This is a genomic window from Clostridium sp. AM58-1XD, from assembly GCF_003464085.1.
Classification (GTDB): domain Bacteria; phylum Bacillota; class Clostridia; order Lachnospirales; family Lachnospiraceae; genus Lachnoclostridium_A.
In genome coordinates this window covers 57,672-115,342 of the sequence record NZ_QSDR01000001.1, presented here as the reverse complement: position 1 = coordinate 115,342, position 57,671 = coordinate 57,672, and the positions used below count along the sequence as shown (strand labels likewise).

Sequence of the window (57,671 nt, the reverse complement as noted above, 5' to 3'; positions counted from 1 at the left end):
GTCAAACTGTACTTCATCAAAACCTGTTTCAGCCGCTTTTAAACCGACTTCTACAAGATAATCCCATACCTCTTTCTTATATGGATTGATCCATGCCAAACCATTCCTGTCTCTGAATATGGCGCCGTCCGGAAGCTTCATGCACCAGTCCGGCTTCTTCTCCGCCAGATATGGGTCGCGAAAGGCTACAATGCGGGCAATTGTATAGATTCCGTGTTCTTTCAGGCGGCGGATAAGCCCGGGCATATCCTTTACAGCTACCTGACAGGCGTCAATCTCATCGACGACAGGCGAATTGACCTGGCAGGTGATCCGGCCTCCGTCATCCTTAAAATCGATCACGACCGCATTGATCTCGGTCTCATCAATTCTTTTGATGATGTCATCCATTCTCGCTTCTGATCCTGCGACATTGGCAGTCAGATAAATCCCCTTTACCTTAACGGGAATTTTTTCCCTGGCAGCTTCTGTTGCAGGAGCATTTTCGCTTTCCGGATGAGCCTCCGTTTCTCCCATGCTTCCTTCTTCGTCCTTTTCTTTAATTACGATTGGGGCCGGTGTCGTGATGTCATTCATCGGTTCATGCCTGCTGCATCCTGCAAGAGCCAGGAGACAGACACCCGCCAATAGCCATTTTTTCATCGTCTTACCCTTTCCGAGTCATGCGTTTTTATCTGGTCAGAATTTCATATCCATCCTCTGTCACCAGAATCGTATACTCCCACTGTGCGGAGAGACTTCCGTCGTCCGTGTAAATCGTCCAGCCATCCTTTTCATCCACAAACCAGTCCATTCGTCCCGCATTAATCATCGGTTCTATGGTGAAAATCATCCCTGGAAACATCATCATTCCCGTATTCCGCTTTCCTACATGGCACACGTATGGCTTTTCATGGAAATCCACACCTACGCCATGGCCACAGATATCCTCTACAACTGAAAATCCATTGGAACGGGCATGTGCGTAGATCACGGCTCCGATGTCGCCCAGACAGCTTTCCGGCTTCACTTCGGATAGGCTTAAATCCAGACACTCCTTTGCCACACGCACAAGCCGGTCTGCCTCTTCCGGCACGCGGCCAATGCAGTACATCCTAGAAGCGTCCGCATAATATCCGTCCACGATCGTCGTCACATCCACATTGATAATATCTCCGTCTTTCAAAATCTGTTCCTTTGACGGAATCCCATGGCAGATTACATCGTTTACCGACGTACATACGCTTTTGGGGTATCCTTCAAAGCCAAGAGGAGCGGGAATTCCTCCCCTCTTTGCTGTGGCCTCATGTACAAGACGGTTGATATCTTCTGTGGATACGCCCGCTTTCATGATTTTGTCCACCTCGTCCAGTATCTCCGTATTGACCTTTCCTGCCCTGCGTATTCCTTCGATCTGCTCCGGCGTCTTGATCATTTTTCTGGAAGGCACAATCTTCCTTCTTTTTCTGTAATACTGTAATTTTTCATCCAGTTCCAATTTTTTATACCATCCTATTCCAGTTTCATCACTTTTTCGCAGCTGTTTCTTACAGTTACGTGAATCGTTCCTGTATTTCTTCATTTCGCTTTTTCTTTATTTATACGATTACATTCCTTCGTTTCATACCGCGGATCACCATTTTCGTCTCTTGATCCACACGAAATGACTCTGTAATCTTCTGAAGCGCCTTGTTGTATGTCCAGTCATCCAGGCTGTTCTTCCTGAGATACGCCATAGTCTGATCCGGCACTTTTATGAAAAAGAAGGAGACCGCCCACGCAACTGCCATTCTTACATAATACGCCTCATGAGTGATTCTGTCAAAATATCGGAACGCCTGTTCTGCGTATTCCTCATCGGCAAAGTAATCCAGAAGCATTACTACACCAAAGCGGATTTTATATTCTTCCCCGCTTTCCAAGTACGGTTTCAGAAAATCCCATACTTCTTTTTTATATTTCCTTGTAAATTTCAGACTTCCGCAGAAACAGTCACAGACAGCCCAGTTCCTGATTTTAGGTATAAACCACCTGATATGAGAAAACCGTTCGTCCACATCCATCGCTGCCGTCCCGATTACCAGTCCCTTCAGCATGATCTCTTCATAGTAATCTTCATGCCCCTGAAGAAGGTACTGCCTCCAGTCCCCTCTTGCCAGCTCCTTCGCCTTTTTTTTCAGTAAAGGCATACGTACACCGATGACCGGACTCTCATTGCCTGGAATCAGTCCGCTGTGGAAGTTTTTGAAATTCTCATCTGCCAGCTTTAACAGCTCTTCTCTCACCGTCACTCCACAATCCTCCCATTTTCGACAATTTTCATATAATCTCTTCCCACTTTTCGTCCAGTATATCACATTTTTCATAATTTTCAAAATTTCTGTATTTTTTTTTGGATTTCCCGGAAATTTATGATAGAATACTCTATTATGGGTTTATAGTTTTATTTTTTAAACAGAAGATTATTACATGGAGGCTTATTATGCGAATTGGATTCGATAATGAAAAATACCTGAAGACTCAGTCCGAGCATATCATGGAGCGGATTGGCCAGTTCGGGGATAAACTGTACCTGGAATTCGGCGGAAAACTGTTCGATGATTACCATGCATCCAGAGTGCTTCCGGGGTTCGCTCCCGACAGCAAACTGCGCATGCTTCTGCAGCTGGCCGACCAGGCAGAGATTATCATCGCCATCAATGCGGCCGATATCGAAAAAAATAAGGTGCGCTATGATCTGGGAATCACATACGATGTGGACGTGCTCCGCCTGATTCAGGTTTACCGCGAAAAAGGGCTTTATGTCGGAAGCGTCGTCATCACTCAGTATGCGAACCAGCCGGCTGCTGATATCTTTAAGTCAAAGTTGGAGAAGATGGGAATCCGTGTTTACCGCCATCACATCATCGACGGTTATCCGAATAACATCTCTCTGATTGTCAGCGACGATGGATATGGAAAAAATGATTATATAGAAACAACAAAGCCTCTTGTAATCATCACGGCTCCTGGACCTGGGAGCGGAAAGATGGCCACATGTCTTTCCCAGCTGTATCACGAAAACAAGCGTGGAATCAAGGCTGGTTATGCGAAATTTGAGACCTTCCCGATCTGGAATATTCCATTAAAGCATCCGGTTAATCTGGCGTACGAGGCTGCCACTGCCGATTTGAACGACGTAAATATGATCGACCCCTTCCACCTGGAAGCGTACGGGGTAACAACTGTGAATTACAACAGAGACGTGGAAATCTTCCCCGTACTGAACGCTATTTTCGAGGGCATTTACGGAGAAAGTCCTTACAAGTCGCCTACTGACATGGGTGTTAACATGGCCGGAAACTGCATCATTGACGACGAAGCATGCCGGGAAGCTTCCTGCCAGGAAATCATCCGCCGCTATTATCAGGCATTAAACCGCATGGCACGCGAACTCGGAAGCAAAGACGAGGTATATAAGATCGAGCTCATCATGAAGCAGGCAAAAATTGCTGTAGATATGAGAAATGTTGTCGCAGCGGCGATCAATCGTTCCGAAAGCATTTCCGCTCCTGCTGCCGCTATGGAACTTCCGGACGGAACCATTATCACCGGAAAGACTTCCAACCTTCTGGGCGCCTCTGCCGCTCTTGTGCTGAACGCCGTTAAAAAGCTGGGCAATATTGACCACGACGTTCACCTGATCGCACCTTCTGCCATCGAGCCGATTCAGAAATTAAAGGTGGACTACCTTGGAAGCAAAAATCCACGCCTCCATACAGATGAAGTTCTGATTGCTCTTTCCATGTGTGCAGCGACCGATAAAAATGCACAGATCGCCCTGGACCAGCTTCCAAAGCTGAGAGGCTGCCAGGTTCATACATCTGTCATGCTCTCTGACGTGGATATTAAAGTCTTCAAAAAGCTGGGCGTCGATCTGACATCCGAGCCGATCTTTGAGCACAGGCATATGCTCTATTAAAAACTGCCGAGCACAGAAAAAGCCCCCAATACCAGATTCCGTCTCGAGGCAGCTGCCGAGTCACATAATCGGTATTGGGGGCAATTGCTTTTTCCGGCAGCAGATCATTCAGAAAGAAGGGTATAAGAATGGCTGACACCCACGATACCATGAAAAAGGCTGTCGAGTTGACCGTGCTGATCCTGCTGGCGCTGATTTTTCTGGCCATATCTCTGTCCGCTATCCTTGGAAATGCAGGTTATCTAATTGCGGCGGCAGCTCTTTTGATCATATTCATCATAATTTTCAGAATCAAGCAAAAAAGAAATATACTGACCGCTCTTATTTTAGTTATTCTGGCTGCAGATGTTTCTATACCATGCCTGCTTGTCATCGGTTCCGGAACAAGAGCTTTGACTTCTCGTGAAGAAAAGGCTGTTTTAAATTATCTGGAACACAAATATGGCGGTCACGGATTCCGCCTGATATCTGCCCAGGCGCAAAACGAGCAGCTCACAGGCCTGGAAAACATGTTTCGGTATATGGCATTCGACTGGAGTGAAATAGAGGTATCTGCAGCAGATGAAGGCGGACATGTATTTGCTGTTCAAGGTTACAAGAAGCCATTTTTTGGCAACATAGCCGTGCTTTACGATGATTATGGCGTTCTGAGTGCCGCCTATAATCACACCGGACTTTTTCATGACCGCGTCACGGACATTCGCACAACGCTCTGGGGCATTTGCCGACCGGAAAACGGTGGACGCCAAACCAGCTATAATGACAATGATTATTCAGTCAATCTGTTTATGGAGATCGATTACTCCGGCCAGTCTGTAGAAGAATTCGATGTAAACACGGAACATTTAAATATGGAAATCCTCAAACAGGCGGTTCTGGATCAAGGCGGCTGCAAAAACACTTACGTTTATGGCGATTATATGACAGACAACGGAGAAATCATGTATTTTCGCGACTATTTCCTCTACCCGGAAACGACTGATTAAAAATAGTACCGCGCAGGAAAAGCGCGGTACTATTCGCTATGCCTTGACTTTATGGTCAAGGCGGTTCCCGTATGTTTTTATGGAGCTCGGTTCGAGCGGAATAAAAAATACGCTGCAAAAGCAGAATCAGGCAGAAAGTGCTGGGGAAAAATAGCCATGCCTCAGATATCAGACCTTGTGACTTTGTCACTGCCTTGGAATGGTATCTGTGGTATGGCTGAATTTGTTTTTTCTTCCTCCTCTGCCCTGCTCTTCTTAGCTCTGCTCTCCTATCCTACGTTTCTTCTGTCTGGTGGTCTTCTTCCCGGATCATATCCAGGTATTTATACATCAAATATTTAGAAATATTTAAAAATTCCTGTACTTTCTCCCCTGACTTAGCGATCAGAAAGGCGCCTTTGCTGTCCAGGTATTTAATGAACTCAAACTTATCTTCCTTGCTCATATCTTCTGGAACTTTTCCGATTACTTCCTGGCCGCGCTGCAGATAATACTCCAGAAGCTGGCCGACATCATTCACCAGCACTTCTGATTCTCCGCCTTCTTCTTCATAATGGTTGATTTCCTTCAGATAATTTTCCAGCCTGACCGATTCCGTAATATCCGTGTTGACACAGAGGCTTGCCGCCACCTGTCCCTCTCCATTACGAAAATACATGGTTGAGGATCTGAGAATCCTGCCGTTTTTAAGCTTTGTCACATAGTTGAACCTGTCACCGTTTTCCGTCGTTCCCTTCAGCATTTCCAGGCCCAGATTGCTTCCGCAGCCACCGATGGTTCTGCCGGTTATATCACCGTTTCGTATGTCAATAATGGTACTTTCCACACCTTTTGTTAAATCATGAACCACAATCTCACTCTGCTTTCCCAAATGCTGTTCCAGCATATCAACAATCCGTTCCAGATAAGGCATATTTTTTTTAATATCATAATCCATCATTGACAGTACTCCCTGTTCATTTTCTAAATATCAAACCGTATGATACTGGGGTCAAATTATATTTCCCCCAGCATCATCCTACATATTTTATCATACCCGGAAATAAATGGCAATGGCTGCCAATCCCTTCAGGTTATCCGCAGACGGCTATACACTCGATTTCAAACAGGATATCCTTTGGCAGACGAGCCACTTCTACACAGGACCTGGCCGGGCATTCTCCGTTAAAATATTCGGCATAAATCCCGTTCACTACAGCAAAGTCATCCATGTTTTTAATAAAGACCGTTGTCTTCAAAACCTTCTCAAAAGAAGACCCCGCCTCTGCTAAAACGGCGCCCAGATTTTCCAGCGCCTGCCTGGCCTGGCCTTCAATTCCTCCGTCTGCAACGGCCCCCGTCCTGGGATCAAGTGGCATCGTACCGGACGTGTATACAAGCCCGTTGTATACGACTGCCTGGGAGTACGGTCCCACTGCCTTAGGTGCACCTGCTGCATTGATTATCTTCTTTTCCATAAATAGTTCCTCCTGTTTCATATATTATAATTTTTGTATCTTATTACTTTACTATTCTGTCAGAATTCCTGCTTCCACGTATTTTTTCACCCAAAGAGGTTCTTCTGAAGACAGCCCCTCTCTGACGCATGCGCGCATCAGTTCTACGATCATGACGTTGATTTCTATGCCATACCCGTCTATGGCCGGCGTCAGGGAACCGTCCGTGGTGACCAGCCCATTTCTGGAAGCCGCCTTCATCAGCTCTTTCTGCATTTCGCCGTCGTGCATGACCCGCATATTTTCAAGCAGATACGCCAGAGCCGCCGCCAGCGCATAGCAGCCCCAGTCCGCCGTCTTTGCAATGATAATATGGTCTGCTGCTGTAGCAGAAGCTGCGCCTTCGCGGCAGTCGCAGTAACATCCGCCTGCTCCTGCGCCAGGTACATGTTCTTTTATATACGGTCCGATCGCACCCATTCCCAATTCATTGCCGCAGTCACCGATCGAGCATGTGGGGATCCCACGTTCCTTTGCCAGGAAAAACAGCTCGTCCATTTTTGCCTCGATCTCCGTCACATCCCACCCGACGGCCATATGGTAAACTCCTTTTTCATTGGCAGAGGCGACTTCCATGGTAATCACAGCCCCGGGATTCGTCTCTTTCAGAATCTGTTCTGCCTGTGCCCGGGCCTCTCTTGCATCTCTCGATATGGAATATCCGGTTACCGAAAAATCCCTCTCCCTGAGCAGTCCAACAGATTCCACATAATGCATTCCAACAGCATAAGCGCAGTGCTTCACGGCCTCTTCCGACTCCCGCGGGGTGATTATGACAGGCTTCGCCCCCAGACCTTTTGACAATGCCCTGGCCATCACCAGGGCTCCTGTAAAACCGTCCATCTCTGCCCGTTTCTGATTCTTGAGTACGAATCCGCACATGATTAATACCGTATCGCCAGGCTTTACAGTATCCACCAGATATTGGGCGCAGCTCATCGCCAGCGGGCCCTTCTCGTAGTCTCTCGCTCCAGGATAAATCGCCCGGTTGATGCCGAGGCAGGACGGGTCCAGATTCATCAGCGCATCCAGATTTTCTCCCATGTTCATCCTGTAATATTCCTTTGCTTTCATCCGCCTACTCCTCCCCGCCTAATAAGCGCAGAATGGTCACTGCGAGAATCTTCGTTCCCTCCACGAGCTGCCGGATCGATACCCTTTCATTTGGAGAATGTCCTACGCTCGGGTCGCTGGGCCCGAAGATGGCGATCGGAATTCCAAGGCGGGCAAACTGTTCTGCATCGCTTCCCTGCATATAGCAGATCGGATCTGTCGTTTCCCCCGTCACCTCTTCGACCGCATTCAGCATGGTTTTAATCAGCGGGCTGTCCGGCTCTGTATAGATTCCGTCGCTGTCCAGCGTCGAATCATTTCCGAAGGTCCATTCAAAAGCAGGCCCCCTTTCGCACAGCTTCTTCAGCAGCTCGTCAAATCTTCCTATTACATAATCCAGCGGCATCTCCGGCACCAGTCGGCAGTCAATGGACAGCGTACAGTTTTCCGGAATAATGTTCGTCTGGATTCCTCCTTCGATCTTTGTAGGGGAAATCGTAACCGGCGGAAAATACGGTTTCTTAATCTTTTCTGCCTCCGGCCACAGTTCCTCCTTTATCAGCTGGATAAAATCAGATGCAATCACCGTAGCGTTGACGCCATTCCATGGCATGGCGCCATGGCAGGCTCTTCCCTTGATGTGAACTTTAATCTGGCATGGGAGGCGCTCTCCAAGAGCGATCTTATTGTCTGTCTGTTCCCCTATAATCAAAATATCAGGATTCAGATAACCAGCTTTCCTGAGCCAGTGGGTTCCCCTTACAGCATTAGCTTCCTCATCGGCAACAGGATTGATCTGCAGCGTTCCTTTCAGCTCAATTCCCGCTTTTTTAATGGCGCAGGCCGCCAGTACCTGAGTCAGCACGGCTCCCTTGTCATCACCGGCCCCTCTGCCGTAGATATATCCGTCTTCAATCGTTGCGGAAAAGGGATCATACTTCCATTCTTCCAGGTTCCCTGCCCGTACTGTATCGATGTGGGCATTCATTAAAAGTGTCGGCCCTTCTTCTCCTTTTATCGTGGCAATCACGCTCTGAACCTTGGAATTGTCCGTGTCCGGATAGAGAATAGACACCTCGCTGTCCGGAGCCGTAAAAACCTCTGCTTCAATCCCGTATTCTTCGAATTTCTTCTTGCATACCTGAGCGGCCTCTCTCGTATCTCCCGGCGGGTTATCGCTCCTCGCCCTGATCAGTGCCTGGGCAAATTCAATTACTTCTTTCTCATCAATGAAATCCAGTACTTTTTGCTCTCTATCTGTCATCTTCTCTGTTCTCCTCTCTTGTCCTAAACGTTCATTTTCCGGACTCTCTTGTCCAGTTCCTTTTATATTTAATTATACTCCACAACTTTCTTGTCATTATATACGTCCCTGTCGAACTCTCCCAGTTTATCGGATACGAGCATTCCTACCAGGACGTCGATATCATTGTTCATAATTGTCCGGAACATGCCGGTAAACCAGTCTATGCCGATCAGCAGCGCGATTCCTCCCACCGGAAGTCCCATGGAAGCGGCCAGAAAGGTAAATGTCACGACGGTTCCTCCCGGAACGCCGATGTTGCCGGTCGCCATGAGGCAGGAAAGGAATACAGCCATAAAGAACTGGTAAGCGGAAAGTGTTACGCCTGTGGACTGGCTCAGAAACAGGATCACAAGTACATAGCACATCGCAGCTCCGCATGCATTCATAGACATCGTAATCGGACCTGTAAAATCAGCAACTCTTCTGCTAACGCCGAACTTTGTCACTTCATCCTCGATCTTTACCGGAAGGCAGATCGCCGATGAAGTCGTAGTGAGCGCCAGCATGGAAAGCTTGTAAAATTTCTTAGGCATCTTTAATACGTTTACCTTGCAGAGCGCCGCTGTAAACGGGGCGAAAAGCAGGAACATAATCACGTCTCCTATAAACATGGCTCCCAGAAACTTAATAACAGGAATCAGAATTTTAAATCCGATGGCGCCGGCTACGTCTGCCAGAAGACAGAAGATGCCAATCGGAGCAAGCTTCATGACCATGGCAATAATATTGATAATGCTGGCATTTATGCCTTTGATTACGTCTACTATGACCTGATTTCCACTCTGCTTCGCATAGGCTCCCGCCCCCAGTCCGAACAGGATGGCAAAGACCATACATGGTACCATATCCCCATTAGCCATGGAAGTAATCACATTCGTCGGAATCAGATTTACAAGTGTATCCTGCAGAGAGGCTGCCTGAACGGTATCCGATATTTCAGAGGCCTCCACAACTGTAATTCCAGCTCCCGGCTGAATAATCAGACCCAGACCTACGCCTAAAAAAGCGGAAATAACGGTAAAAATAATGATCCATTTAAATGTATGTACGCTCATCTTTCCCACTTCTTTTGCCTCTGTTCCGCCTACGGCCGCAGCCATGGAGGACATAATCAAAAGGACGACCGACATTTGAATCAAACGCAGAAACATACTTCCGATAAATTTGAGGTTGGAAGACCACGGCCCTGCAAGCGCTCCGAACAGAACGCCGGCAATCGTGGCAATGATAATCTGTGTTGCCAGTGAAAGTTTTCCCTTTCGCATTTTTTCCATCTCGAGTAAATTCCCTCCTTACTCACAAGGATTACACCTCCGAATCAGAAGCATCGTCATACTTCCGCAATTTTGTGTAAACTGCCTATTGATTTTTTTCGGATTTGTGTAATAATTAAATTGGTTTATTGTGCAGAAGCGGCATGATACATAAATAAAATTGTGTTGCGGCGCGCCAATAGATCAGCCGTATAGAAAAGCAGCAGAACGTTGAAAACTGTGGTAGGTGGAAAACGTTTTGGTGCTTTTTTATAATTTTATCATAATTCATCCACACTCCATTGTCAATTATTTTTCGGAATATTTTTCCGAAAAACGGAATATTTTTCTGTTTTCACTCAAAATTGCTCCTCAAACCTGTTCTTACGGCGGGTTGGAGCCCTCCATTTATCAATCAGGCCAGTATACTTCGACTCATACAAAAATGGTGAAACGAATTTCTTCCGAAAAAATTTGGTTCAAAAATAACATACTTAACTAACTTTCGAAAAACACTTGACATAGTTAGTCTATGTAATAAAAAAAATACCCGTATTCTGCTCTTTGGCTGCTGCCTTGAAGCAAAATACGGGATATTTTTATATTTAATCGTTCAGATAATCAACAGCCAGCTGTGCCATCACAGCGCTGCCTTTTTTCAGCATGGATTCTGCCATATCATATTTTTCATGATGATTAGAGTAAATTCTGCCGTCTTTTTCATTTCTGGAGCCAATGTAACCGTAAATACTCGGAGCGTGTTCACTGAAGAAGGAGAAATCTTCACTGCCCATCATTGCTTCCAGCGGAGCCGCCGCTTCCTCTCCATAAAGCTTCTTTACTGCTTCGTTCGCCAGCTTTACAAGCTTTTCATCGGAGTTAATCACCGGAACCGTCATATACTGGTAGTCCAGAGTCGCCTCTGCACCAAGGGCTGCCGCCGTGTTTTCAACCAGCTTTCTCAGCTCTTCCGGCATCTTCTTCTGAAGTTCTCTGTCAAAAATACGTACCGTTCCTTCCATTTCAACGCTGTTTGCAATGGTGTTGAATCTGGAACCGCCGTTAATCGTTCCCACTGTTACGACAAGAGGATTGGTCGGATTGTTTTTTCTGGATACGAATGTCTGAAGGTTCATAACGATGCTGGCTGCCGCAACAATGGCATCGATGCCGTGATGAGGCGCGCTGCCGTGAGCTGCAAAGCCCTTTACATGGATCTGGAACGTATCGCAGCCTGCCATACGGTTGCCGGACTGGAAATTGATCTTTCCTTCATCCAGGTCTCCCCATACGTGAACGCCTGCAACTGCGTCAACGCCGTCCATAGCGCCGTGCTCAATAATCAGTCTCGCTCCCTGGGCAACTTCTTCTCCCGGCTGGAAGATCAGTTTCACGTTTCCGCACAGTTCTTCCCTTACTTCCATCAGGATCTTTGCCGTTCCCAGCAGCATGGACATGTGGTTGTCATGGCCACATGCATGCATATTGCCGTTCTCAGAAGCGAATGGAAGGCTGTGTCTTCTTTTACCTTTAACGCATCGATATCAGATCTCAGTGCGATCGTCTTTCCTGGCTTTCCTCCGTGAATCACTGCCGTAAGGCCGGTCAGATCTGGAAATGTCTGTACTTCCAGCCCCATATCTTCCAAATCTTTTTTCAGCCTCTTTGTTGTTTCCACTTCTTCCAGTGAAAGTTCAGGATTTTTATGATACTCTCTTCTCCGATCAACAATGTAGCTTTCGTACTTGTCTGCAAGTTTCTTGATGTCTTCCATCGCGTTAATCCCCCTGTATTCTGTTTAATAAATAGAGGCATGCCCCAGCTGAAAATGGCACAGATGTTTTCCCTCTGCGGACATTCCATAGCCTGTATGCATACCTCTTATAATTTTAAAGCATATCTACCAGGAGGTCAATAGGATTATAATAATTATTTTCTTAGACATAACAGTTCAGGCGACTCATCTTCTTGACCGTAATATACGGTCAAGAAGCATCGGATATTCATCCGATGGAAAAAATGGCGTGGAACGCTGCTTACAAGCAAGCTTGATGCTGCGTTCCACGCCATTTTTTCCGTCGTCTGAACTGTTGCGTTGAAGTTATTTTCCGATCATAATACGCAGAATTTCCTTATCGGTTTCCTTCATTCCCTCTTTGCCAATCGCTCCAACACCCATTATTGTCTCCGATACCTGTCCCTGAATAATTCCTGTAAACGGCGCATACGCCTGGTCATTCATAGCCAGATGATGAGCCAGAAATGCCGCATCAAGGCTGGAGGCGATCTTCGCTGCACATGAAATCTTTGCACCGTCACAGATAATTCCCGGTATATTAGCCAGGGTGTTTTCAATTGTCTTTTTAATCCTGTCCAGGGAACCTCCTACCATATAGGTTATGGCGGCGCCGCTGGCACAGGATGCGGAAACAGCACCGCAGAACGCGGACAGCTTTCCTATGTATGTTTTCTGATAAATCGTCAGAAGATTGGAGAATACGAGCGCTCTGTACAGAACGTAGTCCGGCAGTTCCAGTTCTCTGGCATAGACTACAAGAGGAACAGAGGAAGCGATCCCCTGATTTCCGCTGCCGGAATTGATGATAACAGGAAGATCACAGCCTCCCATCCGCGCTTCGGAAGCAGCTGCCGTCAGGCTCCTCATCTTAGTGAGGATGCCGGTGGCATACGTCTCCATAATCACGCGTCCGATTCCAAGTCCGTATTTGCCGGTCATGCCTTCTCTTGCAATCTCCATGTTGTATTCAATCTGGCGCTTAATCAGGTCTCTGATGTCATCCAGATTCACCGTATCTGCAAATTCCTTAATGTGCTCTAAGTCCAGCAGGCTCCTGTCCGCCTGCTCCTGCTCCTGTCCCCCCTCGTCGTTGAAAAACAGGATTTCTCCATTCTTTTCAATCTTTGTTATGTTCGTATGAGCATACTTGATCTCCAGAACCACCTTGTCCGTACCGGCATAAAATTCCAGTATGATGTGAAGCACTGTCGGCGTATCGAGAAGCTCCACGTCGCATACTTCCCTGGCAAGCAGTTCTCTCGTCTGAATGATATCGCTCTCTGTTACATTTTCCAGAACCTCCATCATTTTATCCGCTTCTCCCCCAACGGCTCCCAGTGTGACTCCGGCCGCTATTCCTGTCAGGCCGCCGGAGTTAGGAATCGTCACACAGCGCACATTTTTAATGATATTTCCACTGCATTTCGCTACCATTCGTTCCGGAATACATCCAAGTACTTCTCTGGCCTTAGCTGCGCCGTATGCCAGTGCAATCGGCTCCGTACATCCCATGGCCGGAACCAGCTCCTCCTCCAGTATCGCAATATACTCTTTATAAATTTTCTGATCCATGAAACGGTATCTCCCTTCTCTTTTTCATTTGTATTTTACACTAGCTCCTTACTCGCTCCATAAAAACTTCGGGATGCGGCTTGATCTGGCGATCAATCCGCGGCAAATAGTTCCGCGCTTTCCCTGCGCGTCACTATTTTACATTATGGCAGGCTACGAAATGGGCTGGTTCTAGCTCTTTTAAAAGGGGTGCTTCTTCCCTGCACCTCTCCGTGCAGTACGGACAGCGGTTGTGGAATTTGCAGCCCTCTTTCGTCCTTTCCTGGACTCCGATATCTGCCGTAATATCATCCAGAATCTGCTGTCTCGGATCCGGGGGCAGTATGGATGACAGCAGCATCTGCGTATAGGGATGAAGCGGATTGCCATACAGCTTTTCCGAAGACGATATCTCCATCATGCTGCCCAGGTACAGAACGCCTATATTGTCGCATATCTTCTGCACCACCTGAAGCTGGTGGCTGATAAACAGATAGGTAAGCCCCTGGGAATCCTGAAGCTCTTCCAGCATACCCACGATCTGTGCCTGAAGCGAAACGTCAAGGGCTGAAATCGGTTCGTCACAGACCACGAATTCCGGCTGGACCGACAGTGCCCTGGCAATGGATATCCTCTGGCGCTGGCCTCCCGAAAATTCATGGGGATATTTCAGAAGGTCGATCTTTTTGAGGCCGACTACCTCAATCAGTTCCGCTGCCCGTTCCTTCCGCTCCGCTGCCGTAAACATCCTGTGAATTTCCATCGGCTCACAAATGATTTCCTGTACGGTACGGCTTGGATCCAGGGATGAATATGGATCCTGAAATATGGACTGCATCTTCTTTCGAAAAGGCATCAGCCCCCGTTCCCTCATATGGCCGATTTCCACGCCATCGTAATAGATTTCTCCTGAAGTAGGTTCGTGATATCTCAGAATGGCTTTTCCAATTGTCGATTTTCCGCTTCCCGATTCCCCCACCAGACCAAAAGTTTCGCCCTTTTTAATCGAAAAGTCCACATGGTCCACAGCCTTCAGCCTGTCCGATTGGAAGGAAAACATGCCAGGAGACTTCTGGCGGAAATAGACACACAGATCTTTTACCTCGATTAATCCGTTTCCCATGATATCTCACCTCCCCTGTGACAGCGGACCGTATGGCCCTTCCCTGTTTTAATAAATTCCGGCAGACGGCTCTCACACGTTTTATCCGCATATCTGCAGCGGCTTAAAAACGGGCACAGCCTGCCGCTGTCGTCAGAGACGTCCCTTTCCAGAAACTGCTCAAATTTTCCTCCGCCTACCTTCGGCATGCTGGCAATCAATGCCTGGGTATAGGGATGGCCGGGACGATAGAAAATATCCTCCGCGCTCCCCTCTTCCACTACATAGCCGCCACACATGACGGAAACTCGGCTGCACGTCTGTGCCACCACACCCAGATCATGAGTGATCAGCACCACGCTCATGCCGGAATCTCTCTGCAGCTTTTTTAGAAGTCTCAGAATCTGAGCCTGTATCGTCACGTCAAGAGCTGTCGTCGGCTCGTCGGCGATAATCAGTTTCGGATTGCTGCTCATGGCCATGGCAATCATGACCCTCTGCCGCATTCCGCCGGACAGCTCATGTGGATAGCTTTTCATGCACTTTTCCGGCTCTGTAATGCCGACTGCTCCAAGAAGGGAAACAGCCCTTTTGTATGCCTCCTGCTTCGTCATGGAGTTGTGGCGCAGAATCACTTCCGCCATCTTGCTTCCAACCGTATACACAGGATTGAGAGCAGACAGAGAGTCCTGGAAAATGATGCTGATATCCTTTCCTCTGACGGACCTCAGTTCTTCACTGCTTAGCCCCAGAATATCACGTCCCTCAAATCGTATGCTCCCGCCCTTGATCCTGCAGTTGCCGGGACCAAGCCGGAGGAAGCTTTTTGTCGCCACGCTCTTTCCGCTTCCGGACTCTCCTACGATGCCGAAAAATTCACCTTTCCCAATCGTAAAGCCGGCATTTTTTACTGCCCTGACTTCTCCCAGATCGCCGAAAAACGATACTTCCAGGTCTTTTACTTCCAGAAGGATGGCCTTATTTTTATTCTCCTGATTTTCCATATCATTTCCTCCTATTTCGGCTCAAAGATTTTGCGCAGTACCTCTCCCAGATAGTTGAAGCTGATAACGGTAATGAGAATCAGCAGCCCCGGGAAAAATGCCATATACGGCGCCGTTGCAATATATCCCTGGGCATTGCTCAGCATACTGCCCCAGGATGCAGTCGGAGGACGCAGGCCCATGCCAAAGAAGCTCAGGGCCGATTCCATAAGGATCGCGTTGGCAATATTCATCGTCGCCGCCACGATAATCGTAGGCATGATATTGGGAAGGATATGCTTAACGATAACAGCCAGCTTCTTCTGACCGGAAATCTTGGCATAAACGACGTACTCCCGCTCATTGACAGACATAGTTTCCCCACGGACAATCCTGGCAATGTTCATCCATGTCAGAAAGCCGATAATCAGAACCACATTCTGAAGTCCCGGCTTTAAATAGGCGTTCATCACCACCATGATCAGAAACGTAGGCAGGCTCATCAGCGCATCTACAATACGCATGAGCACAGCATCCAGCTTGCCACCGATAAAACCGCTGACGGAACCGACGATAATGCCGATTGATGTGGAAAGGATCATCGCCATAAAACCGGCTGCAAGAGAGGCGCGGCCTCCATAGAGACAGCGCGCAAGATAATCCCTGCCCATATCATCCGTACCGAACGGATGGCCTGCACTTGGCCACAGCCACCGCTCCGTTACGCTGATTTTATTCGGGTCCACCGGGTAAAGAAATGCAAATACAGCAGCCAGGGTCAGAATCACAATAGCGATTGCTCCTGCAACTGCCAGCTTATTTGTCCGAAATCCCAGCTTGATATTTTTCCATAAATTTTCTTTCACGACCGCTCCCCCTTTCTAAAACGTCCCCTTGCGGATACGCGGGTCAAATACCGCATAAAGGATGTCCGCAAGAAGATTGCCAAGGACAACGAGAAGCGCCGTGAACATGGTAATTCCCATGATCAGCGGATAGTCGAACTGAGAGACTGCCGTTACCGCCAGCTGGCCGATTCCCGGCCATGCAAAAACCTGTTCCGTTATAATAGCTCCCGATACAAGCGTCTGGAGGCTCAGGCCAAGCACGGTAATCATCGGCAGCATGGCATTTTCAGCACGTGCTTGAACAGAATTCCAGATTCTTTCATGCCGTAGGCTGTCTGAACCGTCACATAATCAGAGGACATTTCTGTAATCGTACTGCTTCTCAAATAACGGATATACTGCGAGGCATTTGCAAAGGTCAGCACGGAACACGGCATAATCAGATGAATAATCAAATCTCCAATGCCTGCATTTCCCTCACTGTGCATCCCTATGCTTGGGAGCAGATGAAAATAAACGCTCAGCAGGTAGATCAGCATGATTCCGAACCAGAAAGTGGGAATTGATATGCCGACAAAACAGAAAAAGCTCACAATTTTATCCAGCACTCCATTTTTGTTTTTTCCGGAATAAAGCCCCAGAAAAACGGCTATGACGAATCCAAGAGCCATGCTGGATCCCATAAGTATTACGGTTGCAGGAAGGCGCTCCAGTATCTGGGTGAGCACCGGCCTGCCGTTCATCAGGGAATTCCCGAAATTTCCCTGAAGTATCTTTGTCAGCCATATGACATACTGTTCCCAGATCGGTTTTGTAAGTCCAAGGCTTTCTCTTAAATTTGCAATGTACTCCTCACTCATGTTCGGCTCTACATAAGTCAGCACCGGATCACCCGGTGCTGCTTTAATGAGTGCAAAACAGATAATCGATACGATGAACATGGTCAGAATACACTGGATCAGTCTGTTCACAATCTTTTTCATTTTTCACACGCCCGTCTTTTGATTTGCCGCATTCTTATGCTGCATTTTTATTCTGCACTGTAAATCTTGGAATAATCATAGTAGATCGTCTTCAGAAGGCACTTATCGAAGCCCTTGAATTGATTATCGACTGCATAGAATCCCTTGGAATATGCGATTGGATAAATATATGCGCTGTCGTTGATCTTTGTCTGGATCTGCCTGTAAATTTCCTTCCTGGCGTCATCGTCGGCCGTCATATTGGCCTGGTCCCAAAGCGCATCCAGCTCTTTGTCATTTACACGTGAATAATTGGTACGCTTGCTGGAGTAGATCATATCAGCATAAAGGCTGGGTTCTTCTCCAAGTGTATAATAGCTTAAAATAAGCTCGTACTCTGCGGAGTCCATTTCTTTTGTCTTGTTCTTAAAAGAAGATTCATCCATTGGATTCAGTTCAACCGTAATTCCCGCCTCCTGAAGCTTGGACTGGATATAAACAGCCTGGTTCTCCATCGTCTTATCCGTAGAGATATAAAGCAGCTTCAGTTTGAGATCGCTCTGTCCTGCTTCCTTCAGCAGCGCTTTTGCCTTCTCCACGTCATTGTCCATCTTCGTCATCTCATCCGTATAGTACAGCGTATCCGGAGTAAAGATCGAATAGGCAGGATCTGCAAACTGTTCATTCGTAAATGCAAAGCTGCAGAGCTCTTTCTTATCCAGCGCATATGCAATCGCCTGACGTACGCGTTCATCCTTCATAACCTCGATATTCTCATTCATAAACATCGCATCGACTCTTCCGGAATTATAACTGTAGATCGTCACGTTAGGATAGGCGGAAACCGTCGCATAGTCATCCGTATTGATGAGTCTCGCGCTGATATCCCCATTTGCCAGAGCCGCATTCGCCGAGGTGGAATCCTTTACGATCTTGAAGGTGATTCCATCCAGGTTCACGGTATCCATCCATTCGTCAAATCGTGCCACTTTGAAATACTCGCCTGACTTATATTCGGCGAACTTGAACGGTCCGCTTCCTACCGGATTATTGTTCAGCTCACTCTTTCCAATATTCTCCACGCCCTCATAAATATGCTTTGGTATACAGTACACCTGGCTCAGGCCTCCAAGAAATCCGGCGGACGGAGACGCAAGTGTAAGCTTTACCGTCAGGTCGTCTACTTTTTCAGCCTTAACCGGCTCTCCATTCACATACCCATAAGACGAATATGGAACATTCTGGTTTTTATCCACCAGCACATCCATCGTAAATACAACATCATCTGCAGTCAGCGGTTCTCCGTCATGCCATTTCAGGTCCGGCTTCAGCTTCAGCGTAAACTCATCACACGCGTCGTTTGTCTCCACGCTTTCACAAAGTCCGTTTCCATAATACATCTCGCCGCCGACAACTTCAAAAAACGGGCTGTAAAGAGCCTGCTGTATGTTGAAGCTCGTCTGGTCAATCACATAGAGCGGATTTACGTTCTGAGGATCAGCCGAAACGGCGATTACGATGTTGCCGCCCTGTTTGATCTCCTGACTGCCTTCCTCTTCTGTCTTTCCTTCCAGTTCCACCACATTCTGCGGCGTCTCCTGAGATGCTGCTGTTCCTCCTTCTGACGGGGAAGACGGCTTTCCGGAACCACACGCAGTAACGGCTGCTGTCACTGCCGCCGTAAAAAGCAGAGTAATCATTCTTTTTTTCATTATATTTCCTCCTTTTCAAAAACGCCTGTTTGGATTTGTTTCGATTGCCCTTTCCATTTCATACATTTAAACAAAGGCAGCTGCACCATCTGCAACTGCCTTGTCTTCATCCATTCCAATAATGGCGATTTGCGGATATTATATCATACACGGGATAAAAGGTCAATTTTTTCTTATATCCTTCTTTTTCCTTATATCGTTTCCACAATACATCAGGATATGTGATTTTAATCGCGATTTCCTTTCCTCTTCAGATGGAAAAGCGAACCGGTTCCTATGGGATAAAAAGGCGCTGTGAACAGGAAAAGCTATGCCGTCAATACCAGATTCTGCCTCAAAGCAGCTTATTGGGCGCTGCCTTGAGCAGAATCTGGTATTAATGACATAGCTTCATTTACTTGTTCGATATCTTTTTTCTATCTCATATCCTCCGCCGACTTTACAATGCTGTGAGTAATCGGCGTCCACTTCACTTCTTTAAAGAGTGCTACGACGGATATGGGAATATACGTAAAAATAAAAACCGGAAATGTGAACACATAGAGAATCTTCTTGTATCCTTCACATTTGATCTGTTTCCATTCCGTTATAGTGGTCAGCATTCCAATAGCAAACAGCAATACATAAAAATTCACGAAGGAAAACAGGATAGCCTTCAATGCCACAGGTGCAACATGGTATAACGTGCTCGCGTTTAAAAGAGCCATCATAAGAAATATGGCGTTCACTCCCAGGCAGCCCAGAGACACAAGGGTACCAGGAGCAATCGTCATCAACATGTCATAGCATGAGAAATCCCGTCCCTTAAACGCCCCGCTGATCAGCTCTCTGCCGTATTTCCATACCACCTGGTAAAAACCTTTCGACCAGCGCAGGCGCTGATTCCAGGACTGGGAAAAGGTACACGGCTGTTCGTCATAAATCACCGCTTTTTCACAGTAGCCGATCTTCTCACCTTCAATGGCATTGACGATTGAAAACTCGATATCTTCCGTAAGAAGGTGGAATTTCCAGCCGCCGTACTTTCTCACAATCGAACTGCTGAGCAGGAATCCTGTCCCCGATACGGCACAGTTCGTCCGGAACATCATACGGGCCTGATTCAGGTATTTCGCCTCCCTAAGAAACCACAGGGAATAACCGGCTGTAATCCAGTTTGTCCCATAATTCTTGGAGTTGCGGTAACTTGTAATGATGTTATATCCGCTGTTGTAAACCTTATTCATTTCAGCAATATAATTTCTGTCCAGCAGATTGTCTGCGTCAAAAATCAGATATGCGTCATAGTAAGAATCTCCAAACTGTCTGGCAATTTTTCCAAACACATAATCCAGTGCATATCCCTTTCCCACCAGATACTGGTTAAACCGTTCATATACGATTGCTCCGCTTTTTCGCGCCACTTCGGCCGTCTGATCCGTACAATTATCCGCCACCACAAAGATATCCACCAGTTCGGATGGATAGGATTGATTTTGTATGCTCTCGATCAGATTGCCGATAACCAGGCTTTCATTCCTGGCAGCTATAATCACTCCGAAACGGCTGTGCTTTGAAACACGCGCATTTTCCCGCCGCTTTTTCCTGTTTCCAAGCAGAACTGCTCCAATATACACCAGCTGATAAAGATACAGCGTTGTCAAAAGAATAAAGATAAGTAGGTTAAATTTCTCAATATATTCTGTCATAATACTCATTCTCCACACTATTTTCCTATTTTGCCTACCAAGTATATCATGATTTTCCGAAAAGACAATACCGAAATAACGCCTGTAATCGCCTTTTTCGAACATATGTTTATCGTTGATGGAATTTTTCAAAAAGTTTTGAAACAAATCGTTCCATTTTTCTACGTAACGAGAATAGACTTTTCAGAATAACATTTTAAACTAATATTTTTTTTATTAATTTTTCCGTAATTACGAAATATATGTGAAGAATTTTCATAAAATATATACAATTTTACCCATATCTGATCCGTTTTTCGTACACATCTAAAATTTATATAAACTCAAAAGGTCTTCTGCAGTACAGGAAACCAGTCCCATAATCTCTCATCGAATGGAGAAAAGAAACTAAAATAGGATCATAGTAAACTTTCCAATGTAACTAAAAAACATGTCCCTGACGAGGATATTGCAAAAAGAAATAGAGCATTGCCGCCGATGCCAGATGGAGTGACTTGGCCACTGCTTGGAACGAAATCTAGTATCGGCGGCAATGCGGATTCGACTTTTGCAACACCCTCATCAGAGGCATGTCTGATATCTGCTTTGCAGCGTTCTGCGCACTTGCTGCTGTTTAATATTTTATTTTACTTCCACTCTTCTTCCAGGAAATCCACGATGTCAATTGCCTTTGGAGGACATCCCTTCAGGGATTTCTTAAATCCGCACGTACACTGTCCCACACCGATTTCTCCCGTCTGCCCTTTATATGCCTGACCAATGCAGATCTGAGTTTTCTTTCCGCGGAGCTTTCCGGCGTCGTTTAAACGGTCAAGAGCGTAAATCAGGGAGCCGTAGCATGCGCTGCATGCGTCCTTTGCATCTGCAAACTTCGCCAGGTTCTGCACCCTGTGGCTCATACGGAATTTTCCTTCCGACTGCGCTTCGTTTAAATAAATGAAATTGGCATGCTCTGTATCCGTACTTCCCACGCCCAGCTGTGCAGCCATGCGGATATATGGAATGTCATCTACCGTATACCCCATACAGTCACATACGTAGCTGTCGCAGAGCACAGGATCCTTAAATCCCAGCACCCGGTTCATAGTCACAGGATTGCCGCCTTCTTCAAAGTCCAGGTCTCCGCAGATGTTGTCCACAAGGATGAAATCGTTGCGGCATACCGTATTCAGATGAGCAATTGGTTTATGTAATCCCATCGTATGGAAACGGCGTTTCTCTTTATTCGGCATTACGCTTTATTGTTCTTCAGCGCACATGTAACCGTCGTCTGGCAGTGGCCTTTCAGAACCGGCATGTTGATCATGTAATCCACTTCCATAGCCTTGTCGCAGATACAGATCTTCATTCCCTTTGCCTCGTACTCGCTGTAGCTGTCTCTCTGCAGATCCACAAGAGGTACGTTGTATCTCTGGGATACCTGACGGTAGCCTGCCGCTGTAAAAGCGGACTGTGTGTTGTCCCCTACCCAGGAACCTTCCATAATCGTTATATTTTTAAAGCCGTGCTCCTGAAGATATTCGATTACTCCAGCAAGAAGCTCCTTATGTGTCGTCGCTCCGCTCGAAGCATCCCTGGCTACAACCAGGTTTGGCTTTAACGCTATTTTTTTATTCAGATCGCCGATATCAGAAGCCACATCCGCCCGTCCCAGAATGCTCTTCGCCATCTCTTTATAATCTGTTCCGTGAATGATAATAATGTCATTGCGGTTCATATTTTCTCCTCCTCTTTGTTAACACATTTAACGATAACCTCACGTTCCGCGTACAGGTCACCGACTTCAATCAAAGTATATCATAGGCAAAAATGGGAAGCAAGCCAATTTTCCGCCTGCCGCTCCTGCATTTATGCCTTTTTAAACTCCTTTTCATGAATCTCATTCAGCCACCGTACCGCCTCATCAAGGCCGTCCTGGCAGAAAGGGAAATCCTTCGATTCCTTTTGTTCATCCGGTGTTGCAGGAAAGGAAAACGGTTCCGGCCATACGACCGCGCGTATACAGTCCTCTTCTTCCCCGCCTTCTTCGTGGGGAAATTTTTCCTTTTTCATAAGATAGCGCATCCCCTGATAACTCCCTGTAAATGTGCTTTTCTTTAACAGCGGCATGGCGATACAGCCCGTTAAATCAATCATTTATTTCCCTCCTTTTAAAACGGCTGTTTCCTCACGGCCGCGCACGCACGTACAGGAGCCCCATCCGCTTTCTCATATTTTAAAGGCAGGGAAACAAACCAGATCAGGCGGCTTCCTGCCTCTTTCCATACTTCATTTAACGACATAAGGTTTTCAATTATGACAAAATTCTCAATCGACAGAAGGCTGTGATGCAGAGGCAGGCTTTCATCCTCGATTAAGTCGGCCCCTATCGTGTCCAAACCGATTCCCTTTTTCCTGGACCCCCTTTTTTCTCTGCCACCGCCGCCTTCCCTTAGATACCGTACCACATCTTCTGAAAGAACAGGATATCCACTCAAATACCGGTTCTTTCCCCAGTACTTATCCCAGCCTGTATAAAAAAGGAGAAATTCTGCCTGATCCGCCAGGTCTCTGACACGGTTAATCTCTTCCATGGTAATCAGACGCCGTTCTTTCCCGGCCGTACCGGTACAGTCCAGTACGAGTGCCGTTCCCATAAACCGGCTCATATCCATTTCGTCAAGAGAGATGCCGTCCTTCTTTACATGAGCCGCTGCGTCCATATGGGTTCCGACATGGGAATACAAACTGAGCTTTGTCTCGTGAAAGCCGTCCTTCTCCCACGTATGAACCGTCTGTACGACCGGCTGTTCCGTCCCCGGATACACCGGCATATCCTCTTTCACCGCATGCGTCAGATCAATGATTCTGTAATCTTCCATATCCGACTTTCCCTTCTTCAATTCTTATACCCACATCATCCGTTTTCCCAGCTTTGCACTGCCCTGTTCCCTGACCGCTCGATCAGATCAGTCCCATGCTCTTTAGTAGAAACAGCTCCGCCGTCAGCGTCACCGCGCTGAACAGGGTCGTCATCATAATAATACCGGATGAAAACTGCCCCTCATGACCCATGTTTTTCGCCATGATAAAACAGCTTACCGTCGTTGATGATCCCAGCATAACAAGCATGGCGACCAGCTTTTCTTCCCTGAATCCCATATGTACCGCTATCGGCAGGAACAGGGACACATATCCGCACAGTTTCATCGCCGTACAGATTACAGTAGGAACCGGGCTGGAAAATGCCTGTTTCAGCCGTATGGAGCCTCCCATTGCCATGAGCCCGAGCGGAGTCGCCAGCACTCCCAGGTTCGCTGTCGTTTTCTCCAGAATAACCGGCTGGGGAAGCCTCAGGACTGACCACAACACTCCGACTGCAATGCCCAGAATAATCGGATTGTGCAGAATCCCGCTCAACGTCTTTTTTATAAGTGCTCCGCTGAATTTTTCTCTGTCCGGCTTAAACAGGGAGAGCACGACTACAGCCATTACGTTATACAGAGGTACGCTGGCAATTACCATCAGAGGAGCGATTTTACTGGTGCCGTATAAGTTCTGCATGAATGCGATACCCAGAATCGCAGAGCTGCTTCTGTATGATCCCTGAATGAACTCGCCTTGAATTTTCCTGTCAAACAGATAGGAAACGGCGGTAGAGATGCAAATGCTCAGAAGGGTTACCGAAAAACAGAAAGCTACCATACGTCCGTCCCACACCTCGCGAAAGTCTACCGTGGAGATGTCATTAAACAGCAGGGCAGGCAGGGCGGCGTTAAAAACGAATTTGTTCAATTTATTTACAAATCCATCGTCAAACAGACCGACCCTTTGAAACAGAACTCCCAGCAGCATGGTAAAGAAAATAGGCATAGTTGCATTCAGGCAGAATATAAAATTGTCCATAATTCAATCACTCTTTCTTTGGTAAGGAATTTACGTTTTATTATAACCATCCGTTATTTAAAAAGCAACTCTAAAAAAACTGCCGCACCAAGCGCTCCGGCCTTTACGGCCTTCTGCGCTCAATGCGGCAGCCAAATCACCTAACCGGCCTTTCGGCCTATGGTTTAATAATTCTCATACCTTTTCGGTCTTTACAAAATACTTCTTACAGTCAATTAGCTTCATAATCCCGAATAAGCACACCAGAATCATACCTACCAGAAGTCCCATATTGATTAAATACAGCGGATATTTCATAACCGTCGTAGCCTCTCCTGTTCTCATCTGTGTCGCAACAATTGTACAAAGATGCTTGATCATAAAGGCACTGACTCCAAATCCGGAAAGATACTGGATTACTTTTAAGGTACCGTATGCAGCCGGTTTTTTCTTCACCTTCTCGCTGTCTTCAATGAGTGTCAGACAGATTAAGGAATCTGAGTAAAAGGCCAGGGCTGAGCATACGAAGATACTCCAGATAAATAACAGCTTCAGGAATTCGTCGGTCCAGGGCGTCGGTATTTTCAGCACGTTTCTAGCAAATACCGCATATGTCTCTACGACGATCATGACGATGCCGACGAAACCGAAGATTACTTCCAGAACTTTTATAACTCTGTCAATTACATTTTTCATGCGATACACCTCTTTATTCTTCTACAACCGCAATTACCCTGATTGTTCCTCCATCGGAATGCTGCGTGTTGATCGGCAGGGCAACCAGCTGGCAGGTAGGGGATTTGATCTCCCAGAGATTTGTCATATACTCAATCTGAAGGATTTTGCCCTCTACAAGCACATGCTCGTGAACCGGCTGACGCATGTCCTGTCCTGGTTTCGGATCGCGGATTCGGATTACGTAATCCTGCGGGAAGTCGTATCCTACGATCTTAGGAGCGTAGTCACGGATCCAGATTCCTCCGTCTTCCGTTACCCACTGGGAATTATCCCAGAATTCTTTTGTCTTCCAGCTTACCTTATTCGCCCTGTCGGTGCGGATAAGGATGCTGTCATAATGTTTGTCTTTGAATGGCTCATTCGCCTTTTCCAGCATTTCTGCCGTAATTCCCGTGTTCTCCGGTACATCGGTCAGATCCAGAACGAGGCAGTCCGTGATTCCCCAGTCAGAGATCGGGTAGTCGTCGGAAGTCAGGCCGGTTGGATCAAAATGACGCGGAAAATCAATATGTGTGAACCAGTGAGACTGAAGCGGATATCCTGTTATCTGAAACGGATCGCCGTTCTCATGGCTCTTAACAAGGGAAAAATGAATTCCATAACGCCAATGTTCTTCGATTGGCAGTGTTAAATCAACAATACGTCTCAATATAACGCCTCCTTAATTACTTGCCCTGGATCATGTCAACCAGTTCTGTGCCGTATTTGTCAGTAAACAGGGACCATGTAGGCATAGCTTTCTCTTTGAATGCTTCCTTGTCTGGCTCTTCTTCGATTGTGCATCCGCCGTCGATCAGCGTCTGCTTTGCTGCTGCCTGAGCCTCATCTGTCAGCTTGAGCTGTTCTTCCTGTCCAACTTCTGCTGCTTTCATGATTAAATCTTTCTGAGAATCAGATAATTTGTTCCATGTTGTTTCACTCATTGCCATTAAGAATGGTGTGTAAACAGCGTCTGTCATCGTGATATATGGCTGTACTTCGTAGAATTTACGGGAAGCAATCTCATGAAGAGGGTTGTCCTGTGCACTTACCGTACCCTGCTGAAGAGCTGTGTAAAGCTCGGAAGCGTCGATGGTTGCAGGAAGAGCGCCCATAGCTTTCCAAGTTTCAACCTGGATCTCAGCCGGGAGAGTTCTCATCTTGATTCCCTTCATATCGTCCGGAGTCTTGATCGGTTTTACATTGTTGCTCAGCTCACGGAAACCGTTCTCCCAGAAGGAAAGGCCTACAAGACCTGCTCCTGACAGTTTCTCGAAGATCGCGTCTTTTGCAGGACCGTTGATGGCAGCTCTTGCTGATTCCAGATCAGAGAATAAGAATGGGAGCTGGAATACTTCTACCTCTGGTACGAGGCCGGAGAAATAAGCGGTACCGGATACACCGATATCAACAGTACCCTGCTGAAGTCCCTGAACCATACTTGTTGCGTCGCCGAGTGCTGTATCATAAAATGCGGTAGCTGTGATTGTTCCGTTGGAATTGTCGTTAATATAGTCTGCCATTACCTTCAGAGCGCCGCCGGTTGGTGTATTTTCCGGAATGGAGCCTGCGAAAAGGCTTATTTTCACTTTATCACCTGTTACGCCTGAAGCAGATGCGTCTCCGCCTGCTGCTTCGGAGCCCTCTGTCTTTGCACCGGAATCAGCTTTCGGAGCCTCTTCCTTCTTTCCGCCGCCGCATGCAGCAAGGCTTGCTGCCATAGCAAATGTCATACCTAATGCTAAAAATTTCTTCATGTTTTTCATAGTATTTTCTCCTTTTCCCTTTTTTGCGTTTATAGTATCTGGCCCGCCGGCCCATGTTGCTTACTTAATGGAACGTTTCTTTCATTTATTATTTAAGAAGACTTGGAAGGAACGTGGACATAGCCGGAATCAGTACGATGAAGAGTGCTCCCACCATAATTGCCAAAATCAGCTTCGGCAGATGAGGAATAATCTTGTGGATCGGTTCTCCGCCTACGGAAGAGGCGACGAACAGGTTGATTCCAACCGGTGGTGTAACAAGGCCGATACAAAGGACAACGACCATAACAACGCCAAAATGAATCATGTCAATGCCGTATGCAAGTGCTGTCGGGCAGAAGATCGGAGCGAAAATAAGAAGCGCCGGAACTGCGTCGATAAAACATCCTGCTACTAACAGAATCAGGCATACTGCAAGCAGAAATACGAGCGGACTGCTGATGGAGCTTGTAAACAGCTCCGCAACCATCTGCGGAATTCCTTCTCTCGTGATTACCCAGCCAAATACCTGTGTAGCGCCAACGATAAACATGATGCTGGCGGCACTCTTAACGCCGTCATATACGATGTTGCATACCTCTTTCGGCTTAATTTCACGGTATACAAAAATACCGATAAACAGGCAATAGAAACATGCAACTGCAGAAGCTTCGGTCGGTGTAAACAGACCGGAATAGATTCCTCCCAGAATGATGACGGGAGCGAGCATTGCCCAGATGGCTTTAATAAAGGAGGAACCAACCTCTTTAATATTAAAGGAACCAGAACCTCTGTATCCTTTCTTCACGCACTGGAACAGAACAACTGCAATTACGATAACACCCAGAAACAGTCCCGGCAGAAGACCTGCAAGGAGCATATCGCCAACGGATTCTCCGGAAGCAACTCCGTAAAGAACCATCAGTACGCTTGGTGGAATCAGCGGTCCGAAGATACCGCCCACAGCCTGTACTGCACTGGCATAGTCAGCATCATAGCCTTCGTCTCTCATGAAAGGAATCATGATTCCGCCTACTGCTGCTGTTGTAGCCGCGCCTGCACCTGTCATGGCTGCAAAGATCATACTTGTTACAACTGTAACGACTGCAAGGCCGCCCGGAATAAAACCGATACAGCTCTTTGCAAAATTAACCATCCTTCGGGCTATACCGCCGTTCTGCATAAGGCTTCCTGCAATTACAAAAAACGGGATAGCCATCAGCGTAAAGGAATCGACGCCCTTTAACATCTGCTGTGCTATAATAATCAGCGGCACATCGGAATACACGACCATGTAAAGCAGGGATGACATACAGAGCGCATATGCAATCGGGATTCCCAAGAACAGTAATATAAAGAATGAAGCAACTAATACAAATAGATTCACACTGATCACCTCTTACCTATGTATGTTTTTTATTACGCTTGTTCCTCGCTTCATAAAAACGGGCGGGAACCGCCTTGACCTGCCGGTCAAGCCGTAGCAAATAGTTTCGGTCTTTACAGGCGCGTCACTATTTTTTATTTGTTTTCTCTCACATGCGCCGCCATCTTCGCAGTCATCTTCACCGCATTCTCAAAGGAGGTCGTTTTTACGATTCCCTTTCCTGCAATGTCATAGGCCGTTCCGTGACCACATGTTGCAATCGGTACCGGAAGACCTCCGGCAATCGTTATTCCGCGTTCAAAGCCTCTCAGCTTTAAAGCAATCTGTCCCTGATCATGATACATGGTCACAACCCCGTCAAATTCTCCGTTAAAGGCTTTATGGAACAGAATGTCTGAAGACCAGGGTCCTGACGCATGAATTCCCATTCTCTGCGCCTCTTCCACCGCAGGTCCAATGACCTCAATCTCTTCCCGGCCACATTTTCCGTTCTCACCGCAGTGGGGATTCAGCGCTGCAATACCCAGTCTTGGTCTCTCAAGTCCAGTGTTTTTAAGCGTTGTGTCGGCAAGAGTAATCGCTCTGACGATCTTTTCCTGAGTCAGGTTTTCACTCACTTTTGAAATCGGAATATGACTGGTTGTCCTGGTCGTCCACATGTTGTCAACCACATTGATTTCGCCGAAAGGCGCCGTATGATTCAGAAGATGTGCCATATAGTGATGCTCACTCTCAAACCGGCATCCTGCCTGTATCATTCCTGCTTTATTCAGCGGTCCGAAGCAAAATCCGTCAATCTTTCCTGACTGGAACAGCTCAATTCCAAGCTTCAGTAGTTTCAGGCACGCTCTTCCGCTTGCAATGGAAAGTTCACCGAAGGGCGCTTCATCCGGATCCAGGTCTTTCTGGTTCAGAATCGGAATTCCGTCTTCCCATGTCGCTTCATCGATCTTGTCAATGATCTGCGTCTTAATACTCAATCCATTAATTCCGGCTCCACGTTCAAATACCCTTGCATCCCCAAGAATGACAGGACGGCAGTATTCGTCATAGAATTTCTCTGCTGCCAGCTTCGTAATAATTTCAGGTCCTACGCCGGCCGCATCTCCCAGAATAATGCCTAAAACTGGTTTTTCATTCATAATAATCCTCCTTCCCTCTTTTTATCTATCACACTTGTAATTAGAGCAATTGATGTGCCAACCAATTTTTTATTGTCATTTCTTGTGTATATTACACAAGTTTCAAAATTTGTTTTTGTGCACATTGTTTAAATTTCGTTAAGATTTTTTTCATTCTTTTTTTGTAATTTTCAATAATGTTTTCATACTGTTTCATTTTCGTTGCGCATGCAACAAATGTTGCCGTTTTTTTGTTGCTTATTCCGTTTATTGTCTATGCAGCGCAGCGGCCGCATGTAAAAGGCCCGTTCCGGCAGACTGCCTGATGCAGTCCTGCCGGAACGGGCCTTTTCATATTTTTCATATATTTCCTGACCTTATTTATTTTCCTGGTCCTGTACTTCCTCTTCCCGGTTCTCTTCCTCCAGTTCGGGAACTGATTTTCCCTCAATGGCTTTTTCGACCGGTTCTCCTTCGTCCCCAGCCTCTGACGGCTCTTTCGATGCAGAAGCAGCCGACAGCTCTTCCCTGGATATGCAGTCTTTTGCTTCTCCTGCCGCCGTACGCTTTTCCACGGCTTCATCCAAATGTTCCGCCGCTGATTTTTCTTCTTCCGGCTCCGGAATCCCTTTTACCTGTCGGAAAATCTTCATGAATTCCTTGCCTGTAATGGTTTCCTTTTCAATCAGGAATTCAGCAATCTTATCCATGGCCTCTCTGTTTTCTCCGAGCAGCCGCTTTGCCTCTTCATAGGAATTTTTCAGTATCATCATAACTTCCTGGTCGATTTCGGCCGCTGTTGCATCGCCGCAGTTCAAAACTGAACGACCGGTAAGATACTGGTTTTCCTGCGTTTCAAGTCCCATAAGTCCGAATTTTTCGGACATGCCGTACTGCGTCACCATTGCGCGGGCGATTCTTGTAGCCTGTTCGATATCATTAGCAGCGCCTGTTGTAACCGTATCAAATACAAGCTCTTCCGCTGCACGGCCCGCCAGGAAGCCGACGAGCATAGCCTGAATTTCTTTTTTTGTATTAAGGAATTTTTCTTCTTCCGGCACGTGCATAACGTAACCGAGTGCACCCATGGTACGCGGCACAATCGTAATCTTCTGAACCGGTTCGGAATCCTTCTGCAGCGCGCTGACGAGAGCATGGCCGACCTCATGATAGGAAACGATCCTTCTCTCTTCCTTGCTTAGAATTCTGTCTTTCTTTTCTTTTCCTACTAGGACAACCTCTACAGCCTCAAAGAGGTCTTTCTGGGAAACGGCCTGACGTCCATGTTTGACTGCCATGATCGCCGCTTCATTCATCATGTTCGCCAGATCGGCGCCTACCGCTCCTGATGTGGCAAGGGCTATCTCTTCAAAATCTACGGTTTCATCCAGAAGCACATCCTTGGAATGCACCTTCAGAATGTTAACTCTTCCCTTTAAATCAGGTTTGTCGACGATCACACGGCGGTCGAAACGGCCGGGACGCAGCAGCGCCGGATCGAGGATCTCCGGACGGTTGGTAGCTCCAAGCACCAGCAGACCCTTGGAAGAGTCGAAACCGTCCATCTCAGACAGCAGCTGGTTCAGCGTCTGCTCTCTCTCGTCATTGCCGCCTCCAAATCTGGAATCACGGCTCTTGCCGATAGCATCGATCTCGTCAATAAATATGATACACGGTGCAGATTCCTGCGCCTGTTTAAACAGATCCCTGACACGGGAGGCTCCCACACCCACAAACATCTCTACAAAATCAGAACCAGACAGGGAATAAAAAGGAACCTTCGCCTCTCCGGCAACCGCTTTTGCAAGCAGAGTCTTACCCGTTCCAGGAGGGCCCACAAGCAAAGCTCCTTTTGGAAGTTTGGCGCCGATCTTCGTGTATTTCGCAGGGTTGTGCAGGAAATCCACGATCTCCGTCAACGATTCCTTCGCTTCGTCTTCTCCTGCTACGTCTTTAAAGGTTATGCCTGTCTCCTTCTGGACATATACCTTGGCATTGCTTTTTCCAACGCCCATGAGTCCGCCTCCGCCCATGCGGCGCATCATCAGATTCATAAGGAATACGATAAATCCGAACCACAAGAGTGAGCTGGCTATCTCCAGCAGCAGACTGTTGCTCTGCTTATCCCTTTTCATTTCAATCCCGTGGCTTTCCAGCCTTCTTGTCAGCTGGTCGTCGCCTTCCATGCGGATCGTGTAATAGCTTTTCCAAGGTGAAAATTTCTTGGAATCGCTTTTAGGATTAATGGTGATTTCTGCGTTTCCCGCTTCAACGGATTCGATCTCCCCTTCGTTTACGGCTTCGATAAACGCATCATAGGTAATCTCTTCCGTCGTGGATTTTAAAAGTGTGTTCTTCATAAAATACACGGAAAGGAATGTAATAATTGCAGCAACCACCAGGATTGTTAAGGTCTGCCCTCCGTTCTTCGGAGATTTTCCGTTATTATTCTGGTTATTGTTATTATTCATATGTGTTTCTCCCATCTGAATAGTACCCCTATTCTATTCCATACCATTATAATGTCAGTCTTTCCATAAATCAATAAACAAAAGATAAATATTTTTCTAAAACATTCAAATTATGTCATTCATACGGAAACTTTTTCTGCACATACTAATGACGATGCAGATCGATGATTCCTCAGGAAGCGAGGTACTGAATGAAAACGACTGAAGAAAACGACCATATTGAATACAGAGAATTCGTAGATTATGGTATGAACTCCTGTTCATCCATGGACTGCACCGGGCTGATCCCTTCTCTTCCTCAGGATGAAGCTGAGCTGGAATCCTATGATGAGCTGTACCATTTTCTTCCCAGAGCTGCAGGTCCGAGAAACGACATCCGATAAAAGGATTCCCTGTAGACTGCTGCTTTTCCTCTTTTTGCAGCAGTCGCTACATATTCCTGGGCACGTACACGATAAAAATAGTTGAAAATTATTGTAAACTATCGTACGCTTATACAATATTACCAGAAAGGACCGTTCCGATGACACTTAATTTTAACGACTTACTCTTTGCTTTTTCCAGCGGTCTGGATTATGTTGAACGCAGCTTTATCGGCGTTACCACGTTTCATGCCAGGCGCGTGGCCTACATCAGCGCTTCCATCGGGGAAGCCCTCGGCATGGACGACCAGAAGCTTTTAGACCTTGTAACATGCGCGGTGCTCCATGACTGCGCCCTGCCCCGGTCCTATTATACATATCCGGCCGGCAGCCCGATCACGAACCTGGCGGAACACTGCCTTGTCGGAGAAAAGGATGTCCAGGATATCCCTTTTTATACCGATATGAAAGGAACGGTTCTCTATCATCACGAAAATGTAGACGGCAGCGGTCCCTTTCATAAAAAAGGAAATGAAATACCGGAAACAGCGCAGCTAATCCATCTTGCAGACCGTCTGGACGCCGAGTGCCATCTGGATACGTACCGCGACGGCAGTTTTCTGCAGATTCAGAAATTTCTTCAGTCGCAGTGCGGAATTATGTTCGACCCTAAACACGTGGAACTGTTTCTTGACATCTTCCGTCCGGACCTTCTGCTTCAGATGCAGAACGGCAGTCTGGCTGCTCTTTTGAAAAACAAGCTCCCCCAGAGGATTGTCAGTCATGCGGAGGGTCAGCTTAGGGATCTGGCTTTATTTTTTGCTAAAATTATCGACTCGAAGTCAGCGTTTACCAGAAGGCATTCTATCGGGATAGCGGAAAAGGCAAAAATTATGGCGCAGTATTATGGGTACGGTGAAGAAATGCAGGAAAAGCTGTATTTCGCAGGCGCAGTCCACGACATCGGCAAACTGGCCGTATCCAACGGCGTTCTGGAAAAACCGGGAAAGCTGGATGATAAAGAGTATGCCCATATTAAGACTCACGCATGGTATACGTGGAAAATCCTGTCTGGAATCGATGGAATGGACGATATTGTCCGTTGGGCATCCTATCATCATGAAAAACTGGACGGCAAAGGATATCCGTTTGGAAAGACGGCAGACGACCTGGATCAGAATTCCCGGCTCATGGCGTGCCTTGACATCTACCAGGCCCTGACAGAGCCACGTCCGTATAAGGATGGATTTTCACACGAAAAGACCATGTCCATGATGAGGGATATGGTAAGCCGTGGTTTTCTTGACGGAACTATCACAGAAGACATCAACCATGTTTTTATCTAAATTTTACATTCCACTTGTTTGTGTAAAAACTTCGTTATATAATGTGTTAATACATCAACAGGAGGCTTATATTATGAAAGCACGAAAGATAAAAACAGACAGGAGCCATTATCTATTTACGAATCAAATGCTGGTTTCCCTCATTATTCCGCTGATTGTAGAACAGCTGCTGGCCGTTCTCGTCGGCATGGCAGATTCCATCATGATCGCAAGCGTTGGCGAAGCTGCCGTTTCCGGTGTATCGCTGGTGGACAGTGTAATGCTCCTTCTAATTAATATATTCGCTGCTCTCGCCACCGGCGGTGCCGTTGTGGCTGGTCAATATCTGGGACAGAAAAATACAAAAAAGGCGTGTGAAGCTTCCGACCAGCTGGTATGGTTTGTCACGGTCATAGCTCTCGTCATCATGGCCTTTCTATATCTCGGCAAAAGCTTTATTCTGCATACCGTATTCGGAAAGATCGATGCCGATGTCATGGAACACGCGAATATCTATCTGATCATCGTATCCGCTTCCATTCCATTTATAGCGATCTACAATGCCGGTGCCGCAATTTTCCGTTCGATGGGCAATTCCAAAGTCTCTATGAAGGTATCGATTATCATGAATATCATCAATGTATCCGGAAATGCCATTCTCATCTATGGATTCCACCGGGGCACGGAGGGTGTCGCTATTCCGACTCTGGTATCGCGTATCGTGGCTGCTGTTCTGATTACGATCCTTTTGTGCAACGAAACACTTCCTCTCCATATTAATAAGTCCTTAAATTTTCATTTTCGCTGGAATGTAATAAAGAAAATACTTCACATAGGCATTCCAAACGGACTGGAGAACAGCATGTTCCAGCTGGGCAAAATTATCGTGCTCAGTCTCGTATCCACATTCGGTACCTTTGCTATTGCGGCGAATGCGGTCTCCAACGTTCTGGCCGCCTTTGAGGTACTCCCCGGCATGGCTGTTTCCCTGGCGATCACGACCGTTATCGCCCAGTGTGTAGGCGCCGGAGATTACGAGCAGGTGATCTATTATACGAAGAAACTCCTCATTATCGTATACGCATGTATCTTTGTTACGGTAGCAATTACTCTCGGCTGCATGCCAGTCGTACTGAAAGCCTATAACCTTTCCGCTGCAACGGCTGCGGAAACGATGAAAATCATGGTGTTCCACAGCGCCTGTGCCTGTGTGATCTGGCCGCTCTCCTTCGCCCTTCCGGCTACATTCCGGGCGTCGGGAGATGTCCGTTTCAGCATGATGTCATCCATTATCTCCATGTGGATCTGCCGCATTATATTCAGCTACATACTCGGCAAATATCTGGGGCTTGGCGTGTTCGGCGTCTGGGTAGCCATGGTGCTTGACTGGTGCGTCCGAATGGTATGCTTTTTTATCCGCTACAAAAGCGGGCGTTGGAAAGGACGGGCGGTCGTTTGACCGCCCGTTTTTTATTACACTAGGAAAGAATATCTCCGTCTCCAAAAGCGCTTCCTTTTCTTCTCCTACACGTGTAATATTTTATTTTAAAAGCATAGGCTTATGACATTATCTGCCAAAGCCCTATTCGATTTGTATTCTCAAAGTATTACATATGCGGATTGCATTATCAATTGAATCCCCAATTATTTTATAAAAAATTCATATTAATAAACGGCCGTTTAAAAAGCAACTTGGACCAGTACCATATAAAAAACGGTTCCTGCGCCGATACTAAGCAGCGAATTTCCTTTCCAGCGGTGAAGGGCAACAATGACGGCCGCCGCCAGGAATTCCGGAATTCCGGCTGAAGAAGGATAGAATTCTGCAGCGCCTGCTGCCGCAGCTCTCAGCCCGATCAGGCTGTCCTTCAGACAGTACACAACCAGCAGGCCGATCGTTGCAAACGGAAGGGTCTTTCCCAGAAAATCGATGTATGCCGGGGTCTTTTTCCCGGCGGGAAATACGAGGAACGGCAGAAAACGCGTGATAATCGTAGCAGCTGCCATCACGGCAATCAATATTATTTTCATCTTCATACCTGATTTTCCTCCCTTAAAGTTTCCGCTGTATTCTTACAGCCGCTCGCGCGACTGTCTCTTTTCCTTCCAAATGCCTCTCCGGCCGCCAGCACGGCGATGATTCCAATCATAGCCGGAACGATAAAATTATTCTTTCCAAACAGAAATAAGCTCGCTGCCGATACGAAAATTCCAGCCATCGCCGGCCAGTGGCCGCTCTTATTTTTCCACTGGTCTGTAAAAATTACAATAAACAGAGCCGTCAATGCAAAATCCAGCCCTTTTGTATTAAACGATATCATACTTCCCATCAGTGCTCCGACTGCCGTTCCCAAAACCCAGTAGCACTGGTCCAGAAGCGCTGTCCATAGATAGACCCAGTCCTTTTCCATCCCTTCCGGCACCTCTTCTGCACAGAGCACGGAAAACGTTTCGTCCGTAAGCGCAAAAATCAGGTACGGCTTAAAGCGCTTCACATCCCGGTATTTATCCAGCATGGAAATCCCATAAAACAGGTGCCTTGCATTGATCATCAGCGCCATAAAGAAACCATAAACAGGGCTCACGCCTGCCGCAAGGAGATTCACTCCCAGATACTGAAGGCTCCCCGCATAAATAATAAGACTGGCCGCTACAGACCATCCGATTCCAAATCCATTTACCGCCATTAAAATCCCGTATGCTGCTCCCAGGAACAGATATCCTACCATAACCGGCACTGTCTTGGGAAATGCATATTTTAATGCGGCAGCTCTCTTATTTTTCATAATCTTCCTCTTTTTCTTACAAGATAACTGTGTTATACTTTGCTCCATGAGATCCAATGGCTGTTTCATCTTTAATGGAGCGCTATGGTAAAGTATTTTACAGACCTTTTTTTCTTTTGTCAATCTTATGGCTGAGGAAAACGTGGAAAAGGCCGAAAGGAACGATATGAATTACCAGTCATGCGACTTATGTCCCCGTATGTGCGGCATTGACCGTACAGATTCATCACAGCCTTCTGATGGCGCAGGCCGCCCGCCCGGCCGTCTCGGCTTCTGCGGCTGTACCTCCCAGGTACGCGCTGCCAGAGCGGCTCTTCACATGTGGGAAGAACCGTGTATCAGCGGCTTAAACGGCAGTGGAACCGTATTTTTCAGCGGCTGTACTCTGCGCTGCTGTTTCTGCCAGAACTACCAGATCAGCAGTGAAAACTTCGGAAAGGAGCTTTCCGTCAGGCAGCTGGCCGATGTCTTTCTCCGCCTTCAGGACGACGGCGCCCACAATATTAACCTGGTTACTGCAACCCAATACCTCCCATCCATTATCAGCGCCCTCGATCTGATCCGCAGCCAGCTCCTGGTGCCTGTCGTCTACAACTGCGGCGGCTACGAACGGCCGGAAACAATCAGGGCTCTGAACGGCTATGTGGACATCTATCTTCCCGACCTCAAATACGCAAGCCCTGAAGTTTCCGGAAAATATTCCAGAGCAGGCGACTACTTTACATATGCCCGGCAAGCCATCCCGGCCATGATCGATCAGACAGGCGCTCCTGTATTTGTAGAATACAGCGGTCCAAAAGGAACCTGTCAACTCATAAAAAAGGGCGTCATTATACGCCATATGGTGCTGCCCGGTCAGAAAGAAGATTCAAAGCGCCTTCTCTCCTGGATCAAAAATAGCCTTCCGGACAAAAAGTATTATATCAGCCTGATGAGTCAGTACACCCCCTTTTATCACAGCAAGGATTTTCCTGAACTGAATCGAAGAATAACATCATATGAATATAATCAAGTACTGGATTTTGCAGTTGAGCTCGGATTAACCGATGGGTATATGCAGAAAAAAAGCAGTGCGAAAGAAGAATATACGCCTCCATTCGATTTAGAAGGCCTTTAAGAACGGTTGAAGGTAGAACTTTACGTGAATGAAACAAGAAACGGCACAGCAAAAGCGGATATCGAATTGTCAACTTATTTTCGATATCCGCTTTTATACTATCTCATCCATTGGACTTAATTCCTTTCATCGGATTTTTCATACTTTCCTTTTTAATCATTATGTATGAAATTGCTTTCTATATTAAATTTTTACTCCTCACTCCGCCATTTCCGAACCTCTATGATTTTTTGCTTCTGTCATCGTTTTCTCTATATGTTATCTGTCTTAGAAATCCTTTTTCTTATACTTTCTCGTCATATAATCAAATTCTTTTCTGTCTGATAATCTTCTATAGGCTCTCATCATATTTTTCATTACTGAATAGTTCTTCCCTGCCGGTACATGAGTTTTTCCTTTTGTCTCATTTACTTATGTTTGTAAATGAAACTGAACTTACATTTCTGGTGGACTCACCCTCCTTCTTTTATTTTTTATCTAACTGTACTCTTTTCATTTCTTTTTTCTTTTGTCCTCTTTCCTTTTGACACTTTCATTATAGCCAAAAGGCTCGTATTTGTCAATACTTTTTTCATTTTTTAATCAATAATTTTGTCTTTATGTAAATTTTATCAATTGATTACAATTGTTTCTATTTTTATACAATATTTATCCCATTTTTGTCCTGTTTTTTCAGAATAGTCTGTCAATTATTCAGACTCTCGCCTCTTCTGCACGAATCCTCCGGGATCAGTTCATGATGTTCGAACAGTTCTTTCACTGCTTCTTCGTAGATCAGCCGTTTTTCAGCTTTTTTTATTTTCTTTCCAGCCTTTTCGCCGCCCTCAAAAAGCGGGATCATATAAGCCCACAGCTCCTTCATACGGAAAAGAATATTTCTGTCCCCTGAGAGAATGGAAGAATACCCTTCATATATATCATCATGAAAGCGCTTCAGTTCTTCCCTTTTTAACTGCTCACCTGAAATAAACTGGCGTACAAGCGCCGGATTTCTGACCAGCCCTCTGCCGATCATCACATGTTCTGCCTCAGGAAACTCCGATGTAAAACGGTTCAGATCACCTTCTGAAAAGAGATCGCCGTTATAACAGACAGGATTTCTGCTCTTCTTCAGGGCTTCCCGGAAGACGCAAAGATTCGGATAATTCTTATAATAATCCTTTTGAACTCTCGGATGAACGATGAGCATTTCCAACGGATACCGGTTGAATATCTCCAGCAGCCTTCCAAACTCATCAGGACTCTCTTTTCCGATTCTCGTCTTCACAGACAGCTTCATGCCAAGAGAGGAACATACCGTATCCAGGAACCTGTCTATTCCATCCGGATCTGCCAGAAATCCTGATCCTTTTCCCTTAGCCACCACTGTGCCTGAAGGGCAGCCCAGATTCAAATTCACCTCATCATATCCAAAGGCCTTCAGCTTTTCTGCCGTAGAGAGAAAATCTTCCGCTTTATTCGTCAGAATCTGCGGTACAATACGGATCCCCTCCCTGTTGTTTTCCGGAATAATATCATTCAGTTCTCTGGAACGCATGCCCTTTTTCGTGGTCGGCACAATAAACGGCGTATAATACGTGTCAATTCCTCCAAAAACAGCATGATGGGCATTCCTGTATATATACCATGTAATTCCCTCCATGGGAGCAAAATAATATTTAATCATACGCAGCCTCTGTTCTTTCTGTCAATTTTATTTTTCTCATTTTCATAAAATAATACGGAACAATCGGGATCAGAGCCGCCAGCCACGCCATTGGGTCCGACAGGCAGACGCCCATAAAGCCAAGCCGCCCGGCGATCGCCATAATCACGGCCGCTCTGGCTACCAGCTCGAAAACGCCTCCCATCATGGGCACAAGGCCATATCCAAGCCCCTGCAGTGCGTTTCGGTACAGAAATATGCTTCCCAGAAACGGATAAAACAGGACAACCGTATGAAAATAAGTAAGGGAAGACTGAATCGCCTCTGTCTCTCCCGGATCAATAAACAGCGTCGTAAGGAATGGACCGCCGAAATGGACGGCAGCCATTACAAAGATGCTGGTAATCAGGATCATCGTCTGGGTCACTTTCACTCCCTGGTGCACCCGATCCATTCTTCCTGCTCCCCTGTTCTGTCCCACATAAGTGGCAATCGTCGCACCAAAGGCCACATAAATGGTTGAAATAATATTCTGGATTTTTCCGGCAGCCGAGAATCCTGCCATATAAACGGCGCCGTATACGTTGACCGCCCCCTGTACGATAATCGTTCCAATGGCAGTAATGGAGAACTGGAGCCCCATAGGAACACCCAGTCCCAGCATCTTGGAAGCGCTGGAAACGGAAAACTCCCAGTCCCTTTTCTGAAGCTTCAGTATGGAAAATTTCTTTATCATGTAGATCAGGCACAGGAGCGCCGATATTCCCTGGGAAATGACGGTCGCATAGCCGCAGCCTTCCACACCCATATGGAAATAGACGATAAATGCGATATCCAGAAACACGTTAATGATTGCAGATATAATCAGAAAGTACAGCGGAGAACGGCTGTCCCCCAGAGCCCTCAGGACGGCAGCCAGCCCGTTATAAGCGGCCGTCACGAAAAGCCCTGCATAGATTATCGCCAGATATCCGGCAATGTCACCGATCAGGTCTTCCGGCGCGTTCATCATTCTCAGAATCGGCACGTTGAACACCAGCAATCCGGCCGTCATCAGTATAACGAATCCAACGCAGAGATACACCGACATTGCCAAATAATGACGCATCCTGTCATATTTTCCGGCTCCAAAACACTGAGCGATCAGAATCGCAAATCCGCTGGTAATACCATTCAGCCATCCAATGACAAGAAAAATAAGGGACGTGGTGCTCCCGATGGCCGCAAGAGCGTCAACGCCGATAAATTTTCCTGCAATCATGGCATCGGCCAGGTTATAAAACTGCTGAAATATATTTCCCAGATATACAGGTATCATAAATCCTAGTATTAATTTGACGGGATTTCCCGAAGTCATATCTTTTGTCATTTCATTGTCCTTCCATGTATTACTTAATCTGTGTTATTCTACAGAAATACCCAGGAAAAATCAATAGGAATTCTGCACGAAAGCATACAAAAAGCCGGCGCATCTTTCGGTAAGATGGTGCGCCGGCCTATGTAAGCTGCTGCTTTGCATATTGCACGAAGCTGGGCAATGCCTGGCCAAGTGCTCATAGTATACATTTTTACAGGCATATACCGCCTGTTTTCTCTTTGGTTATGGTCTCTCCGTCTTCGCTGCTTTAAACTTCCGGGACTTTTCCGGAATCCGTTTTTTTATCGCGGTTCCTTGTCATCTTTTTAGATGGAAGTTTTCCATTTTCTCTGGATCTGCGCCATGCTGTCACTCGTTCTTTTGTCTCATCTTCCCCGTCGAAATAGAATACTTCTTCAACTCTCTTTCCGAAAACCTTAGCAATGTCCATAGCCAATTTCAAAGACGGATTGTATTTCCCATTTTCCAGATTCCCGATTGTTTCCCTTCTGACGCCAACAAGCCTGCCAAGCTCCATCTGGGAAATGTTCATCTGCTTTCTAAACTCGCACATGTTCGTTTTTAGCTCTGTCATGGCCTCCTCCTGTTTTTTCTAAAAATCTACAGCGGGTTTCCTATACCAGTCTTCTACTCTTGAATGTCTTTTTTCTATTATACACGCACTGCTTTAGAATTGTAAAGCGCAAAAGGCTCCTACCCGGCATTTTTTTGCCGGATAACAGCCTTTTCTGTTGAAATCTGTATGTTTTATTTAAAAAATCCTTTTTTCTTCGGCTTCTCTTCCGTGTGGGAAGTTCCGCCCATCGCTTCATCAAATTTCCTGAGAGCTTCCTTCTGAGCTTCTGTCAGCCGCTCCGGAACCTGTACCACAAGCGTCACATAATGATCGCCGCGGATATTTTTATTGCGGAGAGTCGGCACACCCTTACCACGCAGCCGTACTCTAGTATCCGTCTGAGTTCCCGGTTTCACCTCGTATTCCACTTCTCCGTCTACGGTACGGATTCGGATCGGTCCTCCAAGAGCTGCCTGTACAAAGGAGATCGGCACTGTGGAGAAGATGCTGGTGTCCTGACGTTTGAAGACAGGATGGCTGGATACGACAACTTCAACAAGAAGATCGCCTCTTCCGCCTCCGTTTGTTCCAGGTTCGCCTGCTCCGGCCAGACGGATGCTCTGTCCGTTGTCAATGCCCGCCGGTATGTTGACCTTGAATTTTTTCCTGGTGGAGACATATCCTGATCCATAGCATTTCGAACACTTTTCTTTTATAATCTTACCGCTGCCGCCGCAGTCCGGGCATGTCTGGACATTCTGAACCGTGCCGAAGAAAGACTGCTGTGTATACATGATTTTGCCCTTACCATTACACTTTGGACATGTCTGCGGAGATGTTCCGGGCTTCGCCCCTGTTCCGTGGCAGTCGCTGCACTCTTCTTTATAATTGATCTCTATTTCCTTTTCACAGCCGAATACGGCTTCCTCGAACGTTACCCTGACCGATGTTCTGACATTCGCTCCCCGCATTGGACCGGTGGAACGCGCCCCTCTCCCACGGCTCCCGCCGAAAATATCGCCGAAGATGTCGCCAAAAATATCGCCCATATCAGCCCCGGAAAAATCAAATCCGCCGAAACCGCCGGCGCCGCCTGCCGCTCCGTCAAATGCCGCATGGCCGAACTGGTCATACTGGCGGCGTTTTTCCGGATCGCTAAAACACTGTACGCTTCTGAGGCTTCCTTAAACTTCTGCTCAGCTTCCTGATCTCCCGGATTGGCATCCGGATGATATTTCTTCGCAAGCACACGGTAAGCCTTTTTCAGAGCCGCATCATCGGCATCCTTTTGGACCCCCAGGACTTCATAATAATCTCTCTTACTCTCTGCCATGACAGTCTACCTTTCATTGATTACTGTAAAATCAGCAGAAAACCACTCTGCCAGGTCCACACCCGGCAGGATGGTTCCTGCTCTTATCTTATGCTGTTATTAAACTTCTTTGTAATCGCCGTCTACAACGTCATCGCCGTAACCTGCGGCACCGCCTTCCGGCTGTCCCTGCGGTCCTGCTCCCTGAGCGCCTGCCGCCCCCTGAGCCTGTTCATATACCTTTGCAAACAGTGCCTGAGCGCTGGACATCAGTTTTTCTTTTGCAGCTTTGATCTCATCAACCTGAGCGTCTGTCATCTGATCTACCGGAGCCTTGTTGATCGCATCTTTTAATGCAGTTAAATCAGCCTGAACTCCTGCCTTGTCAGATTCCTGAAGCTTATCGCCTACCTCTTCCAGAGCCTTTTCTGTCTGGAATACGATGGAATCTGCTTCATTTCTCGTATCAATTGCCTCTTTTTTCTTTTTATCCTGTGCTTCGTATTCCGCTGCTTCCTTAACTGCCTTATCGATATCGTCATCGGACATGTTGGAACCGGACGTAATCGTAATATGCTGTTCTTTTCCTGTGCCGAGATCCTTTGCGCTTACATTTACAATGCCGTTTGCATCGATATCAAATGTAACCTCAATCTGCGGGATTCCTCTTCTTGCCGGCGGGATTCCATCCAGGCGGAACTGGCCTAAGGTCTTGTTGTCCCTTGCAAACTGTCTTTCACCCTGTACAACGTGGATATCTACTGCCGTCTGATTGTCTGCTGCCGTGGAGAAAATCTGGCTCTTCTTTGTCGGAATAGTCGTATTTCTCTCGATCAGTCTCGTAGCAACGCCGCCCATCGTCTCGATCGACAGGGACAGAGGTGTTACGTCCAGGAGAAGGATATCGCCTGCGCCTGCATCTCCTGCCAGCTTTCCGCCCTGGATTGCCGCGCCGACAGCAACACATTCATCAGGATTCAGTGACTTGGACGGCTCTTTGCCTGTCAGCTGTTTTACCTTATCCTGTGCTGCGATCATACGTGTAGAACCACCTACGAGAAGTACTTTTCCAAGCTCTGAAGCTGTCAGTCCTGCGTCCTTTAATGCATTCTGCACCGGAACAGCCGTTCTTTCAATCAGGTCTCTTGTCAGTTCGTCGAATTTAGCCCTTGTCAGGTTCATATCCAAATGCTTCGGTCCTTCACTTGTCGCAGTGATGAACGGAAGGTTAATATTCGTTGTCGTTGCGGAAGACAGCTCTTTCTTTGCCTTCTCTGCTGCTTCTTTCAATCTCTGCAGAGCCATCTTGTCGCCGGAGAGATCTACGCCTTCTGCCTTCTTGAATTCGTCGATCATCCAATTCGTGATCGTATTGTCAAAATCGTCGCCGCCAAGACGTGTATCGCCGTTTGTAGCGAGTACTTCAATAACGCCGTCGCCAATTTCAATAATGGAAACATCAAATGTACCGCCGCCTAAGTCGTATACCATGATCTTCTGTTCTTTTTCATTGTCCAGGCCGTATGCCAAAGCTGCTGCTGTCGGCTCGTTGATAATACGTTTTACATCAAGGCCTGCGATTTTTCCCGCATCCTTTGTAGCCTGGCGCTGTGCGTCATTAAAGTAAGCAGGAACCGTAATAACTGCTTCTGTTACCTTCTCACCAAGGTAGCTTTCTGCGTCTGCTTTCAGCTTCTGAAGAATCATCGCAGAAATTTCCTGAGGTGTATACTTCTTTCCGTCGATGTCAACCTTATAGTCCGTACCTACGTGTCTCTTGATTGAGGAGATGGTTCTTTCTGCATTCGTTACTGCCTGACGCTTTGCAGGCTCGCCTACCAGCCTCTCTCCTGTCTTTGTAAATGCTACTACAGACGGAGTTGTCCTCACGCCCTCTGCATTTGCGATTACTACCGGCTTTCCGCCTTCCATAACTGCTACGCAGCTATTTGTTGTACCTAAGTCAATACCAATAATCTTGCCCATAGTCTTTTTCCTCCTGACTTCTATTCTATCATTTACATATCATGTGAATCTATCTGTTTCAATATGCTGCGAAATCATCTGTTATGACATCCGCCTCATATGGAATGCTAATTTGCAACCTGCACCATGCTGTGCCTTACGACGGAATCACGGTACATATAGCCTTTCTGAAGCTCCGCAGCTACTACATTTTCCCCGAAGTTTTCATCGTCAATGTGCATCACCGCGTTATGGAAATTCGGATCGAATTCCATACCTACCGCCTCAATCGGTTTAACTCCCATATCTTCCAGCGTTTTCATCAGCTGTTTGTAAATCATTTCCATACCCTTGGCAAAAGAACCTTCCTTTTCTCCATCCGGTATGGCCGCCAGACCTCTTTCGAAATTATCCACGACAGGAAGGATTTTTTCCACCACATCCTTTGCGCCCATTTCAAACATTGCGGACTTCTCTTTTTCCGTACGCTTGCGGAAATTATCAAATTCCGCCATGCTGCGTTTCAGCCGGTCGGTCAGCTCCTCGATCTTCTCGTCTTTCGGATCCTTCTTCTCTTTCTTTTTACCGAAAAATCCCTTCTTTTCTTCTTTTCCCTCAGCGGCTTCTTCCTGTTCCCTTTCAGCCCCCTCCGGTTCTCCTGCCTCCGGCGCCTGCTCTTCCACGTTGTCTGCCTGCTCCTGCGTCAGCACTTCTTCATTTATTTCCTGGTTTTTATTTTCTTCATTTATCACTTTCTGGTCACCCTTCTTCATTCTTAAACGTATCATCCAACTGCGTCATAAGATTTTTTAGTGTCTTCACTACTTTTTCGTAGTCCATGCGCTTGGGGCCTATGATTCCGATTGTTCCACGCAATCCTTCCCCCAGCTCATAATTGGCAGTTACGACGCTGCAGTCCTTCATTGACTGGACCGGCATCTCATCGCCGATATATACCTGAATGCCCGTTCCATTCTCATTCTCACTGCTGTTCACATCCGTGATCAGATCCTGGAGAAGCTCTTTTTGCTCCAGTGTGCTGAGAAGGCTGCTCGCTTTCTCTCCGTCACTGAGTTCCGGATATTTAAAAATGTTCGTTGCACCGCTGGTATAAATCTGGAGGTCTTCCTCGTCCGCCTTAATGGCATCCGCCACTTCGTTCAGCACCAGATCGACCACCTGGCTGTGCGGCCCTGCCTGCTCTTTCAGCTTGCTGATCACTCCCAGATTGATTTCCTCAATCGTAAGCCCGTTCAGACTGCTGTTCAGCATGATATTAAGATTGAGAAGCTCTTCATCACTGACCGGATCCAATATGCTGACGATTGTATTTTTAACAAGATTGCCTTCTACAACCGTTACAACCAGAAGCTTGTGTTCATCCACCCTGGAAAGCTGAATGAATTTTAATTTATTCTGGTGATACTGCGGTCCGCTGATCATCGCTGCATAATTCGTATTGGCCGCCAGAACCTGTGCCATCTTCTTGAGCATAAGTTCCACACGCCCTACACGCTGGATCATCAGTTCCTTCATCTCCATCACTTCGTTGTCTTTTTCCAGCATGATCTGGTCTACGTAAAAACGGTAACCTCTGTCAGATGGAATTCTTCCGGCTGAAGTATGGGGCTGGATGATATATCCCATCTCCTCCAGATCAGACATCTCATTCCGGATTGTAGCGGAACTCAGCTTTAAGTCGGAATATTTGGAAATTGTCCTGGAGCCAACCGGCTCTCCCGTTTCCAGATATGTTTTTATTATCGCTTTCAATATGGTAATCTTACGATCATCAAGTTCCATATCTGTTTCCCTCCCGGCTTTTTCTATCAATTAGCACTCATTGGTGTCGAGTGCTAACATCTACATTTCATAATATATTCCTTTTCCTCATCTTTGTCAATAGTTTTTTCAATAAATCACTACAAAACTCTTCCGAATCCAAGCTCCACCGTTGTGTCCCCAGATTTCTCCTTATATAATCAAAATCTTTCCGGTATATACCGGGTTTTAATCAGACATCTTTCGGCTTTTATTGACATTTAACATTTTTGTAATATAATAGGAATTGATACTACGAGCACTCAGCATAGTTTTCAGGGGCTTAGTGCGAGTCATACGGGTGTGTTTTGTTTGACCTTTTGAGCTTCCTACCACCGTATGCTCACCGAACAAGAACGATTGCGAGGTTATTTATGAAAGTAAATGTTACAAAAACGTTACGGCAGTTTTTACTTATTCTTGCTGCCATGTGTTTCTTCTCCTTCCCTGCATTCGCGGCAGAAGTAGAAGGAAGCTATGGAACTACCGACAACGGCATCTACGGCTGGGCATGGCACAAGGGACATTTCGGCGAAATACTGACTGTAAAGATTCTTCTTTATTATGATGATCCTTCCAAGCCGAAAAAATCCCTCAGTCTCACTGCAGACAAATATAATAAGAACGTAGAGGAAGAGATCGGCGACGGCTGGCATTATTTTGATGCAGCGGTAGACTGGAAATCACTTGGAGGAAAACCGTCCAAGATCAAGGCATACGCCGTCTATAACGACGACTGGATCGGCATTGGGGCGACGGCTTCCGGCAGTTCTTCTTCCGGTTCTTCCAAATCTTCCTCCGGAAGCTCCTCGTCCTCAGAAAAGAGCAAGAGCAGTTCGTCCGACAGCGCAAAATCTTCAGGAAAGGCAAAGTCCTCGGAGAGTTCCAAGCCTGCCGAAAGCGCTAAGGCAGCGGACACTTCGTCTAAAAAGGGAAAATCCCTCGGAACCTTTTCCGTAACCGGCTACTGTACATGCCCGCAGTGTATTATCGGCCAGGGCCTTACATATTCAGGCAAAAAGCCGACGGGCAACCACACGATTTCCGCAGACTTAAACAAATTCCCGCTCGGTACAAAGCTCATGATTGACGGCATTATTTATACGGTGGAAGATACGGGCGGCGGAATGGTCGGCAACAAGCTGGATATTTATTTTGACAACCATGCGGCCGCAGCCGGATTCGGCAGACAGAACAAAGAAGTGTTTGAAGTAGTTGAATAACAATAACTAAAAATAACGCTGTACACAGTAAAACCGGCACAGCCCCCAATACAAGGTTCCGTTCCAGACGGTAGCCAAGTCACCTTGTATCGGAGGCTGTGCTTTTTAGTTACATAGGAAAGACCTTGTTATTGTAAAGTGATAAATCGTATGATTCCTAGAAAGCAAAAACGCTCCGCTATGGATGCGCACTCGCACAAAAGGAATGATGTCGCTAATGCGATTGCATGCCCCGCTTTATCGGGTACAGCGCTCAGCGCGAGAGTTCCGCAAGCGGAACTCTTTGTTCTTCGCTGAAAGCCTGGCGGCTCTCTATCCGCCGCCCCAGCCTCAGTCCAGTCCGAACATGGTGCGACAGACAGCGCGTCCTGACGGTGTGCAAAATATACGTTCGCAGGCTTCTGCCACATCCTCTTTCGAACTGCCGTGCTCATAGAGGTTTACAAGGAAATCAGCCTCTACCAGTATCTGATAGTCCATTCCCTGTATATCACTGTATGTATGGTGGTGTCCCACCAGGTAAGCTACGCGACTTACTGTTTTCTCATCAAACTCCAGTTTATGAAGCATTTCGGCCGCCAGAGCCGGTCCTTCCTGCTCCTGCAGCTTACCTGCGCTGCTTCCGTATTTTTCCTCTGCCGCTTTGATTCCGATGTCATGAACGACTGCGGCGGCCTCCAGAGTGTCCAGCAGTTCTTCATCCAGGCACTCCATCTCACCAATCATTTTCGCAAAGCTGTAAACCTTAACGAAATGCTGAATTCTGTTTGGATCTCCGCTGTAGTAACTGATCATTTCATTTAAAAGTGTGTTTATCTTCTTCATATCTGCTGCTCCTTTTCTTCCAGCTGGAATTTATTTTTATGATATGTCAGCAGGCCTTCCTGCCTCATCTTACTGAGTTCATTGGACATAGCGCTCCGGTCCACACAGAGATAATCAGCCAGTTCCTGCCTGTTAAACGGTATCTCAAACTGAAACTTTCCCTGTTTTACCGCCTGCAGGGAAAGATAGGACATCAGCCTGTCTCTGATGGATTTTGGAGAAATGTGGCTGATCTTCCTGGTAAGGTTCAAGTTCTTTGACGCCATTACCGAAAGCAGATTTCTGACCAGCCGGCTGTGAAACTGGCAGGCAGAGGGACACGTTTTCATGACCTTTTCGATATTCAGAAATAGAATTTCTGTCTCTTCTGCCGCAGTCACATCCGCCATTGACAATTCATCAGGAATACATGCATACGTCTCTGCAAATACCTCTCCGGCCCCTGCGTGTCCAATGATATTCTGATGTCCCCAGATGCTGTTCTGCAGGATATTCACGCTTCCGCTAAGCACGAGTCCCATAGCTTCAATTCTGTCCCCCGACCGATATATGGATTCTCCTTTTTGATAGGATTTTGTCCGGGCTTCCAGACAGTTCACCATCATCTCTGTCTCCACCGGAGTAATTCCGCAAAATAGTTCTGTTTCTGACAAAAAAAGATAATTCATAAATTTTCTCTCTTCCGTTGTTATAACAACATACTTATAAAAATGATTATAGTATGATATTCTCAGGAAATCAAGATAAGATACAAAGTACCCTTTAGGAGGATATGATTATGATACGTAAAATTATTCAGATTAATGAAGATTTGTGCAACGGTTGCGGACTCTGTGCCGAGGCCTGTCATGAACAGGCGATCGGTATGGTCGATGGAAAGGCGAAACTTCTCCGTGATGATTACTGTGACGGCCTGGGCGACTGTCTCCCTACCTGTCCGGCAGGAGCGATCTCGTTCGTCGAACGGGAAGCCGCCGCTTACGATGAACAGGCCGTTTTGAATAATAAGAATAATAAGAAAAATAAAAAGGAAACGGAAAAGGCTGCCCTTTCCGCTGCCCCCGCCGGATCTGTTCAGTCCCGTCTCAGCCAGTGGCCGGTGCAGATCAAGCTCGCACCGTTAAAGGCTCCTTATTTTGACAATGCCAGCCTTTTAATCGCTGCAGACTGTACTGCATTTGCCTACGGCAGCTTTCACGATGACTTTATCCGCGGAAGGATCACCCTGGTTGGCTGTCCGAAACTCGATTCCGTCGATTATGCGGAAAAACTGACTGAAATCCTTCGCAACAACGACATCCGGGATCTGACCGTCGTGCGCATGGAGGTTCCATGCTGCGGCGGCATCGAACACGCTGCCCGGCGCGCGCTTTCTGAGAGCGGCAAACGGATACCGTGGCAGGTGATCACCATTCCACAGAAGGAACGATTTTAGATGAATAACGGATACTAAAAAATAGAACAACTGCCCTCGATATCAGATAACGCAACTAGCTGCTGCCTGAAAACGGAATCTGATGACGAGGGCATATTTGTTTGGATGCAATGGTTCTGAACGTTAAAAATACCAAAAACTTGACAAAATGGAAAAATAGTGTAAAATATGCTGTATCCCGCATTTATTACGAAAGTGTTACATATATTTATATTGTGTTTCCTTAGTCTTAAGAAATGAGGTGTTTTTATGAAAACAACAACAAAAAGGAACCTAATTGCAACGATGTTTACAACAGTGCTGCTTTTGCTCTGGTCGTTCTCCGCATGGGCAGCAGAATATAACGGATCTCTTGATGGGATGGACGACGGTTCAGTCACCGGCTGGGCATGTAACGTTACTTCTCCTCATACGTCTGCGAGTGTACAGATTCTTGTAAAAAATCATGATACAAAAGAGACTACACAGGATTTTACCGTTTTCGCTTCTGAAAAGAGAACCGATATTAAAAATGAAGGAAAACTCAACGACTACTGCGGTTTTTCTGCCGATATCGACTGGTCCTCCCACCCAGAGGCACTTACGATATCGAAGCTTACGTTGAGGGTGAAAAACTGCCGAATACGCTTCAGTACAAAAAGACGGCAGATGGCGGATCCGTTACACAGATCTCCGAAAATCCTGCCATCTTGGCAGCCAATGCGGGCGGCGGCAACCTTCATCTGAAATCTCTTGGTACGTTCCGCCTGACCGGCTACTGCAAATGCCGGATCTGCTGCGGCAAATGGTCTTCGATCAACAGTACCTTTACAGGTGCCGTTCCCAGGGCCAACCATACAATTTCCGTAGATCCAAGGGTCATTCCTTTCGGAACTAAGGTCATGATCAACGGAATCATTTACACTGCCGAGGACAAGGGCGGCGGCGTAAAAGGAAAACATGTCGATATTTTCTGCAACTCCCATGCAGAGGCCTCCCGAATCGGAGGAAGGCAGGAAGTGTTCTTGGTTCAGTAACAATCATACTTGATATCTGATTTCAGGGATCGTTTTCCCTCCCCCTTTATCCTTTAGAAAGTCATTCGAAGATTTTACACTGGATAATAGGGGGATTTTTTATGTCAATATTCCAAACAGCCGCTTGAGCAGACTGCCCTTCAGCAGCCTTATATACGCCTCCCGCCCTCTGCTTTATTCGAGGGAAACCGGCTTTCATTTCAGTCCGTCCTCTGGCCCCTGGCTGCTCGAACTGTCCTGCTTTAAAAACAGAATATCCTCCTCTTTTACGGCGATGCAGGCAGGAATACCTCCTATTTCCCTAAAGTCCTGTCTGCTGATCTTCCACCATATTTTGTGCTCACCATCCCCGCCCTGTTTCAAACCGGACGGAGTGACGAGCACATTCCATTCAAAAGGACCTTCCGACAGTTCTGCCTTACCGATCTTTATTCTGCATCCGTAATTTTTTCCGTTCTCCAAAACCTCATAAAAGGAATGGGCTCTGATTCCCACGTGGGTGATTCCATCCGGAATCCGGCGCTTCACATCCATCACGATTCCCCAATCCAGTGCTTTTATTTGATTTCGGTTCAATACAGCCGCTCTTGATATATTTTTACAGCCGGTAAGCCTGGCCGTTTCCAGAAGATGCGGATCTGCAAACAGCTCCGCCGTTCTTCCTGTTTCCAGGATGCGGCCGCCGTTCATAACCGCCATCCGGCCGCAAAGGCTGTAGATTTCTTCCCTGCTGTGAGTGACTAAAACGGCGTCCCTGCCTGATTCTTCCAAAAATGATTTTACCTCCATCTGAAGCTGTTCTTTCAGGTAGGAATCCAAAGCGGTAAACGGCTCATCGAACAGCAGAATCTCCGGATCAGCCGCCATCATCCTGGCAATGGCCGTTCTCTGCTTCTGACCGCCTGAAAGCTGGGAAGGGTATTTATTTTCCAGTCCATCCAGTCGAAATCTCCGAATCAGGCGGTTCACCTTTTCCATTTTTTCATTCCGGCTCGTTTTGCTCATTCCGGAAAATCCGCACAGAACATTTCTCTCTACCGTCATATTGGGAAACAGGGCATAATCCTGAAACAGATAACCTACATGCCGCTCCTGAGGCTTTAAATCCACCTTTTGATGAGAATCGAAGAGAACCTTTCCGTTCAGCACGATCCGCCCCTCGTCCGGCCTCTCGATCCCGGCGATACACTTTAAGGTCATGCTTTTTCCGCAGCCTGACGCTCCCAGTATCCCAAGGGTTCCCTTTTCCAGATCGATTTCCGTATCCAGTTCAAACGCTCCCATCTTTTTCTTTATCTTTGCATATAAGCTCATAACCGGACGCCCTTTCCGCTTTCTCTCCATCCTCTGCACTCCTGCCAGAAGGAGGCCATATTCATACAGGCGACAGCCGTAAACGCAATAAAAATAATAACCGCTACGTATGGCCATGCGCGTTCCATATGACCCGCCGCTACCGCTGAGTAGACGGCCAGCGGCAGCGTTCTCGTTTTTCCTGCAATGTTTCCTGCAATCATAGCCGTAGCGCCGAATTCTCCCAATCCTCTCGCAAATGCCAGGATTCCTCCTGATACGATTCCGGGGAATGCGCCTGGAAATACGATTTTCCAGAAAATATTCCATTCACTCATCCCCAGCGTCCGACCGGCATCTATCAGCGTCCGGTCCACCTGCTCAAAGGCCCCTCTGGCCGCCCGGTACATGAGAGGAAATGAGATCACAACGGCGGAAAGAACGGCGGCCTGCCAGGAAAATGCCACTTTTACTCCGAAATATTCAGCCAGAAAGCGTCCCACATGTCTTTTTACACCGAATATGTACAATAGGAAAAATCCGGCTACCGTTGGGGGAAGGACCATGGGGAGAGTGAACGCCGCATCCCATAAGATTTTAATCCATCTTTGCTTCAGTCCCACGACCCTCCAAGCCGCAAAGATTCCCAGAAAAAAGGTAACTACACCGGCACAGGCAGCCGTTTTCATCGATATCCATACGGGTGACCAGTCCATCCTTTCACCTCCTACTTCGGCGTAAATCCATATTCCTCAAAGCATGCAGCCGCCTCTTCACTCTTAAGAAATCCCAAAAACAGCTGCGCTTCATCCGGATGCGGCGTATTCTTTATCACTGCCGCCGGATACAGGACATTTGTCCCGAGACTTCCCTCCGGAGCCGCAGCAACCGTTCTGACTCCCTTTTCCGCAGCTGCATCCGTAGCGTATACGATTCCTGCTTCAGCGCTTCCCTCAGCCACCCAGTTTAAACTTCCGTTACATTCGTTCCATAGCTGGCCTTCCGGCTGACTTCTTCCCAAAGTCCCATGGACTCCAGCACTTCTTTTCCATACTGTCCGGCCGGCACGCTTTCCGGATCTCCTACGGCAATCAGTTCCGCTTTCACAATATCCTCGAAACTTGTTATTTCTCCCGGATTCTCTTCCGTTTCCGGTACGATCAGAACGATCTTATTTTCCAGAATATCGGCTCTGGATTCTTCATCGATCAGGCCTTCTTCTGCCAGCGCATCCATCTGCTTTTCTGCAGCAGACATAAAGACGTCGGCCGCCAGGCCCTCTTCGATCTGAGACTGAAGCTTTCCTGAACTGTCGTAGGAAGCTTCTACCGTAATCCATGGATATTTTTCTTCGAAAAGCGGAATCAGTTTTTCGTCAAAAGAATATTTTAAACTGGCCGCCGCTGCCGTCAGGATTACAACCTGCTCTTTCTCTCCTGCCGCATTTCCGGCTTCTGCTGCCGTTTTCCCCTCTGCTTCAGCTTTTGGCGCCGGCTCTGCAGCCGGATCAGAAGCTGCCTTCCCACATCCGGCTGCTGCAGACAAAATCAGGACTGCCGCCATAATTTTCTTTCCAAACGGCTTCATTTTCATCTTCCATACCTCTCTGTTCTATTTTAAAGTTTCCTTGCCGGCAGGCTGTACGCTCACTTCGCACCTTCCGCACTCGGTCTCCGTTCCCCTCAGCACGCCAAGACCATGGGGCAGAATACCGATTACTGCTTCCAGACTCTCTTTTACCGCTTTTGGACTCCCTGGAAGATTTACAATGAGCGTCCGTTTCCGTATGACAGAGACGCCCCTGCCCAGCATGGCTCTCTTCGTAGCTTTCATAGATTCATACCGGATTGCTTCCGCTATCCCCGGAGCATTTCGTTCCGCCACTGACATCGTCGCTTCCGGCGTTCTGTCTCTCAGGGAAAATCCCGTTCCCCCGCTTGTAACGATCAGGCTGATCTGCCTGCTGTCGGCCAGCCGGATCAGTTCTTTTTTAAGCAGCTCCGGTTCGTCTGGAAGCACCATCTGCTCCTCCACTACAAAGCCGTTTTCCTCTAAAATCTTTACAGCTTTTGGGCCGCTCATGTCTTCTCTTTCCCCTCTTGCCCCCTTGTCACTCATAGTGATGACAGCCGCCGTATAGGGTCGTTCTCTCTCTGGAAACACCGCTCTGATCTCATCTCCCGGGCGGACGGTTCCGCCCTTTATCACTTTCGCAAACACGCCTTCTCTTGGCATGATGCACTCTCCCATTCTCCTGTATATCGTACAATGGCTGTGGCACTCCTTCCCGATCTGGCTCATTTCCAGCGCCACATCACCCGTGTAAAACATAGTTCCTACCGGAAGAGCCGAAAAATCAATCCCTTCCACCACCAGGTTTTCGCCAAAATCACCGTCCGAAACCATGGCTCCGCGCTCATTAAATGCCGCTACCTTATCATAGGATAAAAGGCTTACCTGCCTGTGCCAGTTTCCTGCATGAGCATCTCCCTCAATACCATAATTTTCAATGAACACCGCTTCGCCGACAGGGGTTTTCTCCGTCCCCCTCTCTCTGCTTATGCAGACTGCCCGGACGGTTCCTTTCATTTCCTTTTTCACCTGGACCATATCTCTTTTCCTTCCTAATTGTTTATCTTATCCTCCGATCGAGGCCATGACTCCGGATTCTGTAATCTGTTCCTGCTCCTCAAAACAGTGAGCTTTCGGCTTTTCTCTTATGGTATTTTCGATCGCCTGGCGCAGTTTTCGTTCCGGCGGCAGGTCATTTTTCTCAAAGCCTTCTATTTTGCTTTTCGCCCTCAGAATTCGTTTCAGATCAGTTCCGTCATCATAACAGAGGCAGCTTTTTAGAAAACCGGTGGATGTCAGGCGGAGCCGGTTGCAGGAGCTGCAGAACTTTCCGTGCATCGCCGCAATAAACCCTATGCTTCCTCTGAATCCCGGGATTTTATAATACTCTGCCGGTCCGTTACCGTGACGTGACATATCCGCTTTCATATCAGGAAATTGGCTCCTGATCTCCGCCTGCAGGCTTTCATATTCTCCTGAATCCAGTTTTTTTCCGTATCCTACGGGCATCATCTCGATAAACCGGACATCGATCGGAACATCCTTTGCCATCATAACGAGAGGCAGCCATTCTTCCTTATCCATTTGTTCCTGTACGACCGTATTGGTCTTAATTGGAATATCCGTCTTAAGAGCCGCCTGTATCCCTCTGAGTACCGTATCCAGACTGTCATAGCCGGTAATTTCTTTATATCGTTTCGCATTCAGAGTATCCAGGCTGATATTGATTCCATCCGTCCCTGCCTCCTTCAGTTCTTCCAGATAGCTGTAAAGAAGCACTCCATTTGTAGTCACGGTTACTTCCTCTATTCCCGGTATCTCTTTCAATCGCTCGATGAGATGGCTGCAGCCGCGCCTGACAAGAGGCTCTCCGCCTGTCACCTTAATCTTTCTGATTCCCAGGTCCGCTCCACTCCGGACAACGGATGCAATCTCTTCAAACGTAAGAATTTCTTTCATTGGGATGGTTTTTATGCCGTGGGGCATGCAGTACCGGCATCTTAAATTGCAGCGATCCGTAATGGACACTCTCATATAGTCGATCGTCCTGCCGTAGCTGTCTGTCATAAATGCTCCCCTTCTTTTTCTGTCATTCTGGAAAAATCCGCTTCGGAAATCCTGGAATTCACAAAATTTCCGCTCTTTCCTCCTGATTTTCTGCAAAGGCATATCCCGCTGATCTCCATTTCCTTGTCCACGGCCTTGCACATATCATAAATCGTGAGCAAAGCGGCACTGACTCCCGTCAGGGCCTCCATTTCTACTCCTGTCTTTCCTACAGTACGCGCCGTACAGACGGCCTGGACTTCATTCCTTTCTTCAAAGATATGAAAATCTATGGTCAGCTTTGCAAGAGGAAGCGGATGGCACAGAGGAATGAGATCCGAGGTTCTCTTAGCTCCCATAATTCCGGCGATACGGGCCGTCCCCAGCACATCTCCCTTCTTTACGGAACCTTCCATAACTTTTTTAAGGCATGTTCTACTCATGAAAATGCTCCCTTTCGCCACAGCCTCCCGGTCCGTTTCTTTCTTATCTCCGATATCCACCATAAGAGCGTTGCCCCGCTCGTCAAAATGTGTCAGTTCCATTTTCATTCTACCTTCCTTTTCCAAATCCGCAGTTGGGAAATGTACATTCCGGGCATGACAGGCACAGTCCGCCCTCCCCCAATGCAGCCAGTTCTTCTGCAGATACTGCGTCATCTGCCATCACACGCGGAAGAATCAAATCAAAAATCGTTCTCTTCGCATACATTACACAGCCTGGAAGCCCCATGACCGGTATATTTCTGTCTCCGCATATCAGGTATGCCATCAGGAACATGGCTCCCGGAAGAACAGGGCCCCATAGGAAATGATCGCCGCTCCCGTATTTTTAATAGCCAGAGGCGTCCGGTCATCGGGGTCCACGCTCATTCCCCCTGTGCAGATGATCAGATCCATTCCTTGCTCCGCCATTTTTAAGACGGCTTCCGTAATGGCTCATGATCGTCGCCGCAGACAATATGATCCGCCATCTCACCGCCGTATTCTTTCAGTTTTTCTTCTATCACAGGTGTAAACGTGTCCTGTATCCTGCCATAGAACACTTCGTTCCCTGTGGTAATTACACCTGCCTTTTTATGTCCGAACGGCAGCAGCCTTAAAATTGATCTTCCTCCGGAAACGCGAAGCGCTTGGTCTCTGGCCTGTTCCATCGCCTCTTTCTCAATTACGAGAGGAATAATTCTGGTACCTGCCAATTTCTCCCCTTTTTTCACCGGAAAATTCCCATGTCTTGCCGCAATCATCATCCTGCCAAAGCTGTTTATACAAAAAAGGGCTTCCCTGTTCACCTTTAAAAGCCCGTTGCACAGCGCCGTCAGTTCGATTTTCCCTTCCTTCACCTCAGAACGTTCCATATTCTCATCTTTGCAGAGCGCACAGAGAATTTCTGCAGCCTCATTCTCATGGAGCATGGAATCGTCCTTTTCCCACACATACAGATGGTCTTTTCCTACGCTCATAAGGACGGGAATATCCTCTTCCCTCACTACATGGCCCTTACGGAATACGGCATCCTTCGTCACTCCTTTTATGATCTGTGTAATATCATGACACAGTACATGTCCCACTGCTTCCTCTGTCCGAATCAGTTTCATACATTCTTCCTCCGTTCATTATCCTCAATTAAGTATAATGGCAGCAGAAGAAGCTGTCAATCCTTGTATTCTCCCCACCTCCATGATATACTATGAGCACTCAGCGAGGTTCCTCACGAGCTTCGTGCGAGTCATACTAGTGTACTCAGCGAGGTCTCTTACGAGCTTCGTACATATATACGTTCAACGTATTAAATATATAGGAAATAAGGAGGTATCTCATGGATCATCCGCCATATCCGCGCCATTTCAAGTTAAAACTCCAGCTGTATAATACACAACCCTGCCTTGGAAAGGGCGTCGTAACTCTGCTTCAGCTGATCAGCGAAGGCCACTCTCTGCGCAGTGCGAGTCAGTCTATGAACATGGCTTACAGCAAATCATGGAAAATTATCCATGCCGCCGAAGAAGATC

52 protein-coding genes and 5 pseudogenes (2 of these 57 cut by a window edge) are annotated in these 57,671 nt (G+C 47.0%); 11 read left to right on the top strand and 46 right to left on the bottom strand.

Annotated features, from left to right (window positions below):
- The 3 genes in view from DXA13_RS00525 to DXA13_RS00515 are tightly spaced (at most 28 nt apart) and all read right to left on the bottom strand, a layout consistent with a single transcriptional unit that may run on beyond the window.
- Positions 1–642, bottom strand: partial view of a putative glycoside hydrolase gene (locus DXA13_RS00525; RefSeq protein ID WP_118241219.1) — the beginning only. Its footprint begins 783 nt before the window's first position; only the first 642 of its 1,425 coding nucleotides appear in the window; the start codon lies at positions 640–642; the stop codon falls past the left edge of the window.
- Positions 643–670: 28 nt separating this feature from the next.
- Positions 671–1,561 (bottom strand): methionyl aminopeptidase, encoded by an 891-nt coding sequence (locus tag DXA13_RS00520; protein WP_118241218.1) that lies wholly within the window; start codon positions 1,559–1,561, stop codon positions 671–673.
- A 16-nt stretch (positions 1,562–1,577) separates the two neighbouring features.
- Positions 1,578–2,270: a DNA alkylation repair protein gene (locus DXA13_RS00515; RefSeq protein WP_243008902.1), complete on the bottom strand. Its 693-nt coding sequence runs from the start codon at positions 2,268–2,270 to the stop codon at positions 1,578–1,580.
- 191 nt (positions 2,271–2,461) lie between these two features.
- Between DXA13_RS00515 and DXA13_RS00510 the strand changes: the two genes are divergently transcribed.
- A complete protein-coding gene (locus tag DXA13_RS00510; protein WP_118241216.1) occupies positions 2,462–3,940 on the top strand; it encodes a DUF1846 domain-containing protein in 1,479 nt (492 codons plus the stop codon).
- A 128-nt stretch (positions 3,941–4,068) separates the two neighbouring features.
- Complete coding sequence (locus DXA13_RS00505; protein WP_118241215.1) at positions 4,069–4,926, top strand: hypothetical protein; 858 nt, start codon at positions 4,069–4,071, stop codon at positions 4,924–4,926.
- Between the two features lie 274 nt (positions 4,927–5,200).
- Here DXA13_RS00505 and DXA13_RS00500 read toward each other — a convergent pair whose 3' ends face one another.
- From DXA13_RS00500 to ftsH, 25 genes and pseudogenes are all read right to left on the bottom strand, one after another.
- Complete coding sequence (locus DXA13_RS00500; protein ID WP_243008901.1) at positions 5,201–5,866, bottom strand: helix-turn-helix transcriptional regulator; 666 nt, start codon at positions 5,864–5,866, stop codon at positions 5,201–5,203.
- A 133-nt stretch (positions 5,867–5,999) separates the two neighbouring features.
- A complete protein-coding gene (locus DXA13_RS00495) occupies positions 6,000–6,383 on the bottom strand; it encodes a RidA family protein (RefSeq protein WP_118241214.1) in 384 nt (127 codons plus the stop codon).
- Positions 6,384–6,434: 51 nt separating this feature from the next.
- Complete coding sequence (locus DXA13_RS00490; RefSeq protein WP_243008900.1) at positions 6,435–7,496, bottom strand: glutamate cyclase domain-containing protein; 1,062 nt, start codon at positions 7,494–7,496, stop codon at positions 6,435–6,437.
- 4 nt (positions 7,497–7,500) lie between these two features.
- Positions 7,501–8,739 (bottom strand): M20 family metallopeptidase, encoded by a 1,239-nt coding sequence (locus tag DXA13_RS00485; protein ID WP_118241213.1) that lies wholly within the window; start codon positions 8,737–8,739, stop codon positions 7,501–7,503.
- Positions 8,740–8,807: 68 nt separating this feature from the next.
- Positions 8,808–10,055 carry a dicarboxylate/amino acid:cation symporter gene (locus DXA13_RS00480; RefSeq protein ID WP_118241212.1) on the bottom strand — a complete coding sequence of 416 codons (1,248 nt, stop codon included), beginning with the start codon at positions 10,053–10,055 and terminating at the stop codon, positions 8,808–8,810.
- Between the two features lie 584 nt (positions 10,056–10,639).
- The gene (locus tag DXA13_RS00475) at positions 10,640–11,518 is read right to left on the bottom strand and encodes an amidohydrolase (protein ID WP_243008899.1); all 879 of its coding nucleotides are present in this window, start codon (positions 11,516–11,518) and stop codon (positions 10,640–10,642) included.
- Complete coding sequence (locus DXA13_RS21355; protein ID WP_243008898.1) at positions 11,458–11,808, bottom strand: hypothetical protein; 351 nt, start codon at positions 11,806–11,808, stop codon at positions 11,458–11,460. The genes DXA13_RS00475 and DXA13_RS21355 overlap by 61 nt, the downstream gene beginning before the upstream one ends.
- Positions 11,809–12,135: 327 nt before the next feature.
- On the bottom strand, positions 12,136–13,404 hold the full coding sequence (locus tag DXA13_RS00470) for an L-serine ammonia-lyase, iron-sulfur-dependent, subunit alpha (RefSeq protein WP_118241211.1): 1,269 nt from the start codon (positions 13,402–13,404) through the stop codon (positions 12,136–12,138).
- Between the two features lie 133 nt (positions 13,405–13,537).
- Entirely contained in the window at positions 13,538–14,509 is a 972-nt protein-coding gene (locus DXA13_RS00465) for an ABC transporter ATP-binding protein (protein ID WP_347559635.1), read from the bottom strand.
- Positions 14,491–15,489 carry an ABC transporter ATP-binding protein gene (locus tag DXA13_RS00460; protein ID WP_118241209.1) on the bottom strand — a complete coding sequence of 333 codons (999 nt, stop codon included), beginning with the start codon at positions 15,487–15,489 and terminating at the stop codon, positions 14,491–14,493. The genes DXA13_RS00465 and DXA13_RS00460 overlap by 19 nt, the downstream gene beginning before the upstream one ends.
- A gap of 11 nt (positions 15,490–15,500) precedes the next feature.
- The gene (locus DXA13_RS00455; RefSeq protein ID WP_118241208.1) at positions 15,501–16,334 is read right to left on the bottom strand and encodes an ABC transporter permease; all 834 of its coding nucleotides are present in this window, start codon (positions 16,332–16,334) and stop codon (positions 15,501–15,503) included.
- 15 nt (positions 16,335–16,349) lie between these two features.
- Positions 16,350–17,257, bottom strand: a pseudogene (locus DXA13_RS00450) (ABC transporter permease).
- Between the two features lie 89 nt (positions 17,258–17,346).
- The gene (locus DXA13_RS00445) at positions 17,347–18,990 is read right to left on the bottom strand and encodes an ABC transporter substrate-binding protein (RefSeq protein WP_118241207.1); all 1,644 of its coding nucleotides are present in this window, start codon (positions 18,988–18,990) and stop codon (positions 17,347–17,349) included.
- A 416-nt stretch (positions 18,991–19,406) separates the two neighbouring features.
- Positions 19,407–20,678 (bottom strand): glycosyltransferase family 2 protein, encoded by a 1,272-nt coding sequence (locus tag DXA13_RS00440; protein WP_207662138.1) that lies wholly within the window; start codon positions 20,676–20,678, stop codon positions 19,407–19,409.
- A 626-nt stretch (positions 20,679–21,304) separates the two neighbouring features.
- Positions 21,305–21,910 (bottom strand): DUF362 domain-containing protein, encoded by a 606-nt coding sequence (locus DXA13_RS22615; RefSeq protein ID WP_347559630.1) that lies wholly within the window; start codon positions 21,908–21,910, stop codon positions 21,305–21,307.
- Positions 21,910–22,395 carry a DUF362 domain-containing protein gene (locus DXA13_RS22610; RefSeq protein ID WP_347559629.1) on the bottom strand — a complete coding sequence of 162 codons (486 nt, stop codon included), beginning with the start codon at positions 22,393–22,395 and terminating at the stop codon, positions 21,910–21,912. Before DXA13_RS22610 ends, DXA13_RS22615 begins: the two co-directional genes overlap by 1 nt.
- Positions 22,396–22,526: 131 nt before the next feature.
- The gene (locus tag DXA13_RS00430) at positions 22,527–22,814 is read right to left on the bottom strand and encodes a hypothetical protein (RefSeq protein ID WP_118241205.1); all 288 of its coding nucleotides are present in this window, start codon (positions 22,812–22,814) and stop codon (positions 22,527–22,529) included.
- Between the two features lie 14 nt (positions 22,815–22,828).
- The gene (locus DXA13_RS00425; RefSeq protein WP_118241204.1) at positions 22,829–23,539 is read right to left on the bottom strand and encodes a cyclase family protein; all 711 of its coding nucleotides are present in this window, start codon (positions 23,537–23,539) and stop codon (positions 22,829–22,831) included.
- Positions 23,540–23,621: 82 nt separating this feature from the next.
- Positions 23,622–24,563, bottom strand: a complete 942-nt coding sequence (locus DXA13_RS00420; RefSeq protein ID WP_118241203.1) for an AEC family transporter — start codon at positions 24,561–24,563, stop codon at positions 23,622–23,624.
- Between the two features lie 174 nt (positions 24,564–24,737).
- Complete coding sequence (locus DXA13_RS00415; protein ID WP_118241202.1) at positions 24,738–25,238, bottom strand: TRAP transporter small permease; 501 nt, start codon at positions 25,236–25,238, stop codon at positions 24,738–24,740.
- A gap of 13 nt (positions 25,239–25,251) precedes the next feature.
- Positions 25,252–25,929 (bottom strand): cyclase family protein, encoded by a 678-nt coding sequence (locus tag DXA13_RS00410; RefSeq protein WP_118241201.1) that lies wholly within the window; start codon positions 25,927–25,929, stop codon positions 25,252–25,254.
- A 16-nt stretch (positions 25,930–25,945) separates the two neighbouring features.
- The gene (locus DXA13_RS00405) at positions 25,946–27,025 is read right to left on the bottom strand and encodes a DctP family TRAP transporter solute-binding subunit (protein ID WP_243008897.1); all 1,080 of its coding nucleotides are present in this window, start codon (positions 27,023–27,025) and stop codon (positions 25,946–25,948) included.
- Between the two features lie 88 nt (positions 27,026–27,113).
- On the bottom strand, positions 27,114–28,391 hold the full coding sequence (locus DXA13_RS00400; RefSeq protein ID WP_118241200.1) for a TRAP transporter large permease: 1,278 nt from the start codon (positions 28,389–28,391) through the stop codon (positions 27,114–27,116).
- 134 nt (positions 28,392–28,525) lie between these two features.
- Positions 28,526–29,533, bottom strand: coding sequence for a 4-hydroxythreonine-4-phosphate dehydrogenase PdxA (locus DXA13_RS00395; RefSeq protein ID WP_118241199.1), 1,008 nt, complete (start codon positions 29,531–29,533; stop codon positions 28,526–28,528).
- A gap of 356 nt (positions 29,534–29,889) precedes the next feature.
- Positions 29,890–31,983, bottom strand: a complete 2,094-nt coding sequence (ftsH, locus tag DXA13_RS00390) for an ATP-dependent zinc metalloprotease FtsH (protein WP_118241198.1) — start codon at positions 31,981–31,983, stop codon at positions 29,890–29,892.
- Between the two features lie 191 nt (positions 31,984–32,174).
- Here ftsH and DXA13_RS00385 point away from each other — a divergent pair, with 191 nt between their 5' ends.
- From DXA13_RS00385 to DXA13_RS00375, 3 genes are all read left to right on the top strand, one after another.
- Complete coding sequence (locus tag DXA13_RS00385; RefSeq protein WP_118241197.1) at positions 32,175–32,366, top strand: hypothetical protein; 192 nt, start codon at positions 32,175–32,177, stop codon at positions 32,364–32,366.
- Positions 32,367–32,506: 140 nt separating this feature from the next.
- Positions 32,507–33,691 (top strand): HD domain-containing phosphohydrolase, encoded by a 1,185-nt coding sequence (locus tag DXA13_RS00380; protein WP_118241196.1) that lies wholly within the window; start codon positions 32,507–32,509, stop codon positions 33,689–33,691.
- Between the two features lie 73 nt (positions 33,692–33,764).
- Entirely contained in the window at positions 33,765–35,129 is a 1,365-nt protein-coding gene (locus DXA13_RS00375) for an MATE family efflux transporter (RefSeq protein WP_118241195.1), read from the top strand.
- 221 nt (positions 35,130–35,350) lie between these two features.
- Here DXA13_RS00375 and DXA13_RS00370 read toward each other — a convergent pair whose 3' ends face one another.
- Together DXA13_RS00370 and DXA13_RS00365 are read right to left on the bottom strand one after the other, a co-directional pair.
- On the bottom strand, positions 35,351–35,707 hold the full coding sequence (locus DXA13_RS00370; protein WP_118241194.1) for an AzlD domain-containing protein: 357 nt from the start codon (positions 35,705–35,707) through the stop codon (positions 35,351–35,353).
- A complete protein-coding gene (locus DXA13_RS00365; RefSeq protein WP_118241193.1) occupies positions 35,704–36,456 on the bottom strand; it encodes an AzlC family ABC transporter permease in 753 nt (250 codons plus the stop codon). Before DXA13_RS00365 ends, DXA13_RS00370 begins: the two co-directional genes overlap by 4 nt.
- Positions 36,457–36,622: 166 nt before the next feature.
- Between DXA13_RS00365 and DXA13_RS00360 the strand changes: the two genes are divergently transcribed.
- Positions 36,623–37,573, top strand: a complete 951-nt coding sequence (locus tag DXA13_RS00360; RefSeq protein ID WP_118241301.1) for a radical SAM protein — start codon at positions 36,623–36,625, stop codon at positions 37,571–37,573.
- A 685-nt stretch (positions 37,574–38,258) separates the two neighbouring features.
- On the opposite strand, the gene DXA13_RS00355 is transcribed toward DXA13_RS00360, so the two are convergent.
- From DXA13_RS00355 to hrcA, 7 genes and pseudogenes are all read right to left on the bottom strand, one after another.
- Positions 38,259–39,236 carry a tRNA-dihydrouridine synthase gene (locus DXA13_RS00355; RefSeq protein WP_118241300.1) on the bottom strand — a complete coding sequence of 326 codons (978 nt, stop codon included), beginning with the start codon at positions 39,234–39,236 and terminating at the stop codon, positions 38,259–38,261.
- Positions 39,232–40,587, bottom strand: coding sequence for an MATE family efflux transporter (locus DXA13_RS00350; protein ID WP_243008896.1), 1,356 nt, complete (start codon positions 40,585–40,587; stop codon positions 39,232–39,234). Before DXA13_RS00350 ends, DXA13_RS00355 begins: the two co-directional genes overlap by 5 nt.
- A 385-nt stretch (positions 40,588–40,972) precedes the next feature.
- Positions 40,973–41,170: pseudogene (locus tag DXA13_RS21350) on the bottom strand (helix-turn-helix transcriptional regulator); the annotation flags it as partial.
- A gap of 173 nt (positions 41,171–41,343) precedes the next feature.
- Positions 41,344–42,485, bottom strand: a pseudogene (dnaJ, locus tag DXA13_RS00340) (molecular chaperone DnaJ).
- A gap of 99 nt (positions 42,486–42,584) precedes the next feature.
- Positions 42,585–44,450: a molecular chaperone DnaK gene (gene dnaK, locus DXA13_RS00335; RefSeq protein WP_118241191.1), complete on the bottom strand. Its 1,866-nt coding sequence runs from the start codon at positions 44,448–44,450 to the stop codon at positions 42,585–42,587.
- A gap of 107 nt (positions 44,451–44,557) precedes the next feature.
- Positions 44,558–45,217: a nucleotide exchange factor GrpE gene (grpE, locus tag DXA13_RS00330; RefSeq protein ID WP_243008895.1), complete on the bottom strand. Its 660-nt coding sequence runs from the start codon at positions 45,215–45,217 to the stop codon at positions 44,558–44,560.
- A complete protein-coding gene (hrcA, locus tag DXA13_RS00325; RefSeq protein ID WP_118241189.1) occupies positions 45,189–46,232 on the bottom strand; it encodes a heat-inducible transcriptional repressor HrcA in 1,044 nt (347 codons plus the stop codon). Before hrcA ends, grpE begins: the two co-directional genes overlap by 29 nt.
- A gap of 392 nt (positions 46,233–46,624) precedes the next feature.
- Here hrcA and DXA13_RS00320 point away from each other — a divergent pair, with 392 nt between their 5' ends.
- A complete protein-coding gene (locus DXA13_RS00320) occupies positions 46,625–47,473 on the top strand; it encodes a 3D domain-containing protein (RefSeq protein WP_243008894.1) in 849 nt (282 codons plus the stop codon).
- 330 nt (positions 47,474–47,803) lie between these two features.
- Here the strand turns inward: DXA13_RS00320 and DXA13_RS00315 are convergent, their stop codons facing one another.
- Positions 47,804–48,298, bottom strand: coding sequence for an HD domain-containing protein (locus DXA13_RS00315; RefSeq protein ID WP_118241188.1), 495 nt, complete (start codon positions 48,296–48,298; stop codon positions 47,804–47,806).
- Positions 48,295–48,966 (bottom strand): Crp/Fnr family transcriptional regulator, encoded by a 672-nt coding sequence (locus DXA13_RS00310; RefSeq protein WP_118241187.1) that lies wholly within the window; start codon positions 48,964–48,966, stop codon positions 48,295–48,297. Before DXA13_RS00310 ends, DXA13_RS00315 begins: the two co-directional genes overlap by 4 nt.
- Positions 48,967–49,076: 110 nt before the next feature.
- On the opposite strand from DXA13_RS00310, the gene DXA13_RS00305 reads away from it, so the two are divergent.
- The 3 genes from DXA13_RS00305 (at position 49,077) to DXA13_RS00300 (ending at position 50,749) form a co-directional block, all read left to right on the top strand.
- Positions 49,077–49,733 carry a 4Fe-4S binding protein gene (locus tag DXA13_RS00305; RefSeq protein WP_118241186.1) on the top strand — a complete coding sequence of 219 codons (657 nt, stop codon included), beginning with the start codon at positions 49,077–49,079 and terminating at the stop codon, positions 49,731–49,733.
- A gap of 249 nt (positions 49,734–49,982) precedes the next feature.
- A complete protein-coding gene (locus DXA13_RS21345; RefSeq protein ID WP_243008893.1) occupies positions 49,983–50,459 on the top strand; it encodes a hypothetical protein in 477 nt (158 codons plus the stop codon).
- Entirely contained in the window at positions 50,423–50,749 is a 327-nt protein-coding gene (locus DXA13_RS00300) for a 3D domain-containing protein (protein WP_243008892.1), read from the top strand. The genes DXA13_RS21345 and DXA13_RS00300 overlap by 37 nt, the downstream gene beginning before the upstream one ends.
- A gap of 195 nt (positions 50,750–50,944) precedes the next feature.
- On the opposite strand, the gene DXA13_RS00295 is transcribed toward DXA13_RS00300, so the two are convergent.
- The 7 genes and pseudogenes from DXA13_RS00295 to DXA13_RS00265 all read right to left on the bottom strand — a co-directional run bounded on the left by DXA13_RS00295 (position 50,945) and on the right by DXA13_RS00265 (position 57,257).
- Positions 50,945–52,093, bottom strand: coding sequence for an ATP-binding cassette domain-containing protein (locus DXA13_RS00295; RefSeq protein WP_243008891.1), 1,149 nt, complete (start codon positions 52,091–52,093; stop codon positions 50,945–50,947).
- Positions 52,060–52,758 (bottom strand): molybdate ABC transporter permease subunit, encoded by a 699-nt coding sequence (gene modB / locus DXA13_RS00290; protein WP_118241184.1) that lies wholly within the window; start codon positions 52,756–52,758, stop codon positions 52,060–52,062. The genes DXA13_RS00295 and modB overlap by 34 nt, the downstream gene beginning before the upstream one ends.
- 11 nt (positions 52,759–52,769) lie before the next feature.
- A pseudogene (gene modA, locus DXA13_RS00285) lies at positions 52,770–53,605 on the bottom strand (molybdate ABC transporter substrate-binding protein).
- Positions 53,606–53,653: 48 nt separating this feature from the next.
- Entirely contained in the window at positions 53,654–54,652 is a 999-nt protein-coding gene (locus DXA13_RS00280) for an MOSC domain-containing protein (RefSeq protein WP_243008890.1), read from the bottom strand.
- Between the two features lie 27 nt (positions 54,653–54,679).
- Positions 54,680–55,681, bottom strand: a complete 1,002-nt coding sequence (gene moaA / locus DXA13_RS00275) for a GTP 3',8-cyclase MoaA (protein WP_118241183.1) — start codon at positions 55,679–55,681, stop codon at positions 54,680–54,682.
- A complete protein-coding gene (moaC, locus tag DXA13_RS00270) occupies positions 55,678–56,211 on the bottom strand; it encodes a cyclic pyranopterin monophosphate synthase MoaC (protein WP_347559628.1) in 534 nt (177 codons plus the stop codon). The genes moaA and moaC overlap by 4 nt, the downstream gene beginning before the upstream one ends.
- 1 nt (position 56,212) lies before the next feature.
- Positions 56,213–57,257, bottom strand: a pseudogene (locus DXA13_RS00265) (molybdopterin-binding protein).
- A 221-nt stretch (positions 57,258–57,478) separates the two neighbouring features.
- On the opposite strand from DXA13_RS00265, the gene DXA13_RS00260 reads away from it, so the two are divergent.
- Positions 57,479–57,671, top strand: the 5' portion of a protein-coding gene (locus DXA13_RS00260; protein WP_118241182.1) for a LysR family transcriptional regulator. Its footprint extends 164 nt past the window's final position; only the first 193 of its 357 coding nucleotides appear in the window; it begins with the start codon at positions 57,479–57,481; its stop codon lies beyond the right edge, outside the window.

Coding starts and splice junctions, on each gene's coding strand:
- DXA13_RS22610 (WP_347559629.1), bottom strand. CDS start 22,395: ATGAACCGCAATGACATTATTATCATTCACGGAACAGATTATAAAGAG.
- moaC (WP_347559628.1), bottom strand. CDS start 56,211: ATGAAAATGGAACTGACACATTTTGACGAGCGGGGCAACGCTCTTATG.
- DXA13_RS00420 (WP_118241203.1), bottom strand. CDS start 24,563: ATGGACAATTTTATATTCTGCCTGAATGCAACTATGCCTATTTTCTTT.
- DXA13_RS21355 (WP_243008898.1), bottom strand. CDS start 11,808: ATGGAAGACATCAAGAAACTTGCAGACAAGTACGAAAGCTACATTGTT.
- DXA13_RS00295 (WP_243008891.1), bottom strand. CDS start 52,093: ATGGAGAGAAAGCGGAAAGGGCGTCCGGTTATGAGCTTATATGCAAAG.
- DXA13_RS00405 (WP_243008897.1), bottom strand. CDS start 27,025: ATGAAAAACATGAAGAAATTTTTAGCATTAGGTATGACATTTGCTATG.
- DXA13_RS00310 (WP_118241187.1), bottom strand. CDS start 48,966: ATGAATTATCTTTTTTTGTCAGAAACAGAACTATTTTGCGGAATTACT.
- DXA13_RS00470 (WP_118241211.1), bottom strand. CDS start 13,404: ATGGATCAGAAAATTTATAAAGAGTATATTGCGATACTGGAGGAGGAG.
- DXA13_RS00350 (WP_243008896.1), bottom strand. CDS start 40,587: ATGACAAAAGATATGACTTCGGGAAATCCCGTCAAATTAATACTAGGA.
- DXA13_RS00365 (WP_118241193.1), bottom strand. CDS start 36,456: ATGAAAAATAAGAGAGCTGCCGCATTAAAATATGCATTTCCCAAGACA.
- DXA13_RS00315 (WP_118241188.1), bottom strand. CDS start 48,298: ATGAAGAAGATAAACACACTTTTAAATGAAATGATCAGTTACTACAGC.
- moaA (WP_118241183.1), bottom strand. CDS start 55,681: ATGACAGACAGCTACGGCAGGACGATCGACTATATGAGAGTGTCCATT.
- DXA13_RS00370 (WP_118241194.1), bottom strand. CDS start 35,707: ATGAAGATGAAAATAATATTGATTGCCGTGATGGCAGCTGCTACGATT.
- DXA13_RS00380 (WP_118241196.1), top strand. CDS start 32,507: ATGACACTTAATTTTAACGACTTACTCTTTGCTTTTTCCAGCGGTCTG.
- ftsH (WP_118241198.1), bottom strand. CDS start 31,983: ATGAATAATAACAATAACCAGAATAATAACGGAAAATCTCCGAAGAAC.
- DXA13_RS00280 (WP_243008890.1), bottom strand. CDS start 54,652: ATGGTCCAGGTGAAAAAGGAAATGAAAGGAACCGTCCGGGCAGTCTGC.
- DXA13_RS00375 (WP_118241195.1), top strand. CDS start 33,765: ATGAAAGCACGAAAGATAAAAACAGACAGGAGCCATTATCTATTTACG.
- DXA13_RS00440 (WP_207662138.1), bottom strand. CDS start 20,678: ATGACAGAATATATTGAGAAATTTAACCTACTTATCTTTATTCTTTTG.
- DXA13_RS00520 (WP_118241218.1), bottom strand. CDS start 1,561: ATGAAGAAATACAGGAACGATTCACGTAACTGTAAGAAACAGCTGCGA.
- DXA13_RS00510 (WP_118241216.1), top strand. CDS start 2,462: ATGCGAATTGGATTCGATAATGAAAAATACCTGAAGACTCAGTCCGAG.
- DXA13_RS00320 (WP_243008894.1), top strand. CDS start 46,625: ATGAAAGTAAATGTTACAAAAACGTTACGGCAGTTTTTACTTATTCTT.
- modB (WP_118241184.1), bottom strand. CDS start 52,758: ATGGACTGGTCACCCGTATGGATATCGATGAAAACGGCTGCCTGTGCC.
- DXA13_RS00425 (WP_118241204.1), bottom strand. CDS start 23,539: ATGGAAGATTACAGAATCATTGATCTGACGCATGCGGTGAAAGAGGAT.
- DXA13_RS22615 (WP_347559630.1), bottom strand. CDS start 21,910: ATGCCGAATAAAGAGAAACGCCGTTTCCATACGATGGGATTACATAAA.
- DXA13_RS00475 (WP_243008899.1), bottom strand. CDS start 11,518: ATGCATGCATGTGGCCATGACAACCACATGTCCATGCTGCTGGGAACG.
- DXA13_RS21345 (WP_243008893.1), top strand. CDS start 49,983: ATGAAAACAACAACAAAAAGGAACCTAATTGCAACGATGTTTACAACA.
- dnaK (WP_118241191.1), bottom strand. CDS start 44,450: ATGGGCAAGATTATTGGTATTGACTTAGGTACAACAAATAGCTGCGTA.
- DXA13_RS00460 (WP_118241209.1), bottom strand. CDS start 15,489: ATGGAAAATCAGGAGAATAAAAATAAGGCCATCCTTCTGGAAGTAAAA.
- DXA13_RS00480 (WP_118241212.1), bottom strand. CDS start 10,055: ATGGAAAAAATGCGAAAGGGAAAACTTTCACTGGCAACACAGATTATC.
- DXA13_RS00385 (WP_118241197.1), top strand. CDS start 32,175: ATGAAAACGACTGAAGAAAACGACCATATTGAATACAGAGAATTCGTA.
- DXA13_RS00500 (WP_243008901.1), bottom strand. CDS start 5,866: ATGATGGATTATGATATTAAAAAAAATATGCCTTATCTGGAACGGATT.
- DXA13_RS00360 (WP_118241301.1), top strand. CDS start 36,623: ATGAATTACCAGTCATGCGACTTATGTCCCCGTATGTGCGGCATTGAC.
- grpE (WP_243008895.1), bottom strand. CDS start 45,217: ATGATACGTTTAAGAATGAAGAAGGGTGACCAGAAAGTGATAAATGAA.
- DXA13_RS00305 (WP_118241186.1), top strand. CDS start 49,077: ATGATACGTAAAATTATTCAGATTAATGAAGATTTGTGCAACGGTTGC.
- DXA13_RS00415 (WP_118241202.1), bottom strand. CDS start 25,238: ATGAAAAATGTAATTGACAGAGTTATAAAAGTTCTGGAAGTAATCTTC.
- hrcA (WP_118241189.1), bottom strand. CDS start 46,232: ATGGAACTTGATGATCGTAAGATTACCATATTGAAAGCGATAATAAAA.
- DXA13_RS00430 (WP_118241205.1), bottom strand. CDS start 22,814: ATGATTGATTTAACGGGCTGTATCGCCATGCCGCTGTTAAAGAAAAGC.
- DXA13_RS00485 (WP_118241213.1), bottom strand. CDS start 8,739: ATGACAGATAGAGAGCAAAAAGTACTGGATTTCATTGATGAGAAAGAA.
- DXA13_RS00495 (WP_118241214.1), bottom strand. CDS start 6,383: ATGGAAAAGAAGATAATCAATGCAGCAGGTGCACCTAAGGCAGTGGGA.
- DXA13_RS00505 (WP_118241215.1), top strand. CDS start 4,069: ATGGCTGACACCCACGATACCATGAAAAAGGCTGTCGAGTTGACCGTG.
- DXA13_RS00490 (WP_243008900.1), bottom strand. CDS start 7,496: ATGAAAGCAAAGGAATATTACAGGATGAACATGGGAGAAAATCTGGAT.
- DXA13_RS00445 (WP_118241207.1), bottom strand. CDS start 18,990: ATGAAAAAAAGAATGATTACTCTGCTTTTTACGGCGGCAGTGACAGCA.
- DXA13_RS00395 (WP_118241199.1), bottom strand. CDS start 29,533: ATGAATGAAAAACCAGTTTTAGGCATTATTCTGGGAGATGCGGCCGGC.